50 protein-coding genes, 1 tRNA gene and 2 riboswitches (1 of these 53 running past the window's edge) are annotated in these 57,671 nt (G+C 40.8%); of the genes, 7 read left to right on the top strand and 44 right to left on the bottom strand.

Translation table 11 applies throughout. The features are described 5' to 3' along the window. A protein-coding gene (polA, locus tag ACYQ1I_RS00255) for a DNA polymerase I (RefSeq protein WP_459761565.1) crosses the window boundary here: on the bottom strand, positions 1–1,718 show its 5' portion. The gene continues 952 nt to the left of window position 1, outside the view; only the first 1,718 of its 2,670 coding nucleotides appear in the window; the start codon lies at positions 1,716–1,718; its stop codon lies beyond the left edge, outside the window. Positions 1,719–1,923: 205 nt separating this feature from the next. On the opposite strand from polA, the gene ACYQ1I_RS00250 reads away from it, so the two are divergent. Next, positions 1,924–2,637: a hypothetical protein gene (locus ACYQ1I_RS00250; protein WP_459761564.1), complete on the top strand. Its 714-nt coding sequence runs from the start codon at positions 1,924–1,926 to the stop codon at positions 2,635–2,637. Positions 2,638–2,797: 160 nt separating this feature from the next. On the opposite strand, the gene ACYQ1I_RS00245 is transcribed toward ACYQ1I_RS00250, so the two are convergent. The 7 genes from ACYQ1I_RS00245 to ACYQ1I_RS00215 all read right to left on the bottom strand — a co-directional run bounded on the left by ACYQ1I_RS00245 (position 2,798) and on the right by ACYQ1I_RS00215 (position 9,343). After that, positions 2,798–4,012, bottom strand: a complete 1,215-nt coding sequence (locus ACYQ1I_RS00245) for an IS256 family transposase (RefSeq protein WP_459761563.1) — start codon at positions 4,010–4,012, stop codon at positions 2,798–2,800. A 479-nt stretch (positions 4,013–4,491) separates the two neighbouring features. Continuing rightward, positions 4,492–5,325, bottom strand: coding sequence for a hypothetical protein (locus ACYQ1I_RS00240; RefSeq protein ID WP_459761562.1), 834 nt, complete (start codon positions 5,323–5,325; stop codon positions 4,492–4,494). A gap of 69 nt (positions 5,326–5,394) precedes the next feature. Beyond that, on the bottom strand, positions 5,395–5,517 hold the full coding sequence (locus ACYQ1I_RS00235) for a hypothetical protein (RefSeq protein ID WP_459761561.1): 123 nt from the start codon (positions 5,515–5,517) through the stop codon (positions 5,395–5,397). Between the two features lie 138 nt (positions 5,518–5,655). Next, positions 5,656–6,393, bottom strand: coding sequence for an SIMPL domain-containing protein (locus tag ACYQ1I_RS00230; protein ID WP_459761560.1), 738 nt, complete (start codon positions 6,391–6,393; stop codon positions 5,656–5,658). Between the two features lies 1 nt (position 6,394). After that, positions 6,395–7,669, bottom strand: a complete 1,275-nt coding sequence (locus ACYQ1I_RS00225) for a DUF4349 domain-containing protein (protein ID WP_459761559.1) — start codon at positions 7,667–7,669, stop codon at positions 6,395–6,397. A gap of 13 nt (positions 7,670–7,682) precedes the next feature. Beyond that, positions 7,683–8,270, bottom strand: coding sequence for an RNA polymerase sigma factor (locus ACYQ1I_RS00220; RefSeq protein WP_459761714.1), 588 nt, complete (start codon positions 8,268–8,270; stop codon positions 7,683–7,685). A 116-nt stretch (positions 8,271–8,386) separates the two neighbouring features. Next, complete coding sequence (locus ACYQ1I_RS00215; RefSeq protein WP_459761558.1) at positions 8,387–9,343, bottom strand: metal-dependent hydrolase; 957 nt, start codon at positions 9,341–9,343, stop codon at positions 8,387–8,389. A gap of 147 nt (positions 9,344–9,490) precedes the next feature. On the opposite strand from ACYQ1I_RS00215, the gene ACYQ1I_RS00210 reads away from it, so the two are divergent. After that, positions 9,491–9,577, top strand: a tRNA-Leu gene (locus ACYQ1I_RS00210). Positions 9,578–9,806: 229 nt separating this feature from the next. Here ACYQ1I_RS00210 and ACYQ1I_RS00205 read toward each other — a convergent pair. The 3 genes from ACYQ1I_RS00205 to ACYQ1I_RS00195 form a co-directional block, all read right to left on the bottom strand. Beyond that, entirely contained in the window at positions 9,807–10,592 is a 786-nt protein-coding gene (locus ACYQ1I_RS00205) for an alpha/beta fold hydrolase (RefSeq protein WP_459761557.1), read from the bottom strand. 418 nt (positions 10,593–11,010) lie between these two features. Next, positions 11,011–11,109, bottom strand: coding sequence for a putative holin-like toxin (locus ACYQ1I_RS00200; RefSeq protein WP_459761556.1), 99 nt, complete (start codon positions 11,107–11,109; stop codon positions 11,011–11,013). Between the two features lie 273 nt (positions 11,110–11,382). Then, positions 11,383–11,460: a DUF4491 family protein gene (locus tag ACYQ1I_RS00195; protein ID WP_459761713.1), complete on the bottom strand. Its 78-nt coding sequence runs from the start codon at positions 11,458–11,460 to the stop codon at positions 11,383–11,385. A 379-nt stretch (positions 11,461–11,839) separates the two neighbouring features. Here ACYQ1I_RS00195 and ACYQ1I_RS00190 point away from each other — a divergent pair, with 379 nt between their 5' ends. Continuing rightward, a complete protein-coding gene (locus ACYQ1I_RS00190; protein WP_459761555.1) occupies positions 11,840–12,295 on the top strand; it encodes a hypothetical protein in 456 nt (151 codons plus the stop codon). 158 nt (positions 12,296–12,453) lie between these two features. Here ACYQ1I_RS00190 and ACYQ1I_RS00185 read toward each other — a convergent pair whose 3' ends face one another. The 7 genes from ACYQ1I_RS00185 to ACYQ1I_RS00155 all read right to left on the bottom strand — a co-directional run bounded on the left by ACYQ1I_RS00185 (position 12,454) and on the right by ACYQ1I_RS00155 (position 20,349). Beyond that, on the bottom strand, positions 12,454–13,440 hold the full coding sequence (locus tag ACYQ1I_RS00185) for a metal-dependent hydrolase (protein WP_459761554.1): 987 nt from the start codon (positions 13,438–13,440) through the stop codon (positions 12,454–12,456). A 258-nt stretch (positions 13,441–13,698) separates the two neighbouring features. Continuing rightward, positions 13,699–14,499 (bottom strand): manganese catalase, encoded by an 801-nt coding sequence (locus ACYQ1I_RS00180; RefSeq protein WP_459761712.1) that lies wholly within the window; start codon positions 14,497–14,499, stop codon positions 13,699–13,701. 370 nt (positions 14,500–14,869) lie between these two features. After that, on the bottom strand, positions 14,870–15,823 hold the full coding sequence (locus ACYQ1I_RS00175) for a 2-keto-3-deoxygluconate permease (RefSeq protein ID WP_459761553.1): 954 nt from the start codon (positions 15,821–15,823) through the stop codon (positions 14,870–14,872). Between the two features lie 101 nt (positions 15,824–15,924). Continuing rightward, on the bottom strand, positions 15,925–17,082 hold the full coding sequence (locus tag ACYQ1I_RS00170) for a UxaA family hydrolase (protein WP_459761552.1): 1,158 nt from the start codon (positions 17,080–17,082) through the stop codon (positions 15,925–15,927). A 26-nt stretch (positions 17,083–17,108) separates the two neighbouring features. Beyond that, the gene (locus ACYQ1I_RS00165) at positions 17,109–17,402 is read right to left on the bottom strand and encodes a UxaA family hydrolase (protein WP_459761551.1); all 294 of its coding nucleotides are present in this window, start codon (positions 17,400–17,402) and stop codon (positions 17,109–17,111) included. A gap of 171 nt (positions 17,403–17,573) precedes the next feature. Continuing rightward, positions 17,574–19,478: a sigma 54-interacting transcriptional regulator gene (locus tag ACYQ1I_RS00160; protein ID WP_459761550.1), complete on the bottom strand. Its 1,905-nt coding sequence runs from the start codon at positions 19,476–19,478 to the stop codon at positions 17,574–17,576. A gap of 133 nt (positions 19,479–19,611) precedes the next feature. After that, positions 19,612–20,349 carry an MBL fold metallo-hydrolase gene (locus ACYQ1I_RS00155; RefSeq protein WP_459761549.1) on the bottom strand — a complete coding sequence of 246 codons (738 nt, stop codon included), beginning with the start codon at positions 20,347–20,349 and terminating at the stop codon, positions 19,612–19,614. A gap of 157 nt (positions 20,350–20,506) precedes the next feature. On the opposite strand from ACYQ1I_RS00155, the gene ACYQ1I_RS00150 reads away from it, so the two are divergent. After that, entirely contained in the window at positions 20,507–21,112 is a 606-nt protein-coding gene (locus ACYQ1I_RS00150) for a TetR/AcrR family transcriptional regulator (RefSeq protein WP_459761548.1), read from the top strand. 259 nt (positions 21,113–21,371) lie between these two features. On the opposite strand, the gene ACYQ1I_RS00145 is transcribed toward ACYQ1I_RS00150, so the two are convergent. From ACYQ1I_RS00145 to ACYQ1I_RS00060, 18 genes are all read right to left on the bottom strand, one after another. Continuing rightward, positions 21,372–22,835, bottom strand: a complete 1,464-nt coding sequence (locus ACYQ1I_RS00145; protein WP_459761547.1) for a spore germination protein — start codon at positions 22,833–22,835, stop codon at positions 21,372–21,374. A 148-nt stretch (positions 22,836–22,983) separates the two neighbouring features. Then, positions 22,984–24,174, bottom strand: coding sequence for a cation:proton antiporter domain-containing protein (locus ACYQ1I_RS00140; RefSeq protein ID WP_459761546.1), 1,191 nt, complete (start codon positions 24,172–24,174; stop codon positions 22,984–22,986). Between the two features lie 79 nt (positions 24,175–24,253). Beyond that, positions 24,254–24,320: riboswitch (Fluoride riboswitch) on the bottom strand. A gap of 69 nt (positions 24,321–24,389) precedes the next feature. Next, positions 24,390–24,956, bottom strand: coding sequence for a hypothetical protein (locus tag ACYQ1I_RS00135; protein WP_459761545.1), 567 nt, complete (start codon positions 24,954–24,956; stop codon positions 24,390–24,392). A gap of 282 nt (positions 24,957–25,238) precedes the next feature. Further along, on the bottom strand, positions 25,239–25,670 hold the full coding sequence (locus ACYQ1I_RS00130) for a GNAT family N-acetyltransferase (protein WP_459761544.1): 432 nt from the start codon (positions 25,668–25,670) through the stop codon (positions 25,239–25,241). Positions 25,671–25,698: 28 nt separating this feature from the next. Next, entirely contained in the window at positions 25,699–26,025 is a 327-nt protein-coding gene (locus ACYQ1I_RS00125) for a hypothetical protein (protein ID WP_459761543.1), read from the bottom strand. Positions 26,026–26,217: 192 nt separating this feature from the next. After that, positions 26,218–28,623 (bottom strand): heavy metal translocating P-type ATPase, encoded by a 2,406-nt coding sequence (locus tag ACYQ1I_RS00120; protein ID WP_459761542.1) that lies wholly within the window; start codon positions 28,621–28,623, stop codon positions 26,218–26,220. Between the two features lie 24 nt (positions 28,624–28,647). Further along, on the bottom strand, positions 28,648–29,016 hold the full coding sequence (locus ACYQ1I_RS00115) for an ArsR/SmtB family transcription factor (protein ID WP_459761541.1): 369 nt from the start codon (positions 29,014–29,016) through the stop codon (positions 28,648–28,650). Positions 29,017–29,317: 301 nt separating this feature from the next. After that, positions 29,318–30,139, bottom strand: coding sequence for an FAD/NAD(P)-binding protein (locus tag ACYQ1I_RS00110; protein WP_459761540.1), 822 nt, complete (start codon positions 30,137–30,139; stop codon positions 29,318–29,320). Next, entirely contained in the window at positions 30,136–31,176 is a 1,041-nt protein-coding gene (locus ACYQ1I_RS00105; RefSeq protein WP_459761539.1) for a 4Fe-4S dicluster domain-containing protein, read from the bottom strand. The genes ACYQ1I_RS00110 and ACYQ1I_RS00105 overlap by 4 nt, the downstream gene beginning before the upstream one ends. Beyond that, positions 31,176–32,072: a 4Fe-4S binding protein gene (locus tag ACYQ1I_RS00100; protein WP_459761538.1), complete on the bottom strand. Its 897-nt coding sequence runs from the start codon at positions 32,070–32,072 to the stop codon at positions 31,176–31,178. Before ACYQ1I_RS00100 ends, ACYQ1I_RS00105 begins: the two co-directional genes overlap by 1 nt. Next, positions 32,060–32,494, bottom strand: coding sequence for a hydrogenase iron-sulfur subunit (locus tag ACYQ1I_RS00095; RefSeq protein ID WP_459761537.1), 435 nt, complete (start codon positions 32,492–32,494; stop codon positions 32,060–32,062). Before ACYQ1I_RS00095 ends, ACYQ1I_RS00100 begins: the two co-directional genes overlap by 13 nt. Further along, complete coding sequence (locus ACYQ1I_RS00090) at positions 32,491–34,467, bottom strand: 4Fe-4S binding protein (protein ID WP_488193071.1); 1,977 nt, start codon at positions 34,465–34,467, stop codon at positions 32,491–32,493. The genes ACYQ1I_RS00095 and ACYQ1I_RS00090 overlap by 4 nt, the downstream gene beginning before the upstream one ends. Before the next feature lie 28 nt (positions 34,468–34,495). Next, positions 34,496–34,885 carry a 4Fe-4S dicluster domain-containing protein gene (locus tag ACYQ1I_RS00085; protein WP_459761536.1) on the bottom strand — a complete coding sequence of 130 codons (390 nt, stop codon included), beginning with the start codon at positions 34,883–34,885 and terminating at the stop codon, positions 34,496–34,498. A 23-nt stretch (positions 34,886–34,908) separates the two neighbouring features. After that, positions 34,909–35,700 (bottom strand): CoB--CoM heterodisulfide reductase iron-sulfur subunit B family protein, encoded by a 792-nt coding sequence (locus ACYQ1I_RS00080; protein WP_459761535.1) that lies wholly within the window; start codon positions 35,698–35,700, stop codon positions 34,909–34,911. A gap of 38 nt (positions 35,701–35,738) precedes the next feature. Beyond that, on the bottom strand, positions 35,739–37,352 hold the full coding sequence (locus ACYQ1I_RS00075; protein WP_459761534.1) for an FAD-binding protein: 1,614 nt from the start codon (positions 37,350–37,352) through the stop codon (positions 35,739–35,741). A 14-nt stretch (positions 37,353–37,366) separates the two neighbouring features. After that, on the bottom strand, positions 37,367–38,086 hold the full coding sequence (locus ACYQ1I_RS00070; RefSeq protein ID WP_459761533.1) for a 4Fe-4S dicluster domain-containing protein: 720 nt from the start codon (positions 38,084–38,086) through the stop codon (positions 37,367–37,369). Between the two features lie 44 nt (positions 38,087–38,130). Then, entirely contained in the window at positions 38,131–39,651 is a 1,521-nt protein-coding gene (locus ACYQ1I_RS00065) for an aspartate ammonia-lyase (protein WP_459761532.1), read from the bottom strand. A 437-nt stretch (positions 39,652–40,088) separates the two neighbouring features. Continuing rightward, the gene (locus ACYQ1I_RS00060; RefSeq protein ID WP_459761531.1) at positions 40,089–40,346 is read right to left on the bottom strand and encodes a hypothetical protein; all 258 of its coding nucleotides are present in this window, start codon (positions 40,344–40,346) and stop codon (positions 40,089–40,091) included. A 464-nt stretch (positions 40,347–40,810) separates the two neighbouring features. On the opposite strand from ACYQ1I_RS00060, the gene ACYQ1I_RS00055 reads away from it, so the two are divergent. The 3 genes from ACYQ1I_RS00055 to ACYQ1I_RS00045 are packed head-to-tail and all read left to right on the top strand — an operon-like array spanning position 40,811 to position 43,738. Beyond that, complete coding sequence (locus ACYQ1I_RS00055) at positions 40,811–42,013, top strand: quaternary amine ABC transporter ATP-binding protein (protein WP_459761530.1); 1,203 nt, start codon at positions 40,811–40,813, stop codon at positions 42,011–42,013. Beyond that, positions 42,000–42,872 (top strand): ABC transporter permease, encoded by an 873-nt coding sequence (locus tag ACYQ1I_RS00050; RefSeq protein ID WP_459761529.1) that lies wholly within the window; start codon positions 42,000–42,002, stop codon positions 42,870–42,872. Before ACYQ1I_RS00055 ends, ACYQ1I_RS00050 begins: the two co-directional genes overlap by 14 nt. A gap of 14 nt (positions 42,873–42,886) precedes the next feature. Further along, complete coding sequence (locus ACYQ1I_RS00045; RefSeq protein ID WP_459761528.1) at positions 42,887–43,738, top strand: glycine betaine ABC transporter substrate-binding protein; 852 nt, start codon at positions 42,887–42,889, stop codon at positions 43,736–43,738. A gap of 61 nt (positions 43,739–43,799) precedes the next feature. On the opposite strand, the gene ACYQ1I_RS00040 is transcribed toward ACYQ1I_RS00045, so the two are convergent. The 8 genes from ACYQ1I_RS00040 to ACYQ1I_RS00005 form a co-directional block, all read right to left on the bottom strand. Continuing rightward, positions 43,800–44,525 (bottom strand): ECF transporter S component, encoded by a 726-nt coding sequence (locus tag ACYQ1I_RS00040; protein ID WP_459761527.1) that lies wholly within the window; start codon positions 44,523–44,525, stop codon positions 43,800–43,802. Beyond that, entirely contained in the window at positions 44,507–46,177 is a 1,671-nt protein-coding gene (locus ACYQ1I_RS00035) for an ABC transporter ATP-binding protein (protein ID WP_459761526.1), read from the bottom strand. Before ACYQ1I_RS00035 ends, ACYQ1I_RS00040 begins: the two co-directional genes overlap by 19 nt. After that, on the bottom strand, positions 46,150–47,040 hold the full coding sequence (locus ACYQ1I_RS00030; protein ID WP_459761525.1) for an energy-coupling factor transporter transmembrane component T: 891 nt from the start codon (positions 47,038–47,040) through the stop codon (positions 46,150–46,152). Before ACYQ1I_RS00030 ends, ACYQ1I_RS00035 begins: the two co-directional genes overlap by 28 nt. After that, on the bottom strand, positions 47,040–47,918 hold the full coding sequence (locus ACYQ1I_RS00025; RefSeq protein ID WP_459761524.1) for a DUF4430 domain-containing protein: 879 nt from the start codon (positions 47,916–47,918) through the stop codon (positions 47,040–47,042). Before ACYQ1I_RS00025 ends, ACYQ1I_RS00030 begins: the two co-directional genes overlap by 1 nt. Before the next feature lie 104 nt (positions 47,919–48,022). Next, positions 48,023–53,434 (bottom strand): S-layer homology domain-containing protein, encoded by a 5,412-nt coding sequence (locus tag ACYQ1I_RS00020; RefSeq protein ID WP_459761523.1) that lies wholly within the window; start codon positions 53,432–53,434, stop codon positions 48,023–48,025. A gap of 87 nt (positions 53,435–53,521) precedes the next feature. Beyond that, positions 53,522–54,334: a DUF4430 domain-containing protein gene (locus ACYQ1I_RS00015; RefSeq protein WP_459761522.1), complete on the bottom strand. Its 813-nt coding sequence runs from the start codon at positions 54,332–54,334 to the stop codon at positions 53,522–53,524. 215 nt (positions 54,335–54,549) lie between these two features. Further along, positions 54,550–54,744, bottom strand: a riboswitch (cobalamin riboswitch). Positions 54,745–54,945: 201 nt separating this feature from the next. Continuing rightward, a complete protein-coding gene (locus ACYQ1I_RS00010) occupies positions 54,946–56,781 on the bottom strand; it encodes a S8 family serine peptidase (protein WP_459761521.1) in 1,836 nt (611 codons plus the stop codon). Between the two features lie 379 nt (positions 56,782–57,160). Continuing rightward, entirely contained in the window at positions 57,161–57,547 is a 387-nt protein-coding gene (locus ACYQ1I_RS00005; protein ID WP_459761520.1) for a nucleotidyltransferase substrate binding protein, read from the bottom strand. Between the last annotated feature and the right edge of the window lie 124 nt (positions 57,548–57,671).

Raw genomic sequence — 57,671 nt, 5'->3', positions numbered from 1 at the left:
TCAGCGTTGGTCGAAAAGCCTGTTTTGGTTTTCTTAATAGGGGGCAGACCCAGTCTTTCAAATAGAATTTCCCCCAATTGCTTGGGTGAATTAATATTGAAGGGTTCACCGGCCAGCAGGTAAATGTCTTCAGTGAGCTGATTAATGATATTACTAAATTCTATTTCCAATTTCTTAAGCATATGCTTATCGACCTTAATGCCGTAGTATTCCATGACAGCCAATACCTCTGCCAGGGGAAGCTCCACCTCATAATAGAGCCTCTCCACATTAAGCTCCTTCAGTCTTTCACCTATGGGCTCCTTCAGGCTCAGTATTGCCCGAACCTGTTGCCCCAAATATTGATGAAGGGAATCTTCTTCAAGGACAGCATAGGTTATTTTGCTTTTTCCCTTACCCAAAAGGGCTTCTTCATCCAATATATCCTCATTTAAATAAAAGGCTGCAAGCTCTTTCAATTGATAGGTCGACTTAGCAGAATCAATTAAATATTCACCGATCATGGTATCGAAGCTAATATTTTTAATCTCGATACCCTGGGTTAAGAAATGAAGGATCTCCTTTTTAATATCATGGCCCAATTTTTCAATCTCCTCGTCCTCCAGTACTTCTTTAAGGGCCTCCATAGCTTCCTCTCTTCCCAGCTGATCAAAGGACAGCGCATAAACCTGTTCTGGTACAGCTGCAAAAGCAATAGCAATTATCTGATCCGTAATAATGTTCTCTTCCGTTGTGACGGTTTTAAAGGCCATTATTCCCCTTTCCTTTACTTCTGAAAGGGCTTGCTTTAAGGCTACCATATCATTAATAACAATTGCTTGCTCTTCTCGAACCGCTAAATCTGCCTTTTGCTCCTTTGAAAAACGACCAACAAGGCTATTAAATTCAAACTGCTTTAATAGTTTAACCAGCTTCTCATAATTTACCTCACATCTTTTTAACTGTTCTAAATTAAATTCCACAGGAATATCTGTGATAATGGTTGCCAAGCGCTTGCTCAAAACAATATCTTCAATATGATTGGCAATTTTTTCTCGGAGCTTTGCTGCGGAAATTCCTTCGTAATTCTCAATTAGGTTTTCTACAGATCCATACTCCTTGACCAGCTTAATGGCAGTTTTTTCTCCTACCCCAGGGACTCCCGGTATATTATCTGACTTATCTCCCATTAAAGCCTTTACATCAATGAATTGCAGGGGTGTTACCTCATATTCCTCAAGCATTTTCTCCTCGTCATAAATTTCAAGACTGGATATTCCCTTTTTGGTGAACAGTATTTTGATCTTATCTGAGGCCAACTGTAGGGCATCCCGGTCTCCAGTAACAATCAGGCTTTCAATATCCCTTTGCTCACAATACCTACCCAGGGTGCCAATCAAATCATCAGCTTCAAATCCCTCCAGCTCAATTCTAAAGATGTTCATGGCATCCAATAGCTCCTTCAGTGGCTGAACCTGCTGTCTAAGCTCATCGGGCATACCCTTTCTTCCAAGCTTGTATCCGCTGAATTCCTTATGTCTAAAGGTTGGCGCCTTCAAATCAAAGGCCACCCCAATATACTGGGGATCGTATTCATCTATCACCTTCAACAGCATTGTCGTGAAACCGTAAATGGCATTGGTATACTGGCCTGCTTTGGTAACAAGGGGAGGAAGGGCATAAAAAGCTCTATTTATCAAGCTGTTTCCGTCTATAATAATCATTCGTTCCCGCTTCATTCTCAATCATCCCTTCATATCAGTATTACGAATATTTTAACATGTATTCATTCCATAGTAAAATACCATCTCTCGAGATTGTGCAAATGGTGTTGAAGATTTCAGCCCAGTATAAAATTATTTCTGAAAAAATCCCATAATGCCTTACACCATTTTAAAGCTATTACATATGATATAGAGATGAATAAATTAGAAGGAGGGGGCTATGGAAAAAGAAAAAATGGCACAAAAGCTAAAAGAGGGAGTTTTAGATGAACTGGATAAACATACCAACTTCTCCAAACTTCTGCTTAACTCTGACGATGATATTGTAATACAAAATGGTAAATGCCGAATTAAAGGTAAAAACAAAAATATTAAGCTGGTATTATGTGATGTCGTGATCAATACTGATCAATGTCATCAAAATTATGCCTTTAAAGATGATTTTGGGGGTGATCCTATAAAAGAAGACCGTTTCAATGAAGACTATTTTTCAAAAAATCCAGAGATTGATGAGGAGGATGATGACTTACTAATTGTGGAGGAAGGAGATTTATTAATTGTTGTAGATGATGACGACTATGATGATGAGACTTCAGAGTTTGAGGCTGAGGAAAAGGAAGCATTTCATCAGGATAGCTGCTTAGAGGGAAAAGACCCTAAAGAGGACGACCACAGTTTTGATTGTGATGACCGTTTGGATTGTAAAAAGGAGGATTTATTTATAAAGGAAGGTGAGGAAGTTATTAAACGATATGATCGGTCCCTTTATAAAAGAATTGAGGCATTGGAAGAAAAGTTTTTGGCACAGCAGCAAAGAGTATCAGAATTGGAATTAGAAAGTAAAGAAATACGTTGTTGTATTCCAACTAATCGGGTCTCAATACCCCGGATAAAAAGAAGGAAAAACTACATAATAAAATGTCTAGAGGAGTAGGCGATACCTACTCCTCTGAGGTTGAAAAACATAGTAAAAGTGGCATGAAAGACCCTAAAATAGCAGTATGCTGCAATATGTAAAGAGTAGTGACTGAGTCTGTCAAGAAATTGGTGTAAACATTCCGAAGTTCATATATACGATTAAGAACGAGGGGGGATTAGAATCTCCCCTCAAAATGTATGCTTAACTGACCGATAATCTTAGCCCAATCCCTAGTCCGCATCGTCCATTTCTTAGTGATATCAATCATAGAAAGATAGAGCATTTTTAGGAGAGAATCATCCGTAGGAAAAATGCTCTTTGACTTCGTAACTTTGCGGAGTTGTCGGTTAAAGCTCTCGATGGCGTTTGTTGTATAGATAAGCCTTCTAATTTCCTTCGGATACTTAAACATTGTAGAAACTTCATTCCAATGATCCCGCCAGGGTTTAATAGCAATGTAGTATTTTTCGCCCCATTTCTTATCTAGCTTATCTAGGGCATCCAGGGCGGTTGCTTCATCAATAGCCGTATATATGGGGTTCAAATCCTTAATAAAGGCTTTTCTATCTTTAAATGATAGATATCTTGTTGAATTTCTAATCATATGAACAATGCATCGCTGTACTTCAGTTTGGGGAAAAGTAGCTTCAATAGCTTCCTTAAAGCCTACTAAGCCATCAATAGAAGCGATTAGAATATCTTCTACACCTCGATGCTGCATATCACTAAGTACCTTAAGCCAGAATTTACTGCTCTCGTTCTCACCAACCCACATACCAATGACATCCTTCATGCCATCCAAATCAATGCCTATGATGATATAGACCGCTTTGCTAACGATCTTCCCGTCCTGACGGACTTTGTAGTGGATTGCATCCATAACAAGATGGGCATAGATTGGCTTAAGAGGGCGCTGCTGCCATTCTTTGATAATAGGCATGATTTTCTCAGTGATTTGAGAAATCATTGCAGGAGAAACGTCTATTCCATAAAGATTTTGAAGATGATCCTGAATATCTCGTACAGTCATGCCTTTGGCATACATACTGATTACTTGGTCATCGATGCTTGAAACATCCCGCTGATTCTTTTTTACGATAGTAGGTTCAAATTCACCGATCCGATCACGGGGAACTTCGATTTCAACTTCTCCATAATCAGAGCGTACCTTTTTAGAACGTTTACCGTTTCGAGCGTTATCAGTATCTTTATTCTTAAAATCATATTTGCTATATCCAAGTTCATGATCCAGCTCAGCTTCAAGCATTTCTTCAATTAAGTCCTTAAACTGTTCCTTAAGTAAAGACTGAACATCAGAAATATCCTTGAGTTTACCTTCTTTCATGAGTTCCCTAACTTTTGATTTGTCGATTAATCCTTTAAATGACATAATGGTGTACCCTCCTTAGTGATATTTTTATTTTATATCAACCTCGAAGTTTACACCATTTATTTTACACTCTCTAGTGACTCACTATTAAAACAACTGGGCTATTTATTAATCGAGTAGGAGAGATAATTATTTTATCTACCGACCTCTCACACCATCAAGCATACCGTTCAGTACTTGACGCTTCATTAAGTTGCTTGCATTTTCTGATATCTAGCCGATAGGCTAATATAAGTTATTGAGTTGTAATATTCACTGGTAAGATTTTTTAGATAGAGTTGGGCTGTTGGCTATTCGCCAGTAGCCTTTTCTCGTGGTTCCCCATTCGTAGACTTTTAGAATTCTCCTGTTTTAAATTCACTTGAATATTTTGTATTCATTTCGCATCATCTCCTTGACTTTATTTTGGTCAAGGGTATGCGCTTCTATTATACTGCTCTAGCTTTACCTCTATAACCGAATATGTTTTCCTCCTGAGACTATCCTGCGATTTCTACTCCATCAAATAATTCTTCAATTGCCGTATCATTCACATACACTTGATAATCCACTCTAGTAAATTTAATACGAACCATTTCTTCCTCTTCCGTTACAAAATACATATACTCTGTATTATCTGTGGCTATAGGATAGAATTTTTTATTCTCTTTTAATTTCTTATTCGTCCAGGCTTCTCCCTTCTTCACCTCTACAACCAAAGCCTTTTTTAAAGTGATATACCTTTCATCATCATTTTTAATCATAAAATCCTCTATGGCACTTAGCTTCAAATTAGATGTAATCTCATATTTACAAGTTCCGTACCAACTTCCAAACAGATTTATATAATTTTCGATAGTTAAAGTATCTGTTGTAACGGAATTCGCAGCGATATTACCTTCAATTTCATCTATATTAATAATATCCATATCCTTATCTATCTGACATAGATATGTTTTGCTAAAATCATTACTCCACCAAACATTAAATAGTAGGCCTATCTTACCTTGTTCTTTTTGTAATAAATATGCATCTCCATATGACTCTGCTTCAACGATTTCTGTTATTGTATCATTAATCGATATAGAAATTGCTCTATAATCGCCATCATTACCTTCAGGTGCATTGATTGATATTACATCTTTCTCACCATCAAGATTAATGTCAAAATCAATCTTTTTATTGAACTCTATTTTTTTGCATACATCATCTATGTCTGTTTGTTTGTACCCCTCCTCCATTACGGTTAAATCAGATTCATTCATTGGTAGAGCACATCCATTACTACCGAGCATCATACACAAAATCATCCCTATTAATGTTATTCTCTTCATATACTATTCCTTCCCTTTTTTCTTCATTCACTAACTCAGTTAACATTATTAAAAATCACATTATATTCGCTATACCGATATCCTCCATGATATGCTACTAAGCAAACGGTATGCTATGTTTTTATCTAATAATTCTTCCTGCTCCAGCTTAGCATCTTCATTTAGCGGTACCATCCCCTCAACGAATAGCATCAATTTACTGATATAACACCCTTGCCCTTAGCTAGTGGTTCCCACCACCAAGCCCACCGGGCTTTCACCGCCAAGTTATCGCCCATGCTTGGCGCACAACTAAGAGGAGTAGGTGATTACCCACTCCTCTATTGTTGACTAGTAATTATAGATTACCTGTACCTGAGCTCTAATTTCCAGCTCTCCGGAAGAAATAGCTGTATCGACTTTTGCCAAAGATTCTTGAGTTACATCCAGATAGTGCCCATAAGCTGGTTCGCCATAGCTATTTTCAATTACCTTTACAGGCTTTCCAATTTTAACTCCCAGGGTGCTGGCAACTGTTTCTGCCTTGCCGCCGGCATTACCGATGGCACTCTTTAGAGCTTGATTATAGTATTTGCTGCTATCGGCGACGGTAAAGCGAATGCCGTTAATTTGATTCGCTCCATTTTTACTGGCTGTGTCTATAATTGACCCTACATTTTCGATTTTACGAATGGTCACTTCAAAAATATTAACTACCTTGAAATTACCATCGGTGGGCTTACCGTCAGGAGTATTATAAAGTCGCTCTCTATACATATTATAGGATGCTGTTTTTATATCCTCTTCTTTGATGTTCAGCCCCTTTAATGTTTCCATCAACTGTTTGCTGATCTTTGAATTTTCTTCCTGGGCTACCTTCGAGTCTTTATTGCTGGTTTCAACACCGATGTTAACTACTGCGATTTCAGGCTTTACCATTACAACTCCAACGCCATTGACTGAAATTTCATTTGCTGTAGTGTCTGCTTCAACTGTTGAAGCAGAAAAGCTGCCGATGAAGAAAAAGCTGATCATCGCCAAAGTTAAAATCGAAACCATCATACCTTTGTGAAGCAATGTTTTTTTCATTTTAAATCCTCCTTTTCTTTACTTTTTTATATATTATAAAGCCTATTGGAAGCCCTATAACCGATAATATCAGTATAACCGGGATCATTCCAAATAGCTTGATAAACAAAATCTCGCCAAAGTATATGATTCCGTTGACGGATTGAATAAAGCTGTTACGAGCCTTATTCCAGAGTCCATCGTTACTGGCTTTAATTTTTGCATTGACTTCCTTTACCTCTTCGATTTCCAACTGAATCGTAGACAGCGTGATCAGCTGGTCATAGCCCCTTAGGGCTGTCTTGGCACTATCTATTCGTGTTCTCACTCGATTTAACTCTTTTTCTATCTGCAAAATATCTTCAACGGCCTCAGCCCTCTGTAAAATTTCCCTTAAACGCTCCTCTTGAAGCTCAAGATTTCGAGTTTCGGTCTCCAGGTCACGATAGGTGATTGTAACGTCTTCAACATTAATGTTTTCATTTACAACTGTCCCCATCCCCCTTAAGGCTTCGAAAACACTTTTGAACTGATCCTTGGGGATACGAAGGGTTAAGTTGGCAGCCCTAAGGGATTCTTCAGGATTTTCTCGATTTAATAATCGATAGTAGCTTTCAGATTGCTGTACATACCCATTATATTTTTCCACCAGGGCCAGCACCTGCCCATGAACCTGGTCAAAATTGTTGGTTTCCAGCCATAGGCTTCCCTTTTCAATTAACTTTCTGGTCTGATCATTCGCAACTGCCATTTCCTGCATTTCATTTTCATCTATATTTTCATTTAATGTCATTGAAAGCTCTTGTTGACTGCTTTTTTCCTTTTCTAAAGCTTGATTATTCACATCCCCATGGCTTTCATTGACAAAGCTATCCTGCGGCATTACCTCTTGCTCTGGTTTTCCACCACTTATTCCAAATGACCTGCTGTCTTCCGCCGAAAAGCTATGGGGGCCTGCCTGATCCATACTGATATTAAAATTGCCTCGATTTAGGAATGAAGCTGAAAAAACTAATATGACTAATCCCGCCGCCACAGCACTCCAGTTAAGCCATTTTTTTCTTTTTGGCTTCGCTTCTATCTGCTGAAGCTTTTCACGGAGGGAAGCAGTAAAGTTGTCTGGCAGTTCAATTTCATCTACTTCGTTTATAGACTCAACAATCAATTGTAGATTCTTTAATTTCATTTTACACTCCTCACAATTTTCAAGATGAGCTTCAAAGCTGGTTAATTCTTCCTTAGACAACATATGATCAATGTATAATGAGCTATATTCTTCAAATTTTCTGCAATCCATTTTACCCCTCCTTTCAAGCTCGCTGCAGCTTCTTATTTAATAAAACCTTAAGACTGCTTCTGGCCCGGCTAATTCTGGATTTCACCGTTCCCTCTGAACACTTTAATATCTCTGCTATTTCATGGTAGCTAAATCCGTTGATATCTCTCAAAATAATAATTTCCCGTTGATCTACGTTTAACTGATTAATGGCATCATGTATCATTCTTTTAATTTCATTCTTTTCAAATAAATACTCCGGAGTATTCATTTCATCGGCCACTTCAAGTTTATACATACTTTCGCCCGTATCGTATTCTCGATCCAGGGAAACAATTACGGCCTTTCTGTTTTTACGAATATAATCAATACACGAATTGCTGACGACTGAATAAACCCAGGTGGAAAAGCTGCTTTTCCCCTGGAAGCCTGCTATAGACTTATAAATCTTTATCATTGCCTCCTGGGTAACATCATTTGCATCCTCTAAATTTCCCAACATTCGATAGGCGATATTAAAAGCTTTTTTCTGGTAAGGCGCTATAAGTGCTTCAAAGCTTGAGATATCTCCCTTTTTTACCTTCTCTATTAAGGAGATTTCCTGTTGATTCAAGTGCTTCACTCCTTTCATCTGCCCCTTCATCAATTTAGACGGGGCAATTAGCAAATAGTTCCTATAAATTTTTTAATCTTTTTATTGACTCTTTAAATGTACACATAAAAATAATCAGCTTCCATTCACTGATTATTTTTGTATAAATTCACCTGTTGCTCTGGCCGGAATGGGTAAAAGAAACTTTCAAGTAATTGCCCATCAATTTTACAATAGTAGAACAAGGCATGATGCATAAATTGATTTTTAATTCTATATCTTAAGTCGGTCATACGTATCAGCACCCTGTCCTTCCCCCGCTCTATCATATCAATATACATCAGGGGTGTAAAGCGACTAAAATAAATTCCAAGCTCTTCCCTTAGTGATCTTTGAATAAGGGCATCCCTTATCTTTTTTAACCTTCTTAAGAAATTTGTCTGACTTCCCAGACTTGTAATTTCTCCCACATGGAAAAAGTCTTCTGTCTCAACGACAAAGTCCCATTTCAACGGGTGAAAGGCAGCCGGCATGACGTTAATCCTAAGAATACCCTCCCTGGCCAGTAGCCCCTTGAGCCGCCCCTTCAAACGCCATTGATCCCAGGCTCTGGCTGAAAGATACAAGATAAATAGAAAGACAAGCAATCGGTTTTCTAAAGGATGGATTTGTCTTCGAAATATCCGGTAGCAGCAAATGGCAATTAACACCGGGTCGTAGATCATTAATAAATTCAGCGAATACTTTGTTTTTTTGAATGGATATAGCAGCGCTACCCCATAGGAATTCAAAAAATCAAAAAGGATATGGCTTAACCCGCCAACTAATGACCAAAGAAAAACCTGAATCCCATTCATAGATGGAAAAAACAATGATAAGCCCAGGGTAATAGCCAGCGATAGTCCTAAAACCCCGGGTATAGAATGGCTTTCCACCCGATGATGGTTGTAATAGGCATAATCTCCTTTAATTTTAGCGATAATATCTAAATCAGGGGCCATGGCGCCTATTACAGCTCCCAGGCAGGCCGGGCCAGTAAAGACTGTAACGTTCTGGCTGGCATACAGGGTTAAGCCAATTAATCCATGACTTAGTGGATCCAAGGACCCTCCCCCTTTCTTTTTTTAAACTAATTTTTCTTTTACATTATAACAAGGCTTCAGGGGAAATTATAGTTGTATTATTTTCTATTAATTATGTGTTGACACTATTTTAATTATATGTTATGATTAATTTCGTCAAGTTCACGAGCCGTGGTGGCGGAACTGGCAGACGCAGCAGACTCAAAATCTGCCGATGGCAACATCGTGGGGGTTCGATTCCCTTCCACGGCACCAATAACAAGAAGTCCTGAAAAGCTTGCTAAAAGCCTTCAGGGCTTCTTTTTTATCTTTTTTACTTGATTAGAATCAGATGATCGGAAGCATAAAGATGTATATAAATTATAAAGTAAAATTTATAAATCATATAAAAGCACGTGTTATTTAAGCATAAAGTCTCTTAGGTAATTGAAATAACTATTATCTATGCACAAGTAGAAAGACTAGTTGCCAAATATTATGCAACTTATTTTGCAAACGAAGTGAGCTCCCGTAGACCGCTAGGCAACGGACTTTCATTGATCCAGGCCTCAACCGTTTCATTAAACAGGTCGGGTTGGGCCAGCGGTATACCGTGCTTGACTCCTGGAAACATAATTCCTTTGCAGTTTTGATTTCCCCGCACAATTTCTAGGGCAGAGTTTTTCATTATCCTTTTTTCCTTTTGACCTACGGTAACCAATATCTTGGCTCTGGCCTGCTTAAAATTCTCGGGTAAAGTATAGGCCATATTTTCCTTTAAAACGTTGATTAACGTTTCACTCTTTATTCGCTTTGTTTCAGAAAAGTACGTTTCAAAATATTCATTTCCAATCGACAGTTCCTTTGCTTGCAGTCGAGCAAATGACCTGTTTCTCACCAGGAAGGATGTGGATTTGACAATAGGAGCGATTAGGCTTCTGGCAAAGGGCATAGGTCTTACTAGGGCACTATTGATAACAGCATAATCTATCAGATCAGGCCTTAAATTCAGAATTTCCAACGTAATTTGTGCACCTAACGAAAAACCCACAACGATCACCCTCTGTTCACTGGCCTTCTCGATTCGTTTGGTTAGCTCCTGCGCACTTCCCCTTATAGAGAACCCAGAACCCTCCTCACCTTGTCCATGCCCGGGCAAATCCGGCACCAGAACATGGTAGTTCTGGCTAAAATACCGTATCTGTTTGTCCCACATCCAGCCACTAACCCCTCCACCGTGCAAAAAAACAAGAAGGTTCCCAGTTCTATTCCCAGACCCTTGAACAAACATCTTATGTGCCTCCATTTTCTTTGACATTGATGGCGAAATTCTTCTTCATCTCGCTATATATTTGTTTTACCATATTTCCTTCAAAATTTCCATTGGATTACTGCTTAAGATTCTTTGGGTATTTTAATCGGCAGCAGACCCCTGATATTTGCAAGAACCATACTGACAGCTTCACCACCCAATTACCTAATGCCAAGTCGTTATAAAGGTTTAGTTACTGCTCGGCAGCCGGATTTACTTCATTATTTAAAATAAAAAAATCTCTCTGAAATAAGGGATCAAAATATATTATTTAAATTTTTGTTTAACTTTAGCATCAATATGATATAATATAAAAAAGGTAATCGGCCCCGCATGGTGCGGTTGCCACTATTAGGATTAAGTTTTATTAATCACTCTGTAGTGGTGTACAGGGTGATTACTTTTTTCGGTTGTTATTCCTATCTAAGTAGGAGATAAGCGATATGAGAAACGAACCGAATGCAATCATTAAATAGATTGCCTGATAGGTCTCCATTCGCACCACCTCCTTTCTTTTGTGAGAAAGCAAGTGGCAACCGCACCCTGCATTAACCGATATACCTTTAAATTTAATTCTACCATAATTTATTTGAAATGTTACTATATACCCCCTATTTATTTTCTTATCAGAGCATCTCCACAAAAAATATAGCTTGGAAAAGTATGCAGATATGACTCATCAGAATCCTCAGATTCTATTGATGAAGAAGCCAACCTGTTCTTAATTTGAAACAGATGGCTCTATAATGTGATACTTTCGCTTTTACATTTATCCTTTAAACCTTTTAGGATTGTTTGGAAACCATCCTTTTTCCACACTCTTTACTTGCTCGAAAAGTTCATGAATACTCCATAAAGAGAAAATCCCAATACAGCTAAAAAAGATGATATAAAAGAAATTTTACCATTCGCAGCAACCGCTTTTGTAGTTCCACCATATTCTGAAAGATACTACCTTTTGTCAGGGCTCCAAAGCAATCTAATTTACTCATATTGAAATCAAGATGAACATTATTTAGTCTATGCTGATAGTAAACGTAAGTATTAGTAGAATCAGCTTTTCATCAAGTATCAGCAGAGAGATCTAGTATTAACAAGGTAATATTGGGTATAAAAACTTGATATAGGTTTTTAATGGTTTATAATGTTGATAATAAAGGTTTTATTATTTATGAATTATATAATTAAATGGGAGGTGAATGGGGAGAACTTCTTCCCTAAAGATTATGTGCTATGTTTTGGAAGTAATAACTAAAAAAGAAGTATCTAAAGATGATTTAGATTCATACCAGAAAGATTATGGAATAACTTTCTATAATAAGACTAGAAAAATGAACAATCCACAAAAAGGAGCTTATTACTATGCCGTCTTTTCTGGTGGGTGTTCATGTAACTTATATGGCTTGAAAGGTGATTATAGTAGTTGGCAAATAATGGAGTTCTTTAAAAAATATGTTGAAGAAGGAAATATAACTCTATTTTTCATATGGCAGGATGATCATTATAATAGTAAAATATGCTATGATCTTCACTCTTATATTGATAGTCCTAAGAATAAAAAAGTTACATTACCTATAAGTGAGTTTTTAGATGTTTTTATGACAAAGGACTTTGATGGTGAAAATATTATCTATACTATTTTCAATGACCAAAGAGATTTATTAACCTTGGATATAAGTTAAAGTTGGAGCAGTACCCTTATATTCTCTGCTCCTAAATCTATTTCTGATCAACACATCCGTTAGAGTGACAAGCTCCATATTGGTCAAAATCATAGAAACCAATAGTTCTATATAAAGTATGGCCAATATGGAGTAATTACTCTCAGCAAACATGAACCCTATAATCCTATAGTACCAGGAAATTTTAGAAAAACAACAATAAATACACCTAATAATATTAAGGTATAGGCTGCTTCAATTTTATTTCCTGCCTTAGTACCTGTGCTCATTATAGGCACCCTTAAATTAATATTTAATGCTTTATATATTACTTTGTACAGACGATTCTTTCGTAATTTTTTGTGTAATCCTAGCTTTCTCAATATCCTGGGTATAATAGAAAGGGGTACCCCTTCCTTCGTGAATATGTCAGCTAAATAAAGATGGCTAAAGTAGCCAATAAAAAATGGTACGAAAATTTGCTCATAACCCAGCTGCTTCCCTAGATAAGCAACCGAAATATTCATCATCACAAACCCCTCTATTGAATGTAAAAATGTCCTGTGGGGGAATATGGCAACGCCAATAAGCACCATTCCAATGATGTAGGTGATGAGATCCCCTGAAGTATAATAATTATAGATCATAATCCCCAGTCCTGCCCCGCCATAGATCAGGGCCATCACTACCCTTTTGATTGCATTGAATAGTTTTCTATTCCCAGATAAAATACTGAAATAAAGATGACCAATAAAGGGAAATCTTTTGATCCACTTATCATTACTGCTTATAATCCCCAAGATAATTAACACAGTTCCCAAAGCTGAAATCACTGTTGGGGCCAAACTATGAAAATTAAAGCTATTATTGTATCTGATCAATATTACTCCCAAGCACAGAGAAAAGGCTAGCCGAACCAGCCTTTCCATCACTGTTTCCATTAACCCCAAAACATAATTTGTAACCCCTACAGCAGGATTGTGAACATTGATAAGACTGTGCTGACTGTCTGCATCCGGTAAAAGGGCGGCTATTCCGGCAATGAGAATATTCATCATTGAAAGCCTATTGGTTCTATAGATATAGGGTAAAAAAGCAAAGAATGGTGCTGTTATAAGGATGCAGTAACTCAAGATTCCTATCTTGAAGTGTGTTTTTCCCATCATTTCAATCTCTCCTCTTATTTGTTGCGCAATTATACTGGTTAATAAAGGAACTGATTTGTTTGCTGTATTGATACAGAGACTCTTACAATTTTACCAGATTTTCGACATAAATCGAAGAAATTTATAATATTTTAGGAAAGAGAAAAAATCAATAATGAAGGGGAATACAATAAGCTTAAATAATGATTAATAAATAAATGGAATAAAATTATCTTGGAGTCACTCTAAGCCTATACTTAAATGTACTTTATAATACAACTACTTTTCATCTGTAGATGAGGGGTTCCAGCTACAATTTATTACTGCAGGCGGGGTATTATGAATATTAGGTGGTGCAGGAATCAACTTTGGTCTTGGGGCATATGGTATCGGACAAGGGACATACTGGAATACACCTTCTCCATCCATACTTATGCCATTTGCCCAGCGGCCTGATGCACTTTCATCCCCTAACGAATTGTTGAAGAAAACATAAGACACTTCACGTTTTTCTAGATTTCGAGGGAAGGTACTTGGAACAACTACGTTTTCTTTAGCCTCAAGCTCTTTAATAGCAGCAATCCACTGATTCTGATGCATGGTATCCCTTGCAATCAACCATGCCAACATATCTTTTACACCTCGATCAGTTGTAGACTCATATAGTCTTACTGCCTGCAGCCTGCCCTGTGATTCTGCATTTAGATTTGCTCTGAAATCTGCCAGCAGATTGCCACTTGCAATAATGTAATTAGCACTCCACCGATTACCAACTGAATCTACTGGCATAGCGCCCAGTCCAGAAACAATTGCATGCTGTGGGTTCATCCCCCCTACTATCGCCCCAATTACGGGGTCTTTTACAGCTTCCTCCAAATCTCCTAATGGAGCCCCATCAAGAAGTCTGGCAATCATCGTTGCCAACATTTCAATATGAGCTAGCTCTTCCGTTCCAGTATCCATTAGTAAGTCTCTGTACTTTCCGTCTCCACGGACATTCCAGCCCTGGAATAAGTATTGTAAAGCAACAGATATTTCTCCAAACTGACCTCCAAGTATTTCCGTAGTTTTTTTGCAAATAGTGGATCAGGTCTTTCTGGCTTTGCATGATACTGTAATTCCTTTACATGATAAAACACTTTTTAACACCTCCTTAAAATAAAATTTAACTGTTGCTATTATGGCTTCTATTATTTTATGAATAGTAGAACCTAAGGGTGTATGTCTAAAAGCCTTTATTGTGTAGATTTTGACAATGAAAAAACCTTATAATTCAAACCCTGTCTACTCAAGAAACGATATTGCATATTTAAAGTAAAACTCCTCTGCAAAATAAAAACCCAGGTCCAAATAAAAAACCCTTCCAAAGAACATTCCTTGGAAAGGCTTCATAATTCCCCATGAGAAAATAATGAACAAGTGCTTCATTAAATATAACATCAAAAGATCTTTATTTTTGGGTAAGCAAATCGCCATTTTTCTTTTTAACTTTTTTCACAATATAGGTAGTTAATACAGGAACAAGGAAGGCTGTAATAATGGTGGAAGCGGCTACCTGTGCAGTGGCAATCTCGGCAAGGGACTGTAAATTAGGGTCTGCCAGGGCTAAAGCTGCCGGTGTTGCCACAGCATTTCCTGCCGTACTGGCTGCTGCCGCCCCGGCAATTCCTGTACCACCTGCAAGCCTATCGGATAAGATACAGGTAATACCAGTTATGACAACTGTCATTAAGCCCAAAATAATTCCTGGAATACCCGCTTGAACCACCATGCTGAAGTTAATCCCAGTTCCCAGCCCAAAGGCAAAGAACGGGATTAGCATATTTCCCCCAGCCCCTAAGAATTCCTTCATTTCCTTATCTAAGTTTCCTACTATCATACCGATTATAATGGGAAGTACAACTGCTACTAATGTCATAAAGGGAATTTGGGCCACTCCGGCGGCTCCTAGGGCAACCAGGGTAAAGAAAGGCCCATCATTTACAGAGATGATTGAAATAGCACCAACATCTGTTTCATCTCCGAATTCTCCTGTTAAAGCTACATAAAGCCCACTATTGGTATTGGTCATTGCAGCAATAATTGCCAGGGGGGCAAGTCCCAGGAAACCCTTTTCACCAAAGAAATGTTGAACCGCAAGGCCAACAGTAACCCCGGCCAAGAACTTTCCAAGGGTAATACTAAACCCCTTCTTTAAAGCCTTTGGTGCAGCATCGAAGCTCATTTGAGAGCCCATTACAAACAGAAAAACCCCCAGGATAGGCATGGCGCCCTTAGAGATGGCCGTGGTGAATCCCCCAATTTCAAGGACCTCAGGCCAAAGGGTATTAATCAATGCTCCCAGGAGTAGTGGTACTACCATTAGCCCCCCTGGAATCTTTTCAATCGTCTTTTTTATTTTCATTGGTTTGCTCCTCCCTAAATAATGTATCACCCTTTGAATATCGTATTCATAGGTTTTGTTGAAGAGGGCTCAAATTTGAGCCCTAGGCTATTAACAACGGTTTAGAAGGTCGGTGCACTTTTATAGATTGAAAACTCCCTATGACCAAGCTGCTCTGCCTTTGTACGCTTGCCATTGGCCACCAGAATAATCTCATTAAAGATTTCCTTTCCTACCTCCTCAATGGTTTTCGTACCTGAGACAATATCACCAGCGTTAATATCAATATTTGCCTTCATCTTTTCAAAGGTGTTGCTATTACCAGTTATTTTAATAACAGGAGCCAGAGGGTTGCCAGTGGGCGTACCTCGACCGGTGGTGAAAATAATGATCTGGGCGCCGCCCGCCACCATTCCAGAAATAGATTCTATGTCTTGGCCCGGAGTATCCATTACGTGCAGGCCCTTTTTAACGGGAATATCTGCATATTCCAGTACATCCTGTACCGGTGCAGTACCGGCCTTGTGCATACATCCCAGGGATTTTTCTTCAATAGAGGTTAAGCCTCCCGCTATGTTACCTGGTGTAGGCTGTCCTCCGCGGATATCTTCGCCCAGGGCTTTAGCCCTTTCTTCACAGTCCCTGACAAGCTTCAATAGCTTTTCTGAAACTGCTTCATTGATGGCTCGACGGGCCAAAACATGCTCGGCACCAATTAATTCAGTGGTTTCAGACAACATTGATGTACCGCCATTTTCCACCAAAATATCAGATGCCACACCACATGCTGGATTTGATGCCAATCCAGAGGTTGTATCAGAGCCGCCACATTCAATTCCCAGTATAAGCTCACTGACATCGAATTCCTCTTTAGGCTGTTGCGAAAGGAGCTGCCCATATTCTCGAGCAATTTCACATCCTTTGGCAAAGGCCCCCAGGGTGCCGCCTTCCTCTTGAATGACTACTGTTGAAACCGGTTTGCCGGTTTCCTTTAAATCCTCCGCCACTTTATAGGGCTCTACCCCTTCACAGCCTAGACCAACAACAATTACCGCCCCTGCATTAGGGTGTTTGCCCACATTAACAACGGTTTTATAGGTTAGCTTCGCATCGCCGGCAACCTGACAGCAGCCAAACTGATTGTTAATCACTGTACAGCCCTCTACCTTATTGGCAATTTCTGTTGCCACTTGAGTTGCACAGACACTGGTGGGCAATAACAATACATAATTCCGAATTCCAACTTTACCATCTGGACGTCTATAACCATAAAATTTCATAATCTATCCCTCCACAAATAATATTTTTAGCTGTTTAAATCGCCACGACCTCTAGCACTTTCGACATTATGAACGTGAACATGATCCCCAATTTTAATTTCCTTTGTTGCTTTTCCTATGGATTCACCATATTTAAGCACATGCTCTCCTATGGCTGCCTCTTTAATTGCAAATTTATGGCCAAAGGGGATATCGTCATTAACTACAATATCCAACTCCTTCTCACCAATAAACATGCTTACTTTTGTTCCCTTTTTCAAGTCAATGGTAGCCGTAGCCACACTGTCATTATTTTTAATGACAACAGCATTTTTTGCCATTTCTGCATCCTCCTTAATCAAATAATTTTCTTCACATAATGTATAACGCAAAATCTGTGCCAACTTTAAATGAACCTGATGATTTCCTGTTTTCAACTGTTTATTCATGGATACGAAAAAAACAAACCACAGATACTGCTGACTTTTACAGCATAACTGCGGTTTTTTTCATCACCTTAAATTTTTTTCAATGGTGGACCGATCAATACCAAGGCGTTTTGCAGCACGGCTTTTATTGTAGCCTTCCTGTTCCAGCACCTTTAATATCACTTTTCGTTTTATCTCCTTCATGGTTCCTTCATAGATTACGTGATCATTTTCAGGGGCTTCCAGGGTAAAATCCTCCTGTAGCTCCTCAAGTAAAAATTCGGCCTCAGCCATCGAAACGTAATCCTTGGTAGTGGACAATATTAATCTTTCTACAATGTTTTTTAATTCCCTTACGTTTCCGGGCCATGAATATTTTCCTAACAGCTCCATTACCTCTGGGGTAAATCCCTCCACCTGTCGGCCGTACTTTTTATTGATGGTACGAATAAAGGAATTAGCCAGATATTCAATGTCTTCTCCTCTCTCCCTTAGGGGAATCGTCTGCAGCTTCAAGACATTAAGGCGATAATATAAATCCATACGAAATTCATCCTGTTTAATTTTTTCCTTAAGGTCAGCATTGGTGGCCGCCACCACCCTGATATCTACAGGGATCATCTTATCGGAGCCCAGCCGCATCACTTTTTTTTCTTCCAGAACCCTCAAAAGCCTTCCCTGTAGATTCTTATCCATTTCACCTATTTCATCAAGAAAAATCGTACCATTATGGGCCAATTCAAAAAGTCCAATTTTTCCGCCCTTTTTGGCCCCCGTGAAGGCCCCCTCCACATAGCCAAACAATTCGCTTTCAAGGAGCTGAGGAGGCAATGCAGCACAGTTCACCGCCACAAAGGGCTCCATCCTGCGGGAGCTCAAGGCATGAATACTCTGGGCAAACATTTCCTTGCCGGTGCCGCTTTCCCCTACAATCAATACGGTAGCATCGGTCTTGGCAAAGCCCCTTGCAATATCAATCAACCTCTTCATCCGCTGATTTTTAGTCAGTATATCCTTAAAGCTATATCTGGTTACAAAGCCCTTGGCATAGAGGTTTTGACGAATTTTTTGTTCTGCCCCCTGGATGGTGGTCACATCCTGAAAGGTGGCAACAACCCCCTTGACCAGGTCATCCACCACAATGGGAATACGATTGGTCATAATATAGTCCCCATGGACCTGCTGTAATTTTTGAATATCGGCACTTTTACTTTCCAAAACCTCCATAATTTTAGTATTGGGAATGACCTCCTTAACTGGAAAGCCAATGACTTCTTCCCTTTTTACCTGAAATATCTCCTCTGCTGCAGGATTAATTACTGTGATGATCCCCGATTCATCTGTTGCCATCACTCCATCGTTAACAAAATCCAATACAGCCTCAAACCGTTTACTTCTCTCTTTTTCTGCCTCCCTTACCTGTAGAATGTGCAAGGCTTCATCAATTGCCTGGATAACAGCCTCCTTACCAGAGGTGATCAGATTCACCTTAACATCCAGGGCCGAGAGGCGACTCATAACGGTAGTATCACCCACAAGCATTTTAATGTTATACATCTGAATCAATTCGTAGGTCTCTTGTTGTACTCTGTTCCAATCAATGGTTTCTTCTTCACCGGGAATGATGATTTCTTTTATGGGTATATTCAACACCTTGCTTACCATCTTGCAGCCATCCACGACATTTCTATAGCCTACAATTCCAATGGTAGAGCTGGTATTTCTATAGGGGTACAGACTTTTTAAAATATCATAGCCTGTTACCCTGATTTCAACAACGGGGATATCTACATTCTTCCTTATAAAGGAAGCAGTCCCTCCCCGGCTGATAATAATTTGAGCCCCCTGCCTTTCAGCCTCTATTGCAGGTGTAATTCCGTCTTCTAAATTTCCCTGTTCTATTTTAAAATCAAATTCAGTTTCCCTTTTCACCTGCTGGGCCAGTTGTAGCAGCTCACTATATGGAGCAATCAAGCAGATTCTTTCCATTTCGTTACCTCCCATGACCTATATAAAACCTACATTATATTAATAGGTAATGTTCCCCATGGAATCATTATATATTTTCTTTTCATTGTATCATTGATTATGGATATGTACAAAAAATACAAAACCGCCACTTTTACTGGCGATTTTTTTGCATCTTTGATATTGATGAGGAATGGACAAGCATATTTTCAAGTTTTTTCACCGGAAAGGCGTTGCCATGGGCCGGAACGATTGTTTTAGCGCCGGCAGAAATCAGTTTTTGAATGCTTTTGTAGGTATCCTCCAGATTGTTGTAATAGATAGGCCGGTAATGTGTTCCGGTGAATTTCAGGAAGTTCATAGCGGCATCACCTACAAATGCCGTACCATCATCACACAGTACACTCATGGAATCCACTGAGTGTCCAGGTGTATACAAGATGTCGGCATCTATACCCAACCGTCGTAAAACCTGACTATCGTCCCCCTCTACAAGGGTATCGTCATCATTGATCAACACCGGAGGATATTGGAAGTTTTTGTGAAACAATTCAAAAATGGAGAATAAAAATTTCATACGTCGGGTTATGTAATAGCCTTCTTCCTCTTTGCCACTATCTCCCTGAGCCAATAGAGGCACGGATTTTTGCTGTATAATGAGGGGAATTCCAAAATCGTATTTCAATTTGATTGCAAAGCCCGAGTGGTCGTCATGGTAATGAGTCAATAATAGATGCTTAATTTGACCCATTGAAATACCTGCCTGCTCCAGTTTTTTTCTGAATTTCCCATAATCCGCCTCATAACCGGTATCAATCAGCAGATAGCCGCCGTGACACGGAACCAGGTAGACCTTGGTAATCCCAAGATTTAAGCGAATATAATTTTTCATAAGGACCCTCCATTCATAAAATACGAGTTATAGCTCTTGTTTGAATAATATCATAGTCTATTTTTCTTGTCAACAAACAAGAGCTTATGCTCTTATTTGTTGACCATACCCACTGATTATGGTAGACTGGTAAAAAAAGAAATGGTGGTGAGTATCAATGGGTGGGGGTAAGGTTCGGATTCCACAGCAAAAACGAAGTATTGAAATTAAAAATAAAATTAAACGAACAGCTCAAGTACTATTTTCCGAAAAGGGATATCACAATACCTCATCAAATGAAATTGTAAAGACAGCCGGGGTGTCCATCGGTGCCTTTTACTCCTATTTCAAGGATAAAAAGGCGTTATTTATTGAGCTTTTACATGAATATAATCAAAATATTGTTGCCCAGGTTCCGATAGCAACCTTACAGGATGACAACCCTCGAGTGTTGATCGAAAGGTACATTCTTGCAGTATTTCATGCCCACAGCTATTCCCCCGAATTTCATCGAGAGATCCTGGCTATGACCTATTGGGACAACGAGATAAAAGGTATCATTGACCACTATGAGTCGGCGATGATCGAGCAAATTGAAGGGTTTTTAAATCAAAATCGTACCCTTACAAAAATTACTGATTCAAGCCATGCCGCATATCTGATTTTCAAAAGTGTTGAGGAGGTTATACACAGTATACGTGTATTTGCCCATCCCTGTAATGAAGCTGCCCTGCTTCAAGAACTGACGGATATGATTTGTTCTTATGTGCTAAAGCAGTCCTGAGGGTATTCATTACCATATTCCCTATCTGTTCAAGACATTTGTAATAATTGGTACACGAATACTTAAGACAATTTTTAAGTTATTTACTATTGCTTCATTCCTTAATTAAAATAAATTTGGCAGTGATTTCTGTGCCACTATTATTAAAGCGGTATTATCACGGTAAAAAAATAGCCCCCAATCGATAGGGCTAATTTTTTTATTGGCATTAAATTTTCTAGGTAAGTAATACCTTTACGTACTCTCTACCATCAGTTAATTATTTGGTATCATCCTGTGTATTTAAAATACTAGGCCTTTTATCCTTCAATGGAACTGGAATTCTAAATAGAAAGTCCATTAAAGCCTTTATATTTAATGGTATGAGGGGCCATAGGTAGGGAACATTCAAGGATTTGGTCGTTGCAAGCATCATAATCCATAGAATAATTGCTCCAACTAAGCCATAAATTCCGAATATTGCCCCGGCAATCAAAAATAGCAGCCTAAAAATGCGGTTAGCCAGACTTAGCTCATAGCTGGGGGTAGCAAAGGTACTCATGGCAGCAATGGCCAGATAAAGAATTACCTCCTCTGCAAACAAGCCAACATTGATGGCAACCTCACCTATTAGTATGGCCGCCACCAGTCCGAGGGCGGTGGCTAAGGCACTGGGGGTATGGATGGCTGCCATTCTAAGGATTTCTATTCCGATTTCTGCCAGAAAAAACTGCCAAAACAATGGAATATTTCCGGTTTTCTCTACACCTATAAATTTTATGGATGCTGGCAATAGTTCAGGATTTTCAGCTATCACATACCATAAAGGAAGTAAAAATAGCGATGCCAACACGGCTGCAAAACGAACCCATCGCAGAAAAATCCCCACAATAGGTTTTTGTCGATATTCCTCTGCATGCTGTAGGTGATGCCAGAAGGTTGTGGGGCAAATCATAACGCTGGGAGAACCATCCACCAAAATTAATACGTGACCTTCCCTAAGATGCACACCACAGGTATCGGCCCTTTCGGTATACCTCACCATAGGGTATGGATTATAGTAGCGTCCAAAAATAAACTCCTCCAGTGATTTTTCCTCCATTGGCAGGCCATCTACCTGAATTTCTTCTATTTTTTGTTTTATGATTTCCACAAGGGTCATATCAACCACACTATCCAGGTAAGCCAGAACCACATCGGTTTTTGAACGCCTTCCCACCGAAAAATGCTCCATGATTAAAGAACGATCCCTAATTTTTCTGCGAATTAAGGCAGCATTAAATACAATGGTTTCTACAAAACCATCCCGGGGCCCCCTTACAACCCTTTCAATGTCAGGCTCCTCAGGGGAACGGGCTGGATATTCCCGTACATCCATTAAAATGGCTTCGTCATAGCCCTCTATTATAAATGCAGCCTGACCTGATAAAACCTGAGAAATTACCTCTTCCAAATCCTTGCTTGTTTCTACTTCAATATGGGGGATATATTGATGTACTAATTTTTTAATGGCATCTTTATACAGGTCCTTAGGAGTTAGCCCTTTAAGGTCCCTCATAATATCAAGCATTATTTCAGCATTTGCAAAGCCATCTATAAAGAACAGTGCAAAATTGATACCACCATATTCCAGTTTGCGATGAACCACATCAAAATTTTTATCAATCCGCAGCTCCTTTAATAGGTAATCAACATTTTTACTAAAGTTTTTAGATAACAGGTTTTCATCATTCCGATCTGCCACTTTTCACCGCCTCCTCAATCTATTGTTCTTATTATGATTCTACAGAATTGATTTATTCGTAAATGTTATTCTCGTGGTGCAGCATATTTGGAATTTTTCATGTCATTAAAAGGATGTTTTGTAACCAATAATGTTAATTGTTTTCTTTTTATTTCAATTGATCATCCGCCAATATTTTTTCGCCGGCTACCTTTATGCCAATTGCCCCCAATGGAGCTGTTATGACAATGGCCAATACCGCCAGGGCTAAAATCAACTCGCCGGATGGCACGCCAACTGATAGGGGTACGGCTCCAATGGCCGCTTGCACCGTTGCCTTGGGAATATATGAGATGATGCAGAAGACCCTTTCTTTAAAGCTTAAATCGGTGCCTATTAAGGATATATATACGCCTATGCTTCGGCCAGCTAAGCCAATTATTAGTATTAATAAGCCGATCCATCCTGCATTAAGGGCCAAATATACATTAACCTGGGCACCCACCAGTACAAACAATAATATTTCTGCAAAAACCCAGATTTTATTGAACTTACTAGATAACGCTTCAGCCATCTTGGGCTTTCTTTCAAGGATAATAAAGCCGATAGCCATTACCCCCAATAGGCTGGCTATTGGCAAGATATCGTGTAATTTATCCTCCAGAGACCTTAGTACGATGGCGGAACCTAATATCATTAAGGTTTTTTTGGTATTCCTGATATGGAAATGATCAAATAAATACAATAAAATAATACTGAAAATTATACCCAGTAAAACTCCTAAAACAATTGATAAAGGTATATTGATTAGCTGCCTGAATAGATTAACCCGTTTCCCGCCATACATTCCAATGATTGCAGAAAATATTGTTATTGCCACAACATCATCTATAGAAGCCCCAGCCAATATAAGGGTAGGTATGCCCTTTTCTGCCCCCTTTTTTCGCTCAATCAAGGTCAGCATTGAAGGTACAATTACTGCCGGTGAAACTGCTGCTAAAATAAAGCCTAGCATACCAGCTTCAATTCTGGGAATGTTTAATAGGGCGCTGGCCACGTACATAATTGATATCCCTTCCAAAACCCCTGGTATCAAGCTCAGCTTCAGTGCTGAAATGCCAACTTTGTTCAGGGTCTCTCTATTAATACCAAACCCTGCCCTGATTAAAATGACAATCAATGCCATCATCCTTAAATCTCCTGAGATTTCCAGCAGGCTTTGATGAATGAGATCAAAACCAAAGGGTCCCATTAATATACCCAGTAATAGCATTCCCAGCAAACCAGGCAGCTTCATTTTTGAAAAGGCTGCATTAAACAACAGGCCCAGTAAAATAATTAATGCCAAACTTAACGCCAATTTAAATTCCCCCTATTGATGCGTTTTAGTAGATAGTATTTGTTTCCTAAATGCAAAAAACTCCTACAAAACAGAAGTCTGCTTTGTAGGAGTCATTAACTGATTAAAACCAGTGGTTAAAGGTGAACTCCATCACCTGATTCAAATATATCAAGATTATAGCATAAATTTAGAAAATAGTATATATTTTCCTCTGTTGAAACATTTTAAGTCCTTTATAGACCTCTCTTTGGATTTAAACCCACCTTACATCGGTTTATAAAGCCAAGAATTTTAACAGTAAGTATGATTGAAGCAATAAATACAACAATAATACCTATGAAGGCCAGTGGTGGTATCAGAATTAGGAGCATTATAACAATTATTGCGATTTGAAGCATTTTATACTGATTCCATCTTTCTTCGGCCTCTTTGGCCAATTCAGAGTGATCTTCCCTGTCTGCTATTTCTTTAATTCCCATAAATAAATGATAGACAACCAACAGGTTTAAGATAAATGCCACAATACCAAAAATAAAACCAAATATCCCGAATGACCCAAGGGTAATCCCTCCGGCCTCTATCGGCCTTTCATAGATTGCAAAGAAGGAAAGTATGATCATTGGCAGATTGTACCTGGATGCTTCTTTGAAATGTTCACTATCAGAGGCCAAATCTGCAAAGCCCAATGCAAAAAACACATAGCCAACAATATCGGGTAAAATATCAAATCCTTGAATTCTAAAGCTCAGCATAATAAAGAAAAAACCCCAGAATAACTTACTTAATCCTCTTTCTCTCATTTCATTACCCTCACAATTTTTTATTTACTACCACTTATATTAATATCATCCTATGCCCATACCCCGTTAATGGTTCTATAGTCTCCAATCGGCACCCAATAATGAGCCAAATCTGACCCAGCCCTCCAGTTTGATCATCGATTTGATAGACAAACCGATAGACACCCTACCTTTTCTTCAATTTTGTTGTGTCCTACGATTTCCCAACTGCCAGGTTATGACAATGGCCAGTATTAAAAATATAATTAAGGCTAGAATATGCACCATCTTTCCCCTTAAAATTTACTTAATCTCCTTTTCCATAACCACATAGGCCATTTGAGATTTAACAAAGGTTGTTGACGTCTCAACAAAGCCAAATCTTCGGTAAAAATTCACCTTGTTTTCTCTGGCATTCAAAAAGGCTAAATCTAAATTTTGACGATGCAGCTCCAGTAAAACCCAGTTTAGCAGAGCTGTACCGTAGCCCTGGCCCTGCAGCTCAGTTAAGGTGGCAAACTTTCTGATCTGTACCCTTTTATTGCTTGATGGTGAAAGGGTTAAAACAGAAGCCAGGGTATTTTCCAGAAACAGCCCATAATGATCTGAAATATCATCATTCTCCAATATAACATATTCAAAGGGCTTATGGGGCCACATCACTTTATGTCTAAGGCCCCAGGCCAATTCCTTATTAATTTCCTTTATGAGCAAAGTCATTTCTCCTTTTGTCATGATGTAGCTACCTTAAAACAATCATCTGCTATATTATATCTAATGATCCAGGAAGAAGCAAATATACGATCGTGAGTAAAATAACCAGCAAAATAGCCTTTACTTTTCCCGTGGGGTATAGAGCAAAACGTCCCTTTAGGTATTGGCTCAATAAAGGATTCAATAGTATCCCTATGATGACAAATAAAAGACCTGTCTGGATTAATCGGCTTCTAATTTCGACATACTCCCTTAAAACAAACAAATGCCCATAGGCTGATAACCAAAAAAACAGCGAAAGAATCCATAAAATAATTTGTTTTACCCGGTACAAAATTATCGGTCTTTCCTGTTCCCTTTCCTCAAGCCCTCTCATAACGATTCGCCCCCTGTATCTATTGAGTTTAACACCCCTTTACTACATTATAAAGAAAGTAGCAATATATATCCAGAAATTTCTTGATTTTTCCTACATTATATCCACTCATATCCAGACACAAAAAGGGCTGGTCATCTTCCCAGAAAGATACCAGCCCGATTCATAAAATAATCGTGATCAATAGACTCTTTAATTTACCTTCATCACACGTATGGCATTCAAAACTGCCAGCAGCGCTACACCAACGTCAGCAAAGACCGCCTCCCACATGGTGGCAACCCCGCCTGCCCCCAGGGCTAAAACAATTAGCTTGACTCCCAGGGCCAAAATTATGTTTTGCCATACGATCTTTCGTGTTTTTTTAGCGATTTTAATGGCTGTTAAGAGCTTCGAAGGCTCATCGGTCATTAAAACCACATCAGCTGCCTCTATGGCGGCGTCTGAACCAAGGCCTCCCATGGCAATTCCCACATCAGCCCTTGCCAGCACAGGAGCATCATTGATGCCATCCCCCACAAAGACAATTTTTCCCTTTTTGTTGGATCGCAGCTTCTCAATCTGCTCCATCTGCTCTACCTTTTGATCTGGTAAAAGCTCAGTATACACTTCATCGATTCCCAGCTGACGGGCAGTTTTTTCTCCCACCGCTCGAATGTCTCCGGTTAGCATGACAAGCCTATTGACCCCTGCCTCCTTTAAACCGGCTATGGTCATGGCTGCGTCTGGCTTCACTTCATCTGCTATGAGAATATAACCCGCATATTTTCCCTCTACAGCCACATGAACAACGGTGCCTGTCTCTTGAGGGGCAGTAAAGATAATTCCCTCCTGCTCCATCAACCTTTGATTTCCAGCCAGAATTTCCTTCCCATCATACTGTACCTTCGTGCCTTTTCCTGACAGCTCCTCATAGCCCTTAATCAGCTCTTTATTGACTGACCTTTCATACCTTCTTAAGATCGATTCCGCAATTGGATGATTCGAGTAGCTTTCTGCATAGGCGGCATATTCCAATAAACTTTCCTCATTAAACCCATCTGCCGGATTAATTTTTGTCACCTTAAACACCCCTTTGGTCAGGGTACCGGTCTTGTCAAAAATAACCGCTTCGATTTGATTCAAGGCCTCAAGGTAATTACTTCCCTTCACCAGAATTCCATTTCTTGAAGCCCCACCAATTCCGCCGAAAAAGCTAAGGGGAATGGAAATCACCAGGGCGCAGGGGCATGAAATAACCAAGAAAATCAGTGCCCGATAGAACCAATCTGAAAAGCTTGCTTCACTGATTATCAAGGGCGGTACAATGGCCAAAAGAGCCGCCACACCGGTAACCATTGGGGTGTAATATCGTGCAAATTTAGTAATGAAATTTTCCGTAGGAGCCTTTCGGCTGCCGGCATTTTCCACCAGCTCTAATATCCTCGAAACCGTTGATTCTTTAAATTCCTTTGTTACCCGAACAACCAACAGCCCACCTTTGTTAATAAAGCCCCCTAATATACTGCTGCCCGGTTCCACCTCTCTTAATACCGATTCTCCCGTTAAAGCAGTGGTATCAACCATAGAATTGCCCTCCACCACTACGCCATCTAAGGGTACCTTCTCCCCAGGCTTTATCACAATCAACTGGTTAATTCCTACTTCCATCGGAGAAACACGCCTCTCACCCTGGGGAGTTTTTAAATTGGCATAGTCAGGGCGAATATCCATTAAAGCAGCAATAGAATTTCTTGATCGATTGACTGCAAGGCTTTGGAAAAACTCACCGGCTTGAAAGAAGAGCATTACAGCCACCCCTTCTGCAAATTCGCCGATGATAAAGGCACCGATGGTGGCAATGGTCATTAAAAAGTTTTCGTCAAATATTTCTCCCCGGGTAATATTTTTAGCAGCACTAACGATTACATCGCCCCCAGAAAGGCAATAGCTCAGGAAAAAAAGTGAGAAGCTGGCCCATGGGGGAAGCTTCAAAATAATCCCCCCGGCAAAGAGTATTGCCGCCAGACTAAATCGAATGATTTTCTTTTTCATAGCGGCATCAAGGCCCGACCTTTCCTTTCCCTTGGGGTTACCATCCATTTCACCCAGGGTAATTACCTCTACTTCAGGCTCCAGCCTTTTTACAATCTCTTTAATTTGTTTCGTAATCCTTTCTCCTAGAGTAGAATCCTCCAATTTTATTTTTAGCTTTTGGGTCACTAAATCCAGATGGGCCTCCTTGATTCCAGGGAGCCTTCTGGTCTCTTCCTGAATTTTACCGGCGCAATTGGCACAATCCAACCCCTTAAGCAATAGGGTGATGCCATTCTCTCCCGGACGATCATTGTGGTGATGATTATGATTATCATCACCGGAAACTTGCCTTTCCCGTACCTTAACATGGGGCTCCAGTCTATTGACAATCTCTATTACAGCCTCGATAATTTTCGCTTGATCCTCATCTTCATCAATGTCTATCTTCAGGCTTTTAGTAGCAAAATTTAAGGTTGCCTCATCCACGCCCTTTATCAGCCCTACTTTTTGTTCGATTTTCATAGCACAATTGGCGCAATCCAATCCCTCTAATATCAACTCTCGTTTTACACTGGCTTTCATTTTTTTCCCTTCCTTCAAAGTGAGTTATTCATTGATATGACTTAGTCCTTGATCGAATATTTGTTTTACATGGTCGTCGTCAAGGGAATAATAGACTACCTTTCCTTCCTTTCTGAACTTCACCAGCCTTGCCTGCTTCAACACCCTTAATTGATGAGATATGGCAGACTGGGTCATATTTAACAGAGCGGCAATATCACATACACACATTTCCGAAGCAAATAAAGCGTAAATGATTTTAATTCTTGTGGTATCGCCAAAGACTTTAAACAGCTCTGCCAGGTCATACAAATTTTCCTCGGCAGGCATGTTTTCTTTAACAGCTTCCACCACCTCTTGATGAATTACATTACAATCACATTTAAGATATTCTTTATTTACATCACTCAACATGATCACCTCTTTTTAATTGAATGTATGAACAGTTATTCATTTGTTTGTTTATATTATATTCCCCTTCAAAATAAAAGTCAATCATTTTTATATGAATATGTGTTCATATATTTGTTTTTATTTTCCCCTAACTCTTTTTTCTTTTCTATTCCAATAGAAATAAAAAACACATCGAAATCTAAGGCCTTTAGGCCTTGTATCGATGTGTTTTTATTTTTATATTCCAACGCCCACCACAGTTAAAACTGCCATATTCCCTAAGGAAAATTCCAGCAGATCAGGCGGTGGAGTAAAGCAGCTGCTAGCAAAAATCATTTTTAATTTTTTTCAGTTCATATAGATAAAATACGGGCCCATCTTTACAAAGATAGTGCTCATCTAAATTACAACGCCCACATTTCCCTATACCGCATTTCATCTTGTATTCCAGCGTAGTAATAATTTGATCAGGTTTAAAACCCAGCTTTTCAAGGGTCTGTAGAATATATTTAATCATAATTGGCGGCCCGCAGGTAATGGCAACGGTGTTTTGAGGGTCTGGGCACAGCTGCTCCAAATACTGGGGTACATATCCTACAAATCCCTTCCACTTGGATTCCGCTGAATCGACAGCCAGGTTTACTTCAAAATTCTTTTCTCCAGGCCAGTTTTCAAAAATATCTCCTTTAAAAATGAGGTCTCCCACAGAACGGGCTCCATATACCAGTTGAAATTGATCTGGGTATTGATTTCTATGGTCCAGTGTATACTGAACCAGTGATCGCAGGGGCGCCAAGCCGATGCCTCCGCCGATAAAGAGAAGCTTTTTTTCCATTAAGTCTTCCACCGGAAAGCCATTACCGTAGGGGCCCCTAATACCAATTTCATCACCAATTTCCAGCTGATGCAAGGCCTCCGTCAACCTTCCTACCTTTTTAATACTAAATTCTACATAATTACGGCCGGGCGGAGAGGTAATGGAGAAAAGGGCCTCTCCAATTCCCAACAGAGACAGCATAGCACATTGACCGGGCGTATGATTCAGTGGTTTTTCCGGTTCTACTTGAAAGGTTTTGACATCGCTGCTTTCGGTAATGATATTGACTACTTTTCCCTGCATGGGGATTAATGGATTATGCTTCATAGTTCCACTCCAATCTTTCTCAGCACAGTATTAATAGATATACCTACTGGACACAGCTTTCCACACCGACCACATCCTACGCACGCCAAATCTCCCTGTTTTTTTACAAAGTAATTGAGCTTATGGAAAAATCGATTTTTAATACGATCCTTTTTTTCTGGTCTTGGATTATGGCCCCCTGCCATGTTGGTGAAGTTTGAAAACATACAGGAGTCCCAGGTACGATATCGAACCCCTTGATCCTTACGATTAAAATCCCGAACGTCATAGCAATGGCAGGTAGGACAATAATAGGTACAGGTACCACAACCTAAGCAAAGCATCCCCAGGCTTTGCCACAGGGAAGACTCAAAAAACTCCTCCATCCTGTTCTTAACTTCCTCTGCCGGTAACCTCTTTACTGGTGTTTTGTCTGGAGGTGTCGGGAAGGCTTCAGCAGTTGTAAAGCCTTCCATTGTCAGTAAATGCTCTGCCAATTGCCGGCCCTTTTCACTATTAGATTTTAAATATATTTCCTTTTCATCCTTATCATTTTTAGCCATTACAATATCTGCATCCGGTGTAAGGGGGCAAATGCCAAATTGCTCACAGCTGCAGTTTTCTCCCATCTCCGAACATACGGCAGCAATCATCAGGGTCTTTTCTCTTTTTTCCTGGTATAGGGTATCCACCGGGTCTGATAAAAACACCCTGTCAATCAACTCTACGCTCTTTAAATCGCAGGCCTTTACCCCTAAAATAATTTGGGGGATCATGGCTTCCAGCTCGTCAACTTCTATTTTGCTCCCTTTCCCTGCAAACCTTATATAGGTCTCTGTATCTGGAAATAAAAAGGATTTAATGGAGCCCAAGGGCGGCGTATTGCGAAAAGTAATTTCCTCACCTATTTGTAGCTCATTGATATTCATTTGATCTAACGGTCTGTAGTGCTCCACGCCATCCTCAAGGGTAGGGCAAAAAGTTCGATATTGGGCTTCCAGCTGATGGCAGGCAAATATCAGATTGGAGAAGGATACCGTTTTGATGACTAGCTCCATTACTGATCCCCCTTTCCAAAGAAATCTGGCTCTTTAGCATTGGCATGGGATAAAGGGGTGGGTAATTGATCAATTCCAGGCAAATAGCTGCCATAGAATTTGTTCAGCTCCCTTTGAAGCTTCTGATTTAAAAGGTGCAGGGGGATATGCTCCGGACATACACGAGAACATTCTCCACAGCCTACACAGCGGTCAGAAACATGGAAGGCCCGTATGATATGATAAAATTGATGCTGTGCCGGCTGATCCTTGGCAGCATCGATATAATCTGGATTTTCCCGATCAAAGATACAAACACGGCAGGTACATACAGGGCAGGCATTTCGACAGCTGTAGCACCGCTTGCAACGATTTAATTGCCTTTTCCAAAATTCAAATCTTTCTGCCTCTGACATTTGTTCAATTTGATTAATCTCTGTAAAGCTTTCCTCATGGGTCAAAACCTTTCTTTCCGATACAGTTTGTTCCGTAAGCAAAAGATCTACCTCCTGGGCTGGAGGAGCAGCTTGCCTACAGTGAAGGCAGAAGGGTGATAAGCCCTCCTTATGAAATTGATCTTTCCTGATTATACCAGGACATTGAATCCCTATCAGATAAATTTGATCTCGATGAATACGGCCCTCCGCCAGCATCAGCTTGATAGCCCTATGATCACAGCCCTTCACTACAATGGCTGTCCTTTTATTTCGAAATTCACCTTGCAGCAGGTATTTAGACAGGGCCTTTTCACTGTAGGCATCAAATAATAGATTCTTTGCCTCATCGCAGGTGGTGGCCACATAGGGGATGGTTTGACCCCCTTCCTGGTTCTTTGTATATCCCAACACCATATCTACTGCTCCCGACCGCAGCAGCTCGGCCCCGATTTGCTGTAGCTTTTCTGTTATCTTGAACATCTTAGATCCCTCACTTTGTCATAAACTCCCATTTGCTTGAGCTTTTCTGTGAAGTCCTCTACCGTACTCTTAAATCGTTCCGCTTCATTGCCAGAGATCCATTTTACTAATAGGCGCTCTGGAGAAAGACCCATGAACTCCATCAGGCTTCGTAGTAAAGCCATCCGCTTTCTAGTATGATAATTTCCAGTATCATAGTGGCAGTCCCCAGGATGGCATCCTGCTATCATAACCCCATCAGCACCATTTTGAAAGGCCCTGAGTATCAGAGGCACATCAACCCTACTGGAGCATGGAACTCTGATGATTCTAATGTTTTCAGGGTATTTTAACCGGCCTGTTCCAGCCAAATCTGCTCCGGCATAGCTGCACCAGTTACAGCAAAAGGCGATAATCTTGGGCTCGAAGCCTTCTTGTGTCATATGCTGTCCACCTCCGCTAGAAGTTGTCTGCTGGTAAAACCGCCAATATCCATGGCACCGCTGCGACATAGCCCGGCACAGGCACCACAGCCCTGGCAAAGGGCCCGATTCACTGAAGCTACAGGTCTATCAAAGGTTTTAATGCCTGCCCTTTCGGTAACATATTCTTTGCCGATGGCTTCATAGGGGCATACCGGTTTACATTGCATACATCCACTGCACAGCTCTTTGTTGACAATGGCAGTGGTGGGAACACTCTTTACCTTTCCCTTATTAAACATAATAATAGCCTTAGCCGAAGCTCCACTGGCCTGGGTTACTGCATCTGGAATATCCTTAGGCCCCTGGCAGGCTCCTGCCAAAAAAACTCCCTGGGCTTGGGTTTCGACGGGCCGCAGCTTGGCATGGGCCTCACTAAAAAATCCATTGGCATCGGAGGATATGCCCACCATACTTCCAATTCTTTTAGCATCCTTTTTGGCCTCCATACTGGTGGCCAGGACCACTAAATCTGCTTCAATTTCCACCTGCTCCCCCAGAGATCCGTCATACCCCCTGACCAACAAACGATTGTCATCATCGCCCAGGGGTTCAACCTTTGACACCTGACCCCTTAAATAGTTGGCACCCTGTTGGCGGGCTTTTTCATAAAATTCCTCATAATTTTTACCAGCAGTTCGAACGTCGATATAAAAAATATAGCTTTCAATCTCCGGAAATTTTTCACTTAATAATAGTGAATGCTTAGCAGTATAGAGGCAGCAGACCTTAGAACAATATGGATTTCCCTGATGTCTGTCCCTTGACCCTACACACTGAATAAAGACAATACGCTTCGGCTGCTCTTGATTGGATGGTCTAATGATCTTTCCATGGGTGGGCCCAGAAGCATTAAGCATTCTTTCCAGGTCCAAACTGGTGACTACATCTGGATGGGCGCCATAGCTATATTCCCCCAGGTGATGGGGTTTTTTTAAATCAAAACCAGTAGCCACAATAATAGCTCCGTATTCATTTTGAATGATATCATCTTCCATTTCATAATCAATGGCGCCTCTGGTACAGACTTTTTTGCAAAGTCTGCATTTTTCTGATTTAAAATAGGTGCAGTTGTCTCTATCTATTACGGGTTTATTGGGAACAGCCTGGGGAAATAAGGTATAGATGGCCTTTCTTTTACTTCGGCCCTGATCAAATTCATTGTCTACCCTTTTAGGGCATTTATCAATACAATCGCCGCAACCGTTGCAGAGATCGGCCTTTACGCTTTTTGCCCGACTTCTGATGGTTACAGAAAAGTTCCCAACATAGCCGGAAACCCCTTCAATTTCAGAATAGGTATATAAGGTAATGTTTTTATGGGCGGCTGCCTCAACCATCTTAGGGGTCAGGATACAGGCAGAACAATCCAGGGTTGGAAAGGTCTTATCAAACTGAGCCATTTTCCCGCCGATAGAGGGTTCTCTTTCCACGACATCTACTGGATACCCAGCGTCGGCGATATCAAGGGCCGCCTGAATTCCAGCAATTCCCCCGCCAATGACTAAAGCCCTTTTGGTAATACCTAACTCGTCGGAATGAAGGGGGATGGCATGGATGGCTTTGGCGATGGCCTTTTTGACTAAATCCATGGCCTTTACGGTTGCCTTTTCTTTATCGGTATGAACCCAGGAGCAATGCTCTCTGATATTAGCAATTTCTACATAATAAGGGTTTAGTCCCTTATTAATCATGAGCTGCTGAAATGTAGATTCGTGCATTCTGGGGGAACAGGCTCCGATGACCACCCTGTCAAGATTATATTCATCAATTTTTTTGGCGATTTCAGATTGCCCTACTTCTGAACATAGGTATTGTATATCATTAGAGCAGACAACATGAGGAATTTTTCTCATTTCCTGGGCTACCCGTTCCACGTCCACTGTATTTTTAATATTACTTCCGCACCAGCATATGAAGACTCCAATTTTCATTATTTACCCCCCATTTAGTAAGATGGCCTTAGCGTTCAAATTTTCGCATTGAAGCAATGAGGGCCTGTCGAGGCAAACCTGTTTTTTGAATCAGCTCCATCTTACTTTGATCCTTTTCCCGTAGAACCATAGCCCGAAAACCTTCAATAATCCTGGCCGGCTCAATATCACGGGGACAACGGCTTGAACAGGTCATGCAAGAGGCACAGACCCATAAGCTTTCACTTTGAAGCACCTTATCAAATAAACCTAGCTTTGTCAGCAGCATCATTTGATGAGGCTTATAATCCATTTGTTCAATAAAAGGGCACCCGGAGCTGCATTTCATACATTGGTAGCAGTCCTTTACCTCTTTTTGTGTAATATACAACAATTCTTCCTTTTCACGCCTGCTGGCTGTTTTCTGAGGAAAACGCATAGGATCTCTCCTTTCTCCAGGGACTATCGGCCTCCCAGGGCTTGAAAAACCGGAACGGTAATATAGTTAACGGGCAGCCGATCCCTTTCCTCCCAGTCTATTTGACACTTCTCCAGATTGTGTTTACACAGGGGGCAGGCCGTCACCATTTGGGTGGCCCCTGCCCTTTTGGCTGACATGACAATCCGCTTACTGGTGCTGTGACAGATGGTTTCGCTTTGATAGGCATGATAAGTGCCGCAGCAATCGATACGGTAGGAAAATGCCACCGTTTGGGCTCCCAAGGCCTCCAGAATTTCCTCCATTAGCTTCGGATTTTCTGCATCTACCAGATTGATTTCTTCCTTTGGTCTTAGAAACAGGCAGCCATAATAACAGGCAATTTTTTCTCCTTTTAAAGGGACTACTGCTTTCTCTTTTAGCTTTTCGTATCCGACAAAATCTCGTAATACTTCAATCAGGTGATATACCTTGGTACTTCCGTCATATTCTGATTGAAGGTAGTTTTCTACACGCTCTTTAGCTTCCGGGTCATTATTCATTCGATAATTGACTCGCTTCAATACATGGTAGCAGGCACTGCACAGCGTCAACAATCCCTCCCGGCCTTCTTCCTTCGTTCTTTGCAAGGCCCTTACAGAAGATAGTAGGGGCACATATTCGTCTGTTGTTAATGGATATACGGCACCGCAGCATTCCCATTCCTCTAGCTCCCGGACATCGATGTCAAAGGCCTGTAGTATTGCCATTGATTGTTTTTCAAAGCCATCATCATTTTGTGCTCTAACAGTACAACCGGGATAATATCCAAGCATAGCTTCCACTCCCCTTTGGTTTTAGTTTTCTACCCTTTCTATCGGGTTGGATTGAGCCGGTGCCTAAATGGAATCAAAATAGGTGAAGTGAAGGTTTTTTCAATTCTATGGCTTTCTAACTCCTTGACAAAATCTTTTACATGGTTAATATGTAAACGGGGCTTAAAATCCTTCATGGATAAGGCCCTTTGGGCTGCGTCAAGCCCTGCCCTTCTCCCAAACACCAGAATATCTAATAAAGAGTTGCCCATAAGACGATTTCTTCCGTGGATACCCCCAGCGGCTTCACCTGCCACATAGAGGTTTTCAACAGAGGTTTCTCCCCTTTGGTTGATCAAAACCCCTCCATTTTGGTAGTGCAAAGTGGGGTACACAAGAATGGGATCTTTGCGTATATCCACATTAAAGCGAGCAAACTGTCTAAGCATCGCCGGCAATTCCCTTTCAATGGTACCTTCTCCATGGATTCTCTCGATCATTGGAGCGTCCAGCCATACCCCCTTCATTCCTGAAGGCGCAGTAATTCCCTTGCCCCGGACACATTCCCTAATAATGGCAGAGGCTGCCACATCACGGGTTTCCAGAGGATAAACAAATTGCTCTCCATCAATATTAACAGGCTCAGCCCCAAGCCCCCTCACCTTTTCGGTAATCAATAATCCTTCCACCTGCTCTGGAAAGGAAGCACCGGTTGGATGGTACTGAACCGTATCCATAAAGATAAGCCTAGCCCCTGCCCGATAGGCCATTACTAATCCATCAGCCGTTGCACCATAATGGTTGGAGGTGGGGAAATTCTGGGTGTGAAGTCTTCCCAGTCCACCGGTAGCCATAATGACAGTTTTTGCCTGTACAACCTGGTATTCATTGGTCTCCATATTATATAGTATTGCACCGGCGGCCCTTCCCTTTTCATCCATAAGCAATTCAACAGCAGGACTGAATTCAACGACATCTATTCCCCGGCATAAAACCTCGTCCCTTAGGGTACGCATAATTTCTGCTCCAGTATAATCCCGGGCAGAGTGCATTCTTTTTCGTGAGGTTCCCCCGCCATGATTGGTGACCATATTGCCTGAAGCATCTTTGTCAAACATACATCCCAGGTTTTCCAGCCACTTAATTACTGAAGGGGCATCAGATACCAGGGCCTTTACCAGCTCAGGAATATTGTAATAGTGTCCTCCTCCCATTACATCCAAGTAATGGACAGGGGGTGAATCCTGGGGCTGATCCGCCGCCTGAATCCCCCCCTGAGCCATTACTGTATTGGAATCTCCAAAACGAAGCTTGGTAGCTAAAAGTACCTTGGCTCCATTTTCATGGGCCAGCAGGGCAGCCGAAGCTCCCGCACCGCCACCGCCAATCACAAGGACATCCACCTGACAATCAGCTTCTTGAGGGGTAAAATGCTTCCAATCTATTTTAGGATAAGCCTCCAGTATATCGCACAGCTCATGGGGGAATCGATCCCCTTTATTGGGTCCAATTTTAGCCTCCCGAAATTGACCTTGAATATAATCGGGATGGTGGTTCCTCAACACCTCTTGCTTTTCTTCGGGAGTCATTCTGGGAAAATAGTTTCCTAATCGCCCTTCTCTGGTTTTTTCCACCTTTTCAATTGATTCTCTCATTGCAGGAGTATAACTCATGGTATTAGGCCCCCCTATTCAATTTCACGCTTATTGTATTTTTCAGCCAGGGTTTCCTTATCGGCCTTTATCAGCTTCTCTAATGGCTGATCAAAGACCCCGGCTTCAATTTCATCAATTCTTTCCTGCAAATGGCCGGCATTAGGGGCCAGATACTTTCCGTGGAGGCGCCTGCATAGCAGGCCTACTTTATAGTGAACGATGTTAGCCGGACATCTGGATGAACAAAGGCCGCACATCAGGCAGTCAAAGGATTCATCCGCCGCTTTAGAGATTTCTCCTCGAATGGCATGGGCGATATATTTCATTACTTTTAAATTCTGCGGGCAAACATTGCTACATGAATTACATCCAAGACATTTCGTAATTTCAGGATAAATCGCCACCACTTGATCTTTATCAGCCTTTAATTCTTCTACATTATATTGCACCCTATGATAGGGATAAAAGGGAATTTGAGTTAAGTACATTTCATTTTCTACCTTAGTTTGACAAGCCAGCCCCACCTTCAGCTCATGATTCCTACCGATACGATAAACCGTAGAACAGGCTCCGCAAAAGCCTGCTCTGCAGCCACAACCCCTTAGCAGCGTGTAGCCGGCATATTCAAAGCCCTTCATAATGGTCAGGGAGCCGGGTACGGTATACCGCTTGCCCATAATATAGATATCTACCATTTCACGCCCTTGAACAGGGCTTTCTTTTTCGACTTCCAATATACGATCCTTTGTCACCTGATTACCCCCTTTAAGTAGTCGTAGTGGTAATTACATCATACTCAGGAACCGATTTTCTTTTTGGCCCCTGGAATACCTGGTTCTGTCATTTCTTTAGGCTTCAGGATAGCATCTAGCTGTTCCTCGGTTAATAGGCCTTTTTTCAAGACAACTTCCCGGACAGTTTGTCTGGTGGATAATACTTCTTTGGCAATTTCCGAGCTTTTTTCATAACCAATGTAAGGATTTAAAGCAGTTACTACTCCAACACTGCTATTAACCAGCTCATTACAGTGCTCTCGATTGACTTCAATGCCACGAATACAACGTTCTGTCAGGGCATTAACCCCATTGGTTAAAATTTCAATGGCTTCAAATAAATTTTTAAATATTACCGGGGCCATCACATTTAATTGAAACTGTCCTGCTTCTGAAGCCATAGCGATGGCATGATCATTACCTTGAATTTGAAAGCAGATCTGGTTCATCATCTCTACCATAACGGGGTTAACCTTGCCTGGCATAATAGAGGACCCAGGCTGTACCGCAGGCAGCTTAATTTCCATTAAGCCACATTTGGGCCCTGAGGCCAGCAGCCTTAGGTCATTGCACATCTTAGACAGATTTAAGGCACAGGTTCGAATCGCACCCGATACGTGAACGTAGCAATCTGTATTTTGTGTGGCATCTACTAAGTGCTCCGCCAAGCGAATATTTAAGTGGGTAATCTTTTTCAATTCTTCAATGGCCGCCTGAATATAGGCAGGGTCAGCATTAAGGCCTGTTCCCACGGCAGTTGCCCCCAGGTTAACGGTATATAAGGCTTCCATTGCTTCATTTATACGATTGATATCTCGATTAATTAACCGGGCATAGGCTCCGAATTCCTGACCCAATCGAATGGGAATCGCATCTTGTAAATGGGTTCTTCCTATGGTAACTATTTCGTCAAACTCCAGTTCTTTTTCTACAAGGGCTTTGTGTAGCTTTTCTAAGCTGTCTATTAGTTTTTCTTTCATCATAAGAACTGCTACCTTAAAGGCTGTTGGCACTACGTCGTTGGTGGATTGGGCCATATTCACATGGGTATTGGGAGATACAATATCATAATGACCTTTTTCACCCCCAAGGATTTCTATGGCACGATTAGCTAAAATTTCGTTTACATTCATATTAATAGAGGTGCCTGCACCTCCTTGAATGGGTTCCACAATGATCTGGTCGTCATACTGACCAGCGATAAATTCTGTACAGGCTATTTTGATGGCCTGACCAATTTGCTGTGGCATGACTTCGGTACGAAGGTTAGCTTCGATACAAGCATACTTAACTAATCCCATTGCTCGCACCAATTGCTTATGTATTCTAAGACCCGATAAGGAAAAGTTTTGCTTAGCTCTTTTAGATTGAATGCCGTAATAGGCATTGGCCGGTATTTCTAAACTTCCCAGGGAATCAGATTCCACCCTGGTCTTGTTAAACTGTGGGACGGTACGAAGGGACTTGATACGTTTAAGCCGCATTGGATAATTAGACTTAAACAGCCTATGCTTCAGCAGATAATTTTTTGTGTTCTCTAACATACAAACCATCCTCCTTTTTTCTTTTAGCTGAACCAGCTTTATTCTAAAGACAAAGAAAAATATTGTTACTAAATTAACAAAACAATCTGTGATCAGGCACACCAGCACCCGTAACCGTATAACCTTTAAATTTAATATTTAAAGTTGCTTACGGGTAATGCCTCATTGTTATATGAATCATCTTTTTTCACGATAAATAATGATTTTCACCTGAACCGAAAATAATTCCGTTAAATTTTTAACCTTTCGCGATAATTATAACATGTAGCCTAATAAAAGCAAGGTATTTTCATATCTTTGTAATTTTCTAAATTTTGGGTACATTTACCATTCAGCATTTTTCCTATTGTCATTCACTTCCTTTTTTTATGAAAAAAATAATCCCCTCTTAAGTCCTATATTGACCTGAGAGGGGATTATTTGCTACAGCCCTTGGCTTATACTTCATCCAGTAGACTACTCAACTGACTTGTAACCAGCTCTTTATTAAAGAGCAGCTGCTTATTCACATAAAATAGAATATCCTCGTAAACATAAGTATTAAAATTATTATCATACTCGGGTTTTCCTAATTTAGCCCTGGGAGTTTTATAAGAGCTGCAGCAGTTACACACATTGTCATAATCAATGGTAATGGAATCTGCTTTCTTTTCAGAAAGATGACTTTTTACACTTTTAATTAAAATATCCTCCATATTTTTGTACCTCCCTTCCTTATAAGAGTATAATCTTCAATTAAAAATGTCATTAATATTATAAGCAGGTAAGTATTAAAGGGTGATTAAAATATAATTTTTGTCACTTTGACTTTAACATCTTTTTTGCAAGGTTTACCTGTGGAAACTAATGGTTTGTAAGAAATTTGTATTTTGAAATAAATTGTCTTGCAATTGTGAAATGTGTCGATTTGTGTTTTACAGCACTTTATTTGGTTATATATTAAATTAGAAAATTAATTGCAATTTTGCTTCCAAATATATAGAAATAATAAAAAATTATATTTTTTTATACCCCTTGAAAACATTAGCCTTGCCCAGAATTTGCGACTCACTTTATACCAATGTTTTTTTGCAAATTTGTAAATTATATGTTACGATAATTAACTATAGTGGGGGTTTACATTTTTCCTAAATTTGGAAATAGAAAAGAGGTACAAAGTATGTCTAAAATTAGAGTAGAAAATTTAGTCAAGATTTTTGGAAACAAACCAGAGAGAGCCTTGGAGCTTCTTAAAAAAGGCGTGCCTAAAGATAAAATTCTGAAAGAAACGAGGCAGGCAGTGGGTGTAGGCGATGTTTCCTTTACCGTTGAAGAAGGTGAGATCTTTGTTGTTATGGGTCTGTCCGGCAGCGGTAAATCCACCCTAATTCGTTGTCTGAATCGGCTAATTAATTCAACTTCCGGCCATATCTTTCTAGATGGGGAAGATATTACACAGATGAATAAAGAGCAGCTGATGGAGGTAAGAAGAAAAAAACTGGGAATGGTCTTCCAACGCTTTGCTTTATTTCCCCACAGAACTGTGGTGGAAAATGTTGAATATGGCTTAGAGGTTCAGGGCATTGAAAAGGATCAACGGAATCAAAAAGCCTTGGAGGCTTTAAAGCTGGTTGGCTTGGAAGGCTGGGCAGACAGCTATCCAAATCAGCTAAGTGGGGGAATGCAGCAAAGAGTTGGCCTGGCCAGAGCCTTAGCCATTGAGCCCGATATATTATTAATGGACGAGGCTTTCAGTGCCCTCGACCCCTTAATCCGTAAGGAAATGCAGGACGAGCTGCTGGAGCTTCAAAATGCCATGAATAAAACCATCATCTTCATTACCCACGACCTGGATGAAGCCTTGAAAATTGGCGATCGAATTGCCCTGATGAAGGACGGGCAAATCGTGCAGATCGGCACTCCAGAGGATATCTTAATTAATCCTGCCAATGATTATGTCGCCAAATTTGTAGAGGATGTCGATAAAACAAAGGTCTTAACCGCCGGAGAAATTATGATCAAACCCGTTTCCATTGACCATCAAAAGGATGGCCCCCGGGTCGCCCTAAGATTAATGGAAAAGGAAGAGGTTTCGGGGGTATTTGTTGTTGACAAGCAACGTATTTTAAAGGGATATGTTAATGCCGATACTATTCTGCAATTGGCTAAGGAAAATAAAAGCTCCTTTGAATCGGCTCTGGAGACTGATATTCCAACTGTAACAACAGACACAAAATTAGTAAATTTATTTTCTATTATGGCCGAGGCCAAAACCCCTGTGGCTGTCATTGATGAGCAGCAGCGTCTAAAGGGTGTTATTATTCGGGGAGCCGTTTTGGCTGCCCTTGCCAGAGGGGAGGAAACAGAAAATGGAGACAATTAATTTCTATCTATATGGCCTGCTAAACAGAAAGCTGCCCATTGGCGAAGCAATAGAAGCCTTTATTAATTTTCTAACCACCAACTTCCGTGGTTTTTTCAGAACTATTTCAGACCGTATGGATTCAATTCTAACCTTTTTAGAATCGAAATTGCTATGGTTTCCACCGATTGTATTGATGGTGATCGTAGCACTATTAGGCTATTGGCTTGCAGGCAGAAAAAAATCTGTTGGGATTTTATCCTTTTTAGGTCTATATATAATTTATAATCTTCAGCTTTGGGAACCGACAATCTCAACTACTATTTTGGTCCTTATTTCCACACTAATATCCATTTTAATCGGTATTCCTCTGGGAATACTTACTGCCAGAAATACAGTATTGCATAAGATTGTCATGCCTTTAATGGATTTAATGCAGACGATGCCTGCCTTTGTCTATTTGATTCCGGCAGTTTCATTATTTAATATCGGTAGAGTACCCGGGGTTTTTGCCACCGTTATATTCTCCATCCCACCTTCTATTCGTTTAACCAGCTTGGGAATTCGCCAGGTACCCAGTGAGTTGATTGAGGCCTCTGACGCCTTCGGATCAACCACCATGCAAAAGCTGATTAAGGTTCAGCTGCCCCTGGCCCTTTCTACCATTATGGCGGGGGTAAACCAAACCATTATGCTAGCCCTATCAATGGTGGTTATATCAGCTATGATTGGTGCCGGCGGTCTGGGACGAAATGTATGGTATGGGATTCAAAGACTACAGCTTGGTTCAGCCTTTGAAGCTGGTATTGCAGTGGTAATTCTGGCGATTATTCTGGACAGAATTACCCAAAACATTGCTAAACAAAATAAAAAGATATAAGGAGTTGACCAACTATGAAAAAGAAGAGCCTTCTTTTACTATTATTAGCTATCATGGTCTTTTCAGTTGCCTGCACAGGGACAGGCGGCAGTTCATCAAAGGGAGATGCCGTAAAGCTCGGTTATGTTGCCTGGGATTCAGAAGTGGCCAGCACTAACGTTTTAAAGGTAGTTTTAGAGGATTTAGGCTATGATGTAGACATTGTAGATGTCAGTGCTTCCCTGCTCTTTCAAGGGGTAGCCCAGGGGGATTTTGATGCCACCGTGGCGGCCTGGCTGCCTACAACCCATGCTGATTACATGAACCAGCATGGCGATCAGCTGGTGGATTTAGGTCCTAACCTAAATGGTACCCGAATTGGTCTGGTCGTTCCGGATTATATGAACATCGACTCCATCGAAGACCTTGTCGCTGGTGAACATGCCGGAGCCACCATTACAGGAATTGACCCTGGTGCGGGAATTATGATGACCACTGAAGCAGCAATTGAAGAATATAACCTTAACTATCAATTATTAGAGGGCAGTGACCCTACCATGGCTGCGGCCCTGGCCGATGCCATTGATAATGAAGAAGAAATTATTGTTACAGGCTGGACCCCCCACTGGAAGTTTGCACGATGGGATTTAAAATTCCTTGAGGACCCATTAAATGTCTATGGTGGTGACGAAGATATTCATACCCTGGTAAGAACCGGCCTTGAAGAAGACATGCCGGAGGTCTACACTGTGCTGGATAAATTCTATTGGAGCCCCGACGATATGGCCGAGGTCATGGTGATGATTGCCGACGGTATGGCTCCCGAGGCCGCTGCCAGGCAATGGGTAGATAACAATCAAGATAAGGTTAACGAGTGGATTCAATAATTATATGAAAAAAAAAGCAATGGGATAAGGATATACTCCTTAACCTATTGCTTTTTTATATTTATTCAATCAATCCATACTTAATTTTAATACGATCTAGTTTTTCAATCATTGGCTGAGAAGTAAAATATAGAAAAAATACCGTGGCGATTCCATGGACCATATCAAACCAAAATCCTGAAATATAGGTGGCTAGCAGGGCTTTCCAGGAAAAATGAGCGGTAAAGATGAGCAGGGAGCCCAGATTAATGATACCACCATAGATAAAGAAGGTAGTAAGTCCACCGAAGATACATAGAGACAGTCTCGTTTTTTTCAAATCCCCCCTTTGGTACAGAATTCCTGCTAAAAAGCCAATAATGCCAAAGCAAAACATCTGCCAGGGGGTCCAGGGTCCTTGACCAAAGAAAAAGTTAGAAACAAACCCTGCCACTGCCCCCACCAAAAACCCTGACTCTGGCCCTAAACATACCCCCGCTATAATGACTATGGCTACAACTGGCTTAAACTGGGGCAGCATGAAAAAGGCAGCCCTCCCTGCCACCGCAATGGCGGCCAATACTGCAATGACCATCAGCTCCCTTGCCTGGGGCCCTCTTTTTTCAAACACCAGGGCAAAGGGAATTAAGGTATAGAAGATAATTAAAAGGCTGATAAAATAGTATTTACGGTCTTCTAAGAAAAATACTCCAATGAGTATGGTGGCAGGGATGACCACTAGAATCAACAGGGCTGCCAATAATGTGCGCCTGCTGACAGTATTCTTAACTAAGCCTTTTTCTGACATAGATCAATCACTTCCTCTACAGTTATTGCTCCAGGATATAGATGCCGTACCATTCGGTTGGCTGCAGTGGTATAAAAGCTGTTTCCAGAAAAGAATTCCCTGGTTCTATTGGTGGTAATGATACCCCCATCGAAAAATAACGAGCATATTTCCCCATGCCTTGCACAAAACTCGATATCATGGGATACCATAACTACCGTTACTCCTTCTGCTGTCAGTCTTTTAAGGATCTGGGCAAGCCTTCCCTTGAACAATTCATCCAGTCCCTTTGTGGGCTCATCGAGAAGCAATATTTGAGGCTCCAGCAGCAGTACCTTTGCCAGGGCCACCCGCTGCTGCTCTCCGCCGCTCAGATCATAGGGATGCATGGAAAGCAGCTGTTGAAGTTCTGCAAGCTCAATGACCGCTTCTATTTTTCTATCCTTCTCTTCCCTGGTCATCTTAGTATCAGAGAGCATTTCGTATAAGTCCAGCTCTACAGTTTTTTTCACGAACAGGCTTTGAGGATTTTGAGGCAGCACCCCTAAATTATTCCTGAACCTTTCCTTTGCTTTAATTTCTGTAAGGTTTTGTCCGGCAATCAGCACCTTCCCACGATAGGGCCTGTATATCCCGCCAATCAAGGAAAGGGTAGTGGTTTTACCTGTTCCATTTCCCCCTACAATGCAGTAAAATTCTCCTCTTCTAACCTTCAATGACAAATCCTTAATTACATCGGGCATGTTTTTTTCGTATCGAAACCATACATCCTTAAGCTCGATTATGGGTTCCTTAGAAACGAAGTTATTTTCAACCTCTTTTTCCCATTGCTTTAGGGCCCCTTTCCCAAGGAAAGTATCAAGCCATTTTCGTCCCTCCTTTACTGTGACAGGACAGGGCAAACTGCTATTTACTGCCGAATGAATTCTTATGGGCGTAGTCATTGCGTCAAACATGGGATGATTTATCTCCCGCAGCCTTGCCCCTATATTTTTAGGCGAGTCATCAGCTATGATACGTCCTTCTTCCAACACAATCACCCGATCTGACAGGGGAAGAATCTCCTCCAGGCGATGGGCCGTGGTAATGATGGTTGTTCCCAGCTCTTGATTAATTTTTTTCACGGTTTGAATAAATTCCGAGGCTGCAATAGGGTCCAATTGGGAAGTAGGTTCATCCAGAATCAGCACCGAAGGCTGCATGGCCATAATGGAAGCCAGATTCAACAGCTGCTTTTGTCCCCCGGAAAGGGCAGCCACATCCCGATGGAACCAGGATTGAATTCCAAAAAAACTGGCCATTTCAGCTACTCGTAGGCGGATGGTTTGATTAGGATGTCCAAGGCTTTCCAAACCGAAGGCCAGCTCATGCCATACCTTGTCTGTAACAATTTGATTATCCGGACTTTGGAGCACATAGCCAATTTCAGCGGCTTGGGTAAGCTGGTCCACCTGTTCCAGGGCCTGGCCACAAAAATAGATTTCCCCTTCCCTTTTCCCATGGGGCGTCAGAACGGTTTTCAAATGCCTTAGCAGGGTAGTTTTTCCGCAGCCAGACTTCCCACAAATTGTAATGAAATCCCCGGCTTCAACAGTTAAGTTCATATTAGACACAGCGCTTTTTTCTTTTTCTGGATAGGCAAAGCTTAAGCCTTCGATTCGATAGATTTCCATTTTATTTCCTCCAAAATATTGATCAAGGTTGGCATCATTGTAAGCAAGAAGTATGCTGCATAAAATATGACACTAAGGGGAGTAACTCTGCTCCACCTAATAGAGGGAAAAAATCTTATGGTGGTTTGACCCATGGCAGCCCCAGTCAGTACAACGGCAATTAATAGCATCATTGCTGTAAAGACAATCCAATCCCGATGATCAAATCGAAACAGGGAAAAGCTGCTTCGATTAGGTAAGCCGTAGCCCCTTGCCTTCATGGAATCTGCTGTTTCAATGGCATTTTCCAAGGCCCAGGTGGTCATAATCGATAGAATTTTAATTCCGTTCTGGGCCCTTTTGAAAATATTCCCCTGGGAAGCATCTCTGCCGATACATTTTTGAGCATGGGAAATCACCTTAATTTGAGCCTTGTACCTAGGGACAAAGCGAAGAACCATAGAAAAAATCAATGATAGACCGGGAATGATTTTTCCAAACAAATAAATAAATTTGTCAGAGGTCATCACCGCATTATAGCAGGAAAACCATAATATTACGGTAACCAGCATGACCGCAGCCGCCCCCCCATAGACAATGGATTCTAGGGTGATGGGATTACCGTCCTTTAAATAGAACAGAATTGTTACTCCCCGATGATTAAAGGCTGGATTAAATAATGCCATCAATAACAGCATAGGCAGCAGATATAATACATTGAATTTCAATGCCTTTACCCCTTTTAACATCAATGAATAGAGAAAGGCACTGAAAAAGGCAATTCCCTGTAATACTGGATGCATAAAAAACATGGCGAAAATGATGACGGCTGTGAAATAGGTAAAATTGACAATGGGATGATAGGTAGAAAAGGTGTCCTTCATTATTCCGTCCCTCCCACTGCCGTCCAGCCGCCGATATCACGGCCTAAATCACAGGTATATATCCATTCCACCACATCTCCATCCTGTAGCGGGTATCGACTGCTGCCATAGTTAGGGAACCAGCCATTTACTTTATACATCCAGCCGCTAAGCTCTCCGCAGTCAAATTCATAGAGATTATTAATCCCCTCCACGTAGTTACTGTTATAAATTGGTGTCATAACAAATTCCATGTGGATTTTATTATTCTGCATCTCCCTCAACAAAACATCAAAGACCGATTCTCCCTCATAGAAGGTTACAGATTGGGCAGGATAAATTACACCGTCCTGGGGCAGCACCTCAAGCTTATCCTTATCAAATATGTCTAAATTGTCTAAAATGGTTTCGCAGGTTACGGATAGGGTAACGGTTAATTCCTCTTCTTTGTTAACGACAGTATTCTGCCATTCCACAGGTTTAGGCTTTCCCTCGGGTACAGGGTCAGTAAAATATTGATCCTTTCCTCCCTCAGGATTAGAGTCAGCTTCCTTTACCTCTTCAGGGGCAGACCTTGGCCTTTCCGTTGTTTCTTTTTCCTTTTTCTGCTCTTTTTCCAGGGGAAGCCCTTCCTGGGATTCCAGATGAGCCTTTGCCTTTTCATTAGCCTGTACCTCAGGCTCCTCAGCCTCCTCTATAGACTTCTCCCCTTCGTTCTGTTGATCTATTTCTTCCTCTGTTTTCAAGGATTTATTAGCATCCAGGTCACCAACTGCTTGGGCCGCCGAAATACTTTCCCCTGAATCTTCTCCTCTTTTTAAATGGATTTCGTCCCAAAAGTAGGCAAGGGACAATAGACTAATGATTAAAATTCCTACCAACCATTTTTTCTTCTTCATATCGCTATTTTTCACCTCAAATTTCTAAGCAAGGGTAATAACGCTACCCTTGCTTAGCTTTTTCAGATAATTGTTTCAGATATGGCGTAATACATTAATCCCCATTAATCCCTTTCACTGCCCATATCATAAAGCTGATTTTTACCATTGATAAATCTGTCATAGGCAATAAGGGCATACATTCCCTGATCCGTAGCCATGGGGTCCAGCTCTCCTGATAAAATATGTTTAAAGCCCCCACCCTCTACATAAAACTCCAGCAGGGCTGTTATGGCGTCTCTTCCATTTTTGATAAACCTCTTGTCCTTTTTGGGGTCAATATTCAAGGAAGTAAGGGCAACGATTACCTGGGCAATACTTTCACTGCTTTCTTCATCTCCCCAGCTGCTCATAAAGCTGCCATCGTCCTGCTGTGTGGTGGATAGAAAATGTAAAGCCCGACCGGTGGCAGCCCTTACCTTTTCCTGGTCCTGATATTTAGATAGAGCCTGCAGTGCCATGGCAGTAATGTCTGTATCTGCCGGAGCCTCTGAGGTTAAGGACCAACCTCCACCTGGAATTTCCTTAGCTAGAATGTAATCAATTAACATCTGTCTTGTGGTTTGCACTTCAACCTCTGGATCAATGGGAATTTCATAGCCCTTACTGTCCAGGGCGATCAAGGCCCAGATCGGTCCATTTAAGCCCTGCTTAATTAAGGTGTTGAAATCCGCCAGGGGCTTGGTCAGGTCATAGCCTGCTACATCGGTAACCCCTTTGTCGATGGAGGTCAGGGCCAGAATCACCCTGTCATACTCGGTATATTTAATGCGGTGCAGCTTTCCGTCGGTCTCCTTAAGCTTTTTCTCTACATTTGTATAGTATTTTACAAAATAGCCCTCGGGCACCTCAACATGGGAACGGGCCAGGGAAAGAACTGTCCATTCTCCCCCAACGCTTGCCACAACTGGATTGGTGATGGTCCGCTGCATTAATGCCCCTGTTTCCTCAATGTATTGCTTAACCTCATTGTTCTCTGGCTTTTCTTCCTTTATGGCCTGAATTTCTTCGACAGCTGCGGGTTTTTCTGCCCCTTGAAAGCTGTGGGCCCTCATGGCGACAACCGTGGCCATTTCCCTTGTGGCAAAATCCTTAGGATTAAATTCATCATTATGACCCACCATTAAACCCTGGGCAACAATGGTTTCCACTGCATCCTTAGCCCAGCTTGATACCCGATTCATATCCTTAATAGCTGTATCCGGCTTGGCTGCCTCCATATTCAAGGCCCTTACCAGGATCACTGCCATCTCTTCACGGGTGATATTTTGATGGGGATAGAAGCGGTTGCCGTCTCCCGATACAATTCCCGCCCCATAGGCGGCATTGATATAGGAATAGAACCAATCATTTACTCCAACATCGGAAAAATCAATGGCCTTGTCTACATTAACCTCAAGTCCTAGGGCAGAGACCATTAGTTTAGCAAATTCCGCTCTGGTAATATCGGCCTTGGGACTGAATTGTCCATTGTTTCCCTGGATCAAACCTTTTTGGGTTGCCTCATCAATCGCTTCGTAGGCCCAAGATGAAATGGTATTTGCATCCTTGTAGTATTTCTCTAGCCCCTTCTGACTACCCTGGGGTTCCTTCTCAATACTATATAGTACAAGGGTAGTAAGGTAATTTGTCTTGACGATCAAATCCTCTCCCTTGAGGTAACCGTAGACCTTCAATTCCTGATCTTGAGTTGCTTGTGCCCCTGCTTCCTCAGTCTTATAGAGCTGAATCGCTTTATAGCCATCCTCTTCAATAAAGCCTGCTAATCGTTCTTTTCCTCCTTCAATGATGAAGGTTACCGGCTTGTCAAATATTTGTGGATACTGCCTATGACCCATAAAGAAGATATCAATTGAATTTTTATTAATGCTATTACCCAAACCTGCTTCTACCAGCATTTGAATTTTTTCATCTTCTGAGCCAATCTCTGTAAAGAGCTCTATTTGACTGGACCCAAATTTCAGCTTTGTTCCCTTTTCAATAACAAATGATAAGTTTTCTTTGTTAATGATCGTTTTAGGAATATTGGATTTTACTTCGTTTACATCAAGAACTACCTTTGACTGAACCTTAGGAACATTAATTGTTATGTCTTGATCTTTCGCTATATTCTTTGAAATCCTTATGATGAAATCCTTATCAATATCCTTAGGAACCTCCACCACAGATTTGCCATCCTCTGAATTAACCACATGGCCCTTGGAGGAATCATCCTTATCATCGGGATCCCATTCACTAAGATCTTCTCCCAGATCCTTTCCTAAATTAGTGGTATACCGCCATTCAAGCCTGTCCCCATCCTCCAGCTCATATTTACTTGCTCCATAGTTAGGATACCAGCCATTTACATTATACATCCAGCCGCTGCCGCTGCCGTGGTCGAATTCACCATCCCCATCGATGGATTGTACATAAATACTGTCAAATTCTTTGTAATACTTATAATCACAATCTATTCCTTCATCGTCCAATACCCTTTTCAATACTGTCCAGGCGTTGTCTCCCTCCTCTAATTCTACTTTTCTAGAAGAAATAACATAGCCCTTATTAATGGTCTTTTTATCTACAGATAAGGTGACATACTCCTTGGTATCAGGATCTGTTCCACCTCCGGGGGTACCCTCTGTGCTTGTGGAGTAGATTACAAAATCAGTAAAGTGTTTGGTTTTAATAATCAGATTGTTGCCATTGTAATAGAAATAATCTGTTTTTCCACCATTTTTTCCTTCGGAATCACTGGCATATTTTTGAATAGGATACAGCTTGCCATTTTCAATATAAGCCGCTTCCATTCCCTTCATTCCAGCAAAGTCGATCGTAACGTAATCACTAAATTCTACTCTGCCATTGCCCCCCATGGTGGAAACAGAATGGATTTTATCAAGCTTTCTACCGGCTGGCACCACTGTATTAACCTTAGCTTTTATAGCTGTATCTCCAGTATCCTTTGTGGTCATCAATTCTATAGCTGAGGAATCCCCACTGGTGACAATGGCCCCTTTGGGAATCATAGCAGAGATAATGCCCTTTTCTGCCTTAATTTCAGGTAAGCTGCTGTTGTGGGGCAGCTCAACCATCACCCTGGCACTATTATTCTCAGGAATCTGAAGCAAGAAGACCTTATTGCTATCATCTACCGGTATCTTATATTTGAAATCTTCATTAACAGGAATATCTATGATCTCCGGCTCCGGCTCTGGTTCAGGCTCCGGATCAACAGGTTTATTGGAATTAGTTACTTCTCGTCTTATGGTTGCGGTGTTTCCTGCGGTATCGGTTACGATTACCTCTAATATATTAATATGCTTGTCAAAGCTGGTGTCCCTAAACTCATGTCGCCCTCTGGTGTTGACAGATTTAGCTGTTAGCACCTTTCCATTAAGCTTAACAACCATTGTAATGTCTACAGCCTCATCCTTATTGTCTGCAGGAGTAATATAGAAGACAGGAATCACATCGGTGGTAATGACATCCTTAACCTGATTTGTTATATTTGCTGTTGGAGGCTCTGTATCGGCCACGGTCTTTATGAGAAAATGGGCCGATCGAATATTATCCCCTTTTATGGTCACCTCATAGCTTCCCGCCTGACTGAAATTAACGGTTACTTCCCCCGATTCGTCAGTTAATAGTCCCTGATCGGACTTACCATTAACATATACGGCGGCATTGGCAACTGTGTTGATTTCATCCTCTTCACCAAGGCTATATCCCTGGGCAGTCAGGGTGAGGTCTGCCCCCGAATAGATGGTGATCTCCTGTGGCGTGAAGATAGAGGGATTCGTTCCCCTAGAGCTAAAGGGAATTCCCAGCCAGGTATAGTAAAAGTCCCCAGTATCTTTTCCTAAGTAGATAATAATGGATTCCCCATTGCTTACATATCTTGAAGATAAATCCCTGATGGTTCGTCCGTTTTCTACAGAGGATAGCCAGGCCTCTTCCTTAGCTGGATCTGCCATCTCTTGATTAATCATACTAAAGCCCCTGGCATTTTCAGTATAGCTGATTCCTTTTGCGTCCAGGGCTTCCTTGACAACGTCCTTAACGGTGTGCTTTCCTTTTTTAAGGGGAACGACAGCATCAGTTAAAATCACCTGATCCTTGCCTTCAATCCTTACAATGGCCTGTCCATTTTCTATGGGTGCTTGTTTTCCCCAATGATAGATAGAGCCCTTTCCCTCTAAAAAGTAAATATATTGATCCAGGGCATAGAGGGCCTGCTCAGTGGCCATCCCATTGAGGGTTAGGTTCCCTCTAAACTCAGCATGGGCAAAGCCTCCGCCGGGAACCTCAAAGGTTAATAGGGCATCAACAACATTTTTCCCATCCTTGCTAAACCTTTCGCCTGTGGGGTCAATCCCATTGGAAGCCAGCCCCATAATTACCTGGGCACAGCTTTCTGAATTGATTGTACCCCAGGAATTATATCCTCCCCCAGGCTCCTGTATCTCTGAAAGCCGATCTGCAGCCTTTGAAATAGCCGCCTGCACCGCTGGATAATCGGAGTTATTGTATGGGGCAAGGGCCGTCATTGCCATTCCTGTCATATCGGGGTCTGCATTACCTAAGCCATCCCCACTTAAATTCCATCCTCCGCCTTCGGTGCATTGGGCATCCACCAGACGGTTAATCAGCTTTTCTCTGGTCCATCTTGCATCGGCAGGAATTTGATATTCCCCTGAATCGTAGGCAAGCAAGCCGAAAACGATAGCATTTAATCCTTGACTCTCTAAATCAGCAGTGTAGATTTGTTTGATTAAATTATACCCTGCAATATTGGTGGGGTCTCCCCCTGCAGCCAGTATTCCTAAGGTCATTCGCTGAAATTCTGTGGGTTTATTATAATAAGTATTATTATTATCAGGATTTTTTAAATTAGCCTCTATTTCCTTAAGGTAATCTGCTGGAATCAGCTGGCCTTTACCTGCCCTTGCCAGACCAATTGCCGCCCAGTCCATACTGTAATGGTTGGTAACAACAACATTGCTGGCCCCTTCTATGGCAGACGCTACCCTTTCCCTCAAATTTTCCAGGGGCTTGGCCTCTACTGTAAATCTAACCGTCTGAAACCTGGGGGTTTGGGGGTCATTTGTGTCATAAATCCCTAGATCGTATTCTCCGGGAGCCATATCCTCGGGAATCGATATTTCATGATCGACCTTTCCCTCCAGATCGGTTGTTACGGGAATGTCTATCCAGCGATCTGATGGAGTTTCATAAATATCACTGGTGTCGGGGAGGAAAATTCCTAATCCGTAATCCTCATTGGGGTTTCCGTAAACACTGGCCGTTACGGTATCCCCAGGATAGACTGTCACTGTGCTTAGTTCAAGGGTTACATTGCTGAGGGCAGTATCGGCGTAGGCTGTCAGGGGGCCATTGCCAAAGATATTCAAGCCCTGGGGTATAAATAGATTTCCCAACACCATGGCCAACATGATTAAAAAGGAAATCGTTCTTTTATGCCTTATTCTCATTACAAACTCATCTCCTAGCTTATTGATAATATGAGCAAATTTATTTGCCCCTGAATTTTGTTACTTTACAACTGAATTAAAACGACTTTAATTATTTAATATTGTGATTGGCTTTCTCCATGATTTGACATGTTGTATTCCATCGGCTTCACTGCCTGAGGTATAATAGCTGTCCTGTACATATACGTAGCATTCCGTATCTGCCGTAACGCTGGGCAGGGTGATTGTTGCCTTCCCTTTATTGGCTCCGCTTGTGGCTGTTGTGCTTGAAGCAAGGATTGCTCCATCGGATACCCGCTCAACCACAACGGTGGCACTGCCTAATTCTTCAAAGGGGCTTATTGTCCAATTCCATAGGTCAGTAAAGATTTGTCCCTTTACAGTAACATCAAAGGAGCTGTTTTCGTTATAGGTTGAATTAATGCTGCTGTAATTGCTTAAGCAGGTATAATAGGTATACTCAGGCAGGGCATAATACCAACTTATTTTATCCCCATCATTTAGGGTATAGCTTGCTGCCCCAACACTTGGCAACTCATCTAATGTAGGAGAAGCCGATTGATCATTTGTATCCCATACTCTATACATCCAGCCTCCGAAGAATGAACTGGGATAATCCTGATCAGTTTGTCCTGCAACGGCGCTTACATAGCCACCGGATTCCGTATAGCTGATTGAATTGTCTGTGGCTGCTTCTTCAAAGGCATCCATTACTGTGAATCCTGTTGTATCAGTTAGCACAACCTCATATTCATCTAAAATTTCTCCGTTCCCGTCATGATAGCCTTGTATTCTAATTGTGACAGTTTTAGAAGCTGCAAAGGCTGTAGCTGAAAACATCATAGATATAATCATCACTAGGGTTACTATAATTGATAATTTTTTAATCGATCTTCTCATTATTAACCACCTCACATAAGAATTTTGTATCCTTCAGGGGCAAATAAAATTGCTTTATTGATCGAATCCTATTAAATTTTAACAAAATAAAACCTCTCAACTTGAATCATTAAGAGGTTTTTTAGCATTTTTAATCCTTATGTCATGCCTGTCAATATGTAAACCATACATTGCAGCATGCATCTTAAAACACCCCCCATCGACCGTAGAGTAAAATGGTGCATACAAAACAGGCAGGTCTTCTGGCTCAAGCGTCATCATCCTTACAACCTTCCCATGTTACCAGTGGTATTCTGTAAGGACTCCTCTTTTACAGCGGCGGGACCACGTGGGATTTTCACCCAACTTCCCTTTTCACCAATTAATAATTACTTCCCATAAAAAACCATAATTGGCACCTGTTTCAGCTATTCAGTTTTCACATACATTATATCTTATAAAATATGACTTGTCATGTAAAAATTTCCTTTTAAGGCCTATTCTTTAATACAGTCAATAAAAAAGCCTTAGATTAATTCTTTCTTAGGAATTAACTAAGGCTTTTTCAGAGAGATAGAGATAGCTTCTTTTCATTATAAAAATATAAACTAAGTTAAGTTTATATTTTATTACTAATTAATTGATAATTGATGCCCTGTAATTTCTAGTGAGTAATTGGCTGAATCATCTGCTCCATAAACGCCTATATAATAAGTACCGGTAGGTGGATTAGATAGGCTAAAGTGTTCTTGGGGTATAGCTTTATTTTCTTTTATCCAATAGGTTGATGGCGCCCCTTGATAAGGGTCATCGCCTGGTGCCCATATAACTATGTCAAGATTTTCTTCATTTTCATCTAATACTATCATGGTGACATTCAAATCTGCTTCTCCAGAATTAACACCTATAGGGTACAAAACTACCTTTCCGTACGAAACGTATCCATCAGGTATACATATATATGTTCGATAAGTATTGAAAGAGCCTGAGCCTTGGGCTGCATTCTTAATGGAATCATATGCCAGTATTCTTCCATTGCCATAGTTCTTATCGTAACCTATTTCACCCATATCTGTTCCACTAAACCTTATTGTAGTTGATTGTCCCAGAGAATATGCTGCATCATACATAAGTGCATAAACGCCTGAAAGCATAGGCGCAGACATTGAAGTACCTGATTTTACTGTATACTCACTACCTGTGTTAGCTGCTGCCGCCCTTATATTATACCCTGGAAGTACAACGTAAGGACCGTTGTTATAGGATACATTTCTATCAGTCCCACGGGAGGAACTTTCTGATAAGCCCCATCCCCCTTCATAAGGGTCTTTAATATTCCCCACAGAAGTAGAAGTATATTTAGCGTAAGTCGATAAAGTGTCATAATATGGTGGTTTATTACCATCATTACCTGCTGAAACAAAGACTGGAACTCCTTGGGCATCGATTTCATTAATCACCTCAATTATCTCTTTTCTCGCTTCGTAGGAAGCACTAGTCCCAATACTCATATTAACAACATTAATACCATATGTATCTAAATTTTGAAGAATCCATCTTAATCCTCTTAATGTATCTGCAGGATTTCCCTTCTTCCCAGCCTCAGGCAAAGTTTTTATTCCTACAAGGGCTGCCCCCGGGGCAACTCCTTCCTGAATTCCTGGATCTCCTTCTCCAGTGCCAGCTGCAATACTAGCAACGTGGGTACCATGTCCATGATCATCATAAGGATCAAGTTCACCGTTAACAGCATCATACCAACCAATTACTTTGCCTCCATCTAAGTCAACGTGTTCAGCATCAATTCCTGTGTCCATAACAGCAATTACAACATCATTCTTAGAGTAAGAATTCTCTCTTCCATCTAAATCACCAGTAACTTTAAAATCCTTCCTAGCTTTTTTTACACCTATCATATCCGTTGCTGCATTAAGGTTAATACCGATCTCATTATCTTCATTCTCATTCCATGAAGCTGGTTCATCTGGAAGAGAAAAATTATTAGTTGAGGCAATATACAGAACTTCATCCATTTTTTCTAGCTTACTTAATTGCTCACTCGTAATATTTTCAACGAGATATAGACCGTGCTTTTCTTTTATTATAGTTAAAGAATCACCAAAAATTTCTTTAAAAGCTTTTTCAAAATCTTCCGAAGAATAATCAAAATGGACTACAACATTTACATTAATACCTAATGTACTCATTTTTTTATTGGCTTTAATTTCTTGTTCCAGCATGAAGGTTATTTTCGATATATCTGATTCTGCTTTTTGTACTTTTTGTTCTGATACAATAATTTGCACTTTAGGTTCCTCTCCATCACGATAAATATTTTCTTCACTTAGCTTAATAATATCTATTTTATCAATGTCGATGGTAAGTCCCTGTTCACTTGAACTTGCATAGGTTATTCCAGATAAAGCTATTGCACCTGCTAACAACATTATGGCTATCCTTTTAGTCATTTTTTTATTCTCCTTTCCATAATATTTTGTAATACTGCTAAACTAATTAACTAAATATACTACCTCCTCCCATCTATCTTCTTTAGTATTATTTACTTCAGACATAATTAGTTATTTTATTTCTACATGCTTTTTATTTCGTTATATTTTGCTTTATAAAATCCGTAAAGATTCTACCATATCTTTCAACATTAGGATATCATGCTCTTTTTTCCAAATCAACCAATTTTTGAAAAAATTTTATTATGATTTTAGACTTATTCATATTTTAGATGAGAGAATTTAGGGTAAATAATCATTTAGAAAATGTTTATTCTAATCAAAAACAACCCCTAGAAAAATTTCTTTAAAGAATTCACCAAAGGTTGTTTTGTAATTTCTATTGAATTTTACTTAAAAGCATTTGAAATTCACTAACATAGATATCTACGATTCTTTCAGCGATTTCCACAGCCATGGTTTCTTGATAAATATGGGAGGTCATATTTCTATCATTTAACATAAGGAGCCAGTTTTCTTCATTACTAATGAGCCCCTGGGCGTAGGCCTCTTTAATAACTGCTTTGGGTGAATTTTTATCTGCAATCCCTAAATTTTCAAGATATACCTTAGTGGTTTTCCAGGAAAGCTCATAGGTAAATTCAAATCTTTGTATAAGCCCGTCACGAATAATGCTGCTGTTATGGAGCTTATATTGGTCGACGGCTTCCTTTAATCTTGCCAATGCGTTCTTAAAATTAAACAATTTATTGTCTAACTTATTCATAGATCGTCACACCCTCTTCCTGAATACTTCTTACCAATAATTTATCTGTATGCTCTCTTATAAATACAACATCTATTTTTTTCAATGTATTAATTTCCTCTATATCAGCACAGAACAGCGCCCA

It is taken from the genome of Alkaliphilus crotonatoxidans (assembly GCF_054658015.1).
This window is presented reverse-complemented; position numbering and strand designations above follow the sequence as displayed.

Bases quoted from the DNA above. Each gene is read 5' to 3' on its own strand.
- ACYQ1I_RS00110 (WP_459761540.1), bottom strand. From the start codon at position 30,139: ATGAAGCATAATCCATTAATCCCCATGCAGGGAAAAGTAGTCAATATC.
- ACYQ1I_RS00025 (WP_459761524.1), bottom strand. From the start codon at position 47,918: ATGAAGAAGAAAAAATGGTTGGTAGGAATTTTAATCATTAGTCTATTG.
- ACYQ1I_RS00005 (WP_459761520.1), bottom strand. From the start codon at position 57,547: ATGAATAAGTTAGACAATAAATTGTTTAATTTTAAGAACGCATTGGCA.
- ACYQ1I_RS00080 (WP_459761535.1), bottom strand. From the start codon at position 35,700: ATGCTTGGATATTATCCCGGTTGTACTGTTAGAGCACAAAATGATGAT.
- ACYQ1I_RS00235 (WP_459761561.1), bottom strand. From the start codon at position 5,517: ATGCTATTCGTTGAGGGGATGGTACCGCTAAATGAAGATGCTAAGCTG.
- ACYQ1I_RS00250 (WP_459761564.1), top strand. From the start codon at position 1,924: ATGGAAAAAGAAAAAATGGCACAAAAGCTAAAAGAGGGAGTTTTAGAT.
- ACYQ1I_RS00115 (WP_459761541.1), bottom strand. From the start codon at position 29,016: ATGTTGAGTGATGTAAATAAAGAATATCTTAAATGTGATTGTAATGTA.
- ACYQ1I_RS00105 (WP_459761539.1), bottom strand. From the start codon at position 31,176: ATGGAGCTAGTCATCAAAACGGTATCCTTCTCCAATCTGATATTTGCC.
- ACYQ1I_RS00060 (WP_459761531.1), bottom strand. From the start codon at position 40,346: ATGGAGGATATTTTAATTAAAAGTGTAAAAAGTCATCTTTCTGAAAAG.
- ACYQ1I_RS00085 (WP_459761536.1), bottom strand. From the start codon at position 34,885: ATGCGTTTTCCTCAGAAAACAGCCAGCAGGCGTGAAAAGGAAGAATTG.
- ACYQ1I_RS00030 (WP_459761525.1), bottom strand. From the start codon at position 47,040: ATGAAGGACACCTTTTCTACCTATCATCCCATTGTCAATTTTACCTAT.
- ACYQ1I_RS00055 (WP_459761530.1), top strand. From the start codon at position 40,811: ATGTCTAAAATTAGAGTAGAAAATTTAGTCAAGATTTTTGGAAACAAA.
- ACYQ1I_RS00020 (WP_459761523.1), bottom strand. From the start codon at position 53,434: ATGAGAATAAGGCATAAAAGAACGATTTCCTTTTTAATCATGTTGGCC.
- ACYQ1I_RS00170 (WP_459761552.1), bottom strand. From the start codon at position 17,082: ATGAAATTTTATGGTTATAGACGTCCAGATGGTAAAGTTGGAATTCGG.
- ACYQ1I_RS00075 (WP_459761534.1), bottom strand. From the start codon at position 37,352: ATGAGTTATACTCCTGCAATGAGAGAATCAATTGAAAAGGTGGAAAAA.
- ACYQ1I_RS00185 (WP_459761554.1), bottom strand. From the start codon at position 13,440: ATGATGGGAAAAACACACTTCAAGATAGGAATCTTGAGTTACTGCATC.
- ACYQ1I_RS00160 (WP_459761550.1), bottom strand. From the start codon at position 19,478: ATGGAAAGAATCTGCTTGATTGCTCCATATAGTGAGCTGCTACAACTG.
- ACYQ1I_RS00050 (WP_459761529.1), top strand. From the start codon at position 42,000: ATGGAGACAATTAATTTCTATCTATATGGCCTGCTAAACAGAAAGCTG.
- ACYQ1I_RS00165 (WP_459761551.1), bottom strand. From the start codon at position 17,402: ATGGCAAAAAATGCTGTTGTCATTAAAAATAATGACAGTGTGGCTACG.
- ACYQ1I_RS00190 (WP_459761555.1), top strand. From the start codon at position 11,840: ATGTGCTATGTTTTGGAAGTAATAACTAAAAAAGAAGTATCTAAAGAT.
- ACYQ1I_RS00135 (WP_459761545.1), bottom strand. From the start codon at position 24,956: ATGAGAGAAAGAGGATTAAGTAAGTTATTCTGGGGTTTTTTCTTTATT.
- ACYQ1I_RS00230 (WP_459761560.1), bottom strand. From the start codon at position 6,393: ATGAAAAAAACATTGCTTCACAAAGGTATGATGGTTTCGATTTTAACT.
- ACYQ1I_RS00045 (WP_459761528.1), top strand. From the start codon at position 42,887: ATGAAAAAGAAGAGCCTTCTTTTACTATTATTAGCTATCATGGTCTTT.
- ACYQ1I_RS00065 (WP_459761532.1), bottom strand. From the start codon at position 39,651: ATGTTAGAGAACACAAAAAATTATCTGCTGAAGCATAGGCTGTTTAAG.
- ACYQ1I_RS00035 (WP_459761526.1), bottom strand. From the start codon at position 46,177: ATGGAAATCTATCGAATCGAAGGCTTAAGCTTTGCCTATCCAGAAAAA.
- ACYQ1I_RS00040 (WP_459761527.1), bottom strand. From the start codon at position 44,525: ATGTCAGAAAAAGGCTTAGTTAAGAATACTGTCAGCAGGCGCACATTA.
- ACYQ1I_RS00120 (WP_459761542.1), bottom strand. From the start codon at position 28,623: ATGAAAGCCAGTGTAAAACGAGAGTTGATATTAGAGGGATTGGATTGC.
- ACYQ1I_RS00015 (WP_459761522.1), bottom strand. From the start codon at position 54,334: ATGAGAAGATCGATTAAAAAATTATCAATTATAGTAACCCTAGTGATG.
- ACYQ1I_RS00225 (WP_459761559.1), bottom strand. From the start codon at position 7,669: ATGGATTGCAGAAAATTTGAAGAATATAGCTCATTATACATTGATCAT.
- ACYQ1I_RS00245 (WP_459761563.1), bottom strand. From the start codon at position 4,012: ATGTCATTTAAAGGATTAATCGACAAATCAAAAGTTAGGGAACTCATG.
- ACYQ1I_RS00150 (WP_459761548.1), top strand. From the start codon at position 20,507: ATGGGTGGGGGTAAGGTTCGGATTCCACAGCAAAAACGAAGTATTGAA.
- ACYQ1I_RS00200 (WP_459761556.1), bottom strand. From the start codon at position 11,109: ATGGAGACCTATCAGGCAATCTATTTAATGATTGCATTCGGTTCGTTT.
- ACYQ1I_RS00100 (WP_459761538.1), bottom strand. From the start codon at position 32,072: ATGTTCAAGATAACAGAAAAGCTACAGCAAATCGGGGCCGAGCTGCTG.
- ACYQ1I_RS00240 (WP_459761562.1), bottom strand. From the start codon at position 5,325: ATGAAGAGAATAACATTAATAGGGATGATTTTGTGTATGATGCTCGGT.
- ACYQ1I_RS00130 (WP_459761544.1), bottom strand. From the start codon at position 25,670: ATGACAAAAGGAGAAATGACTTTGCTCATAAAGGAAATTAATAAGGAA.
- ACYQ1I_RS00095 (WP_459761537.1), bottom strand. From the start codon at position 32,494: ATGACACAAGAAGGCTTCGAGCCCAAGATTATCGCCTTTTGCTGTAAC.
- ACYQ1I_RS00125 (WP_459761543.1), bottom strand. From the start codon at position 26,025: ATGAGAGGGCTTGAGGAAAGGGAACAGGAAAGACCGATAATTTTGTAC.
- ACYQ1I_RS00205 (WP_459761557.1), bottom strand. From the start codon at position 10,592: ATGTTTGTTCAAGGGTCTGGGAATAGAACTGGGAACCTTCTTGTTTTT.
- ACYQ1I_RS00175 (WP_459761553.1), bottom strand. From the start codon at position 15,823: ATGAAAATAAAAAAGACGATTGAAAAGATTCCAGGGGGGCTAATGGTA.
- ACYQ1I_RS00090 (WP_488193071.1), bottom strand. From the start codon at position 34,467: ATGAAAATTGGAGTCTTCATATGCTGGTGCGGAAGTAATATTAAAAAT.
- ACYQ1I_RS00155 (WP_459761549.1), bottom strand. From the start codon at position 20,349: ATGAAAAATTATATTCGCTTAAATCTTGGGATTACCAAGGTCTACCTG.
- ACYQ1I_RS00010 (WP_459761521.1), bottom strand. From the start codon at position 56,781: ATGACTAAAAGGATAGCCATAATGTTGTTAGCAGGTGCAATAGCTTTA.